This is a genomic window from Tepidimonas aquatica, assembly GCF_007556585.1.
GTDB classification, from domain to species: domain Bacteria; phylum Pseudomonadota; class Gammaproteobacteria; order Burkholderiales; family Burkholderiaceae_C; genus Tepidimonas; species Tepidimonas aquatica.
This window is the reverse complement of record NZ_VJNA01000011.1, coordinates 1-54819: the sequence shown is the minus strand read 5'-3', so window position 1 is coordinate 54819 and position 54819 is coordinate 1. Positions and strand designations below refer to the sequence as shown.

Annotated in this window: 57 protein-coding genes and 1 pseudogene (1 of these 58 only partly in view); 10 read left to right on the top strand and 48 right to left on the bottom strand. The window is 69.3% G+C overall.

Annotated elements, in window-relative coordinates; all coding sequences use genetic code 11:
- The 11 genes in view from flgL to flgB are tightly spaced (at most 35 nt apart) and all read right to left on the bottom strand, a layout consistent with a single transcriptional unit that may run on beyond the window.
- Positions 1-182: the start of a flagellar hook-associated protein FlgL gene (flgL, locus tag Taqua_RS05675; protein ID WP_144325535.1), read on the bottom strand. The gene continues 787 nt to the left of window position 1, outside the view; 182 of the gene's 969 nt are visible here — the first part of the coding sequence; its start codon is at positions 180-182; its stop codon lies beyond the left edge, outside the window.
- A gap of 11 nt (positions 183-193) precedes the next feature.
- The gene (gene flgK / locus Taqua_RS05670) at positions 194-2149 is read right to left on the bottom strand and encodes a flagellar hook-associated protein FlgK (protein ID WP_144325533.1); all 1956 of its coding nucleotides are present in this window, start codon (positions 2147-2149) and stop codon (positions 194-196) included.
- A gap of 20 nt (positions 2150-2169) precedes the next feature.
- Positions 2170-3069 carry a flagellar assembly peptidoglycan hydrolase FlgJ gene (gene flgJ / locus Taqua_RS05665; RefSeq protein ID WP_144325531.1) on the bottom strand — a complete coding sequence of 300 codons (900 nt, stop codon included), beginning with the start codon at positions 3067-3069 and terminating at the stop codon, positions 2170-2172.
- A gap of 2 nt (positions 3070-3071) precedes the next feature.
- Positions 3072-4190, bottom strand: coding sequence for a flagellar basal body P-ring protein FlgI (locus Taqua_RS05660; protein WP_144325529.1), 1119 nt, complete (start codon positions 4188-4190; stop codon positions 3072-3074).
- A gap of 35 nt (positions 4191-4225) precedes the next feature.
- Positions 4226-4915, bottom strand: a complete 690-nt coding sequence (locus Taqua_RS05655) for a flagellar basal body L-ring protein FlgH (RefSeq protein WP_144325527.1) — start codon at positions 4913-4915, stop codon at positions 4226-4228.
- Positions 4916-4942: 27 nt separating this feature from the next.
- Positions 4943-5725, bottom strand: a complete 783-nt coding sequence (gene flgG / locus Taqua_RS05650) for a flagellar basal-body rod protein FlgG (protein ID WP_144325525.1) — start codon at positions 5723-5725, stop codon at positions 4943-4945.
- Positions 5726-5754: 29 nt separating this feature from the next.
- Positions 5755-6495 carry a flagellar basal-body rod protein FlgF gene (flgF, locus tag Taqua_RS05645; protein WP_144325524.1) on the bottom strand — a complete coding sequence of 247 codons (741 nt, stop codon included), beginning with the start codon at positions 6493-6495 and terminating at the stop codon, positions 5755-5757.
- Positions 6496-6523: 28 nt separating this feature from the next.
- Positions 6524-7801 (bottom strand): flagellar hook protein FlgE, encoded by a 1278-nt coding sequence (gene flgE / locus Taqua_RS05640; protein ID WP_144325522.1) that lies wholly within the window; start codon positions 7799-7801, stop codon positions 6524-6526.
- Between the two features lie 31 nt (positions 7802-7832).
- The gene (locus Taqua_RS05635; protein WP_246094634.1) at positions 7833-8486 is read right to left on the bottom strand and encodes a flagellar hook assembly protein FlgD; all 654 of its coding nucleotides are present in this window, start codon (positions 8484-8486) and stop codon (positions 7833-7835) included.
- A 30-nt stretch (positions 8487-8516) separates the two neighbouring features.
- Positions 8517-8921 carry a flagellar basal body rod protein FlgC gene (gene flgC / locus Taqua_RS05630; protein WP_132963089.1) on the bottom strand — a complete coding sequence of 135 codons (405 nt, stop codon included), beginning with the start codon at positions 8919-8921 and terminating at the stop codon, positions 8517-8519.
- Positions 8922-8942: 21 nt separating this feature from the next.
- Positions 8943-9386: a flagellar basal body rod protein FlgB gene (flgB, locus tag Taqua_RS05625; protein WP_144325520.1), complete on the bottom strand. Its 444-nt coding sequence runs from the start codon at positions 9384-9386 to the stop codon at positions 8943-8945.
- Positions 9387-9561: 175 nt separating this feature from the next.
- Between flgB and flgA the strand changes: the two genes are divergently transcribed.
- The 3 genes from flgA (at position 9562) to Taqua_RS05610 (ending at position 11209) form a co-directional block, all read left to right on the top strand.
- Positions 9562-10407, top strand: coding sequence for a flagellar basal body P-ring formation chaperone FlgA (gene flgA / locus Taqua_RS05620; RefSeq protein ID WP_144325518.1), 846 nt, complete (start codon positions 9562-9564; stop codon positions 10405-10407).
- A gap of 89 nt (positions 10408-10496) precedes the next feature.
- On the top strand, positions 10497-10826 hold the full coding sequence (gene flgM, locus Taqua_RS05615; protein ID WP_144325516.1) for a flagellar biosynthesis anti-sigma factor FlgM: 330 nt from the start codon (positions 10497-10499) through the stop codon (positions 10824-10826).
- A gap of 11 nt (positions 10827-10837) precedes the next feature.
- The gene (locus Taqua_RS05610; RefSeq protein WP_144325514.1) at positions 10838-11209 is read left to right on the top strand and encodes a hypothetical protein; all 372 of its coding nucleotides are present in this window, start codon (positions 10838-10840) and stop codon (positions 11207-11209) included.
- Between the two features lie 43 nt (positions 11210-11252).
- On the opposite strand, the gene Taqua_RS05605 is transcribed toward Taqua_RS05610, so the two are convergent.
- From Taqua_RS05605 to Taqua_RS05495, 23 genes are all read right to left on the bottom strand, one after another.
- Positions 11253-11972: an RNA polymerase sigma factor FliA gene (locus Taqua_RS05605; RefSeq protein ID WP_144325512.1), complete on the bottom strand. Its 720-nt coding sequence runs from the start codon at positions 11970-11972 to the stop codon at positions 11253-11255.
- Between the two features lie 47 nt (positions 11973-12019).
- Complete coding sequence (locus tag Taqua_RS05600; RefSeq protein ID WP_144325510.1) at positions 12020-12649, bottom strand: hypothetical protein; 630 nt, start codon at positions 12647-12649, stop codon at positions 12020-12022.
- The gene (gene flhF / locus Taqua_RS05595) at positions 12642-14147 is read right to left on the bottom strand and encodes a flagellar biosynthesis GTPase FlhF (protein WP_144325508.1); all 1506 of its coding nucleotides are present in this window, start codon (positions 14145-14147) and stop codon (positions 12642-12644) included. Before flhF ends, Taqua_RS05600 begins: the two co-directional genes overlap by 8 nt.
- Positions 14144-16237 carry a flagellar biosynthesis protein FlhA gene (gene flhA, locus Taqua_RS05590; RefSeq protein ID WP_144325506.1) on the bottom strand — a complete coding sequence of 698 codons (2094 nt, stop codon included), beginning with the start codon at positions 16235-16237 and terminating at the stop codon, positions 14144-14146. The genes flhF and flhA overlap by 4 nt, the downstream gene beginning before the upstream one ends.
- A gap of 41 nt (positions 16238-16278) precedes the next feature.
- Complete coding sequence (locus tag Taqua_RS05585; RefSeq protein ID WP_144325504.1) at positions 16279-17418, bottom strand: EscU/YscU/HrcU family type III secretion system export apparatus switch protein; 1140 nt, start codon at positions 17416-17418, stop codon at positions 16279-16281.
- Positions 17419-17530: 112 nt separating this feature from the next.
- Positions 17531-18196, bottom strand: coding sequence for a protein phosphatase CheZ (locus tag Taqua_RS05580; RefSeq protein ID WP_144325502.1), 666 nt, complete (start codon positions 18194-18196; stop codon positions 17531-17533).
- A 21-nt stretch (positions 18197-18217) separates the two neighbouring features.
- Entirely contained in the window at positions 18218-18604 is a 387-nt protein-coding gene (gene cheY, locus Taqua_RS05575) for a chemotaxis response regulator CheY (RefSeq protein WP_132963100.1), read from the bottom strand.
- Positions 18605-18633: 29 nt separating this feature from the next.
- Entirely contained in the window at positions 18634-19590 is a 957-nt protein-coding gene (motB, locus tag Taqua_RS05570; RefSeq protein WP_144325500.1) for a flagellar motor protein MotB, read from the bottom strand.
- A 38-nt stretch (positions 19591-19628) separates the two neighbouring features.
- Positions 19629-20486, bottom strand: a complete 858-nt coding sequence (motA, locus tag Taqua_RS05565; protein WP_144325498.1) for a flagellar motor stator protein MotA — start codon at positions 20484-20486, stop codon at positions 19629-19631.
- A 4-nt stretch (positions 20487-20490) separates the two neighbouring features.
- Complete coding sequence (locus Taqua_RS05560) at positions 20491-20883, bottom strand: YqjK family protein (protein ID WP_185969569.1); 393 nt, start codon at positions 20881-20883, stop codon at positions 20491-20493.
- The gene (locus tag Taqua_RS05555) at positions 20864-21268 is read right to left on the bottom strand and encodes a phage holin family protein (RefSeq protein ID WP_144325494.1); all 405 of its coding nucleotides are present in this window, start codon (positions 21266-21268) and stop codon (positions 20864-20866) included. The genes Taqua_RS05560 and Taqua_RS05555 overlap by 20 nt, the downstream gene beginning before the upstream one ends.
- A gap of 32 nt (positions 21269-21300) precedes the next feature.
- Positions 21301-21612, bottom strand: coding sequence for an ElaB/YgaM/YqjD family protein (locus Taqua_RS05550; RefSeq protein WP_144325492.1), 312 nt, complete (start codon positions 21610-21612; stop codon positions 21301-21303).
- A 47-nt stretch (positions 21613-21659) separates the two neighbouring features.
- The gene (gene aspS / locus Taqua_RS05545) at positions 21660-23453 is read right to left on the bottom strand and encodes an aspartate--tRNA ligase (RefSeq protein ID WP_144325490.1); all 1794 of its coding nucleotides are present in this window, start codon (positions 23451-23453) and stop codon (positions 21660-21662) included.
- A 28-nt stretch (positions 23454-23481) separates the two neighbouring features.
- On the bottom strand, positions 23482-24165 hold the full coding sequence (locus tag Taqua_RS05540) for a DUF502 domain-containing protein (RefSeq protein WP_246094633.1): 684 nt from the start codon (positions 24163-24165) through the stop codon (positions 23482-23484).
- Positions 24152-24463, bottom strand: a complete 312-nt coding sequence (locus tag Taqua_RS05535) for an FmdB family zinc ribbon protein (RefSeq protein ID WP_144325488.1) — start codon at positions 24461-24463, stop codon at positions 24152-24154. Before Taqua_RS05535 ends, Taqua_RS05540 begins: the two co-directional genes overlap by 14 nt.
- Positions 24464-24573: 110 nt before the next feature.
- A complete protein-coding gene (gene ubiB, locus Taqua_RS05530) occupies positions 24574-26127 on the bottom strand; it encodes a ubiquinone biosynthesis regulatory protein kinase UbiB (RefSeq protein ID WP_144325486.1) in 1554 nt (517 codons plus the stop codon).
- Entirely contained in the window at positions 26124-26750 is a 627-nt protein-coding gene (locus Taqua_RS05525; protein ID WP_185969568.1) for a hypothetical protein, read from the bottom strand. Before Taqua_RS05525 ends, ubiB begins: the two co-directional genes overlap by 4 nt.
- A gap of 60 nt (positions 26751-26810) precedes the next feature.
- Positions 26811-27800, bottom strand: a complete 990-nt coding sequence (locus Taqua_RS05520) for a Tim44 domain-containing protein (RefSeq protein WP_246094632.1) — start codon at positions 27798-27800, stop codon at positions 26811-26813.
- Positions 27801-27819: 19 nt separating this feature from the next.
- Complete coding sequence (locus tag Taqua_RS05515; protein ID WP_144325484.1) at positions 27820-28551, bottom strand: class I SAM-dependent methyltransferase; 732 nt, start codon at positions 28549-28551, stop codon at positions 27820-27822.
- 35 nt (positions 28552-28586) lie between these two features.
- Complete coding sequence (locus Taqua_RS05510; RefSeq protein WP_144325482.1) at positions 28587-28994, bottom strand: gamma-butyrobetaine hydroxylase family protein; 408 nt, start codon at positions 28992-28994, stop codon at positions 28587-28589.
- Entirely contained in the window at positions 28991-29446 is a 456-nt protein-coding gene (locus Taqua_RS05505; protein WP_144325480.1) for an HIT family protein, read from the bottom strand. Before Taqua_RS05505 ends, Taqua_RS05510 begins: the two co-directional genes overlap by 4 nt.
- A complete protein-coding gene (locus Taqua_RS05500; RefSeq protein WP_144325478.1) occupies positions 29443-33342 on the bottom strand; it encodes a DUF3683 domain-containing protein in 3900 nt (1299 codons plus the stop codon). Before Taqua_RS05500 ends, Taqua_RS05505 begins: the two co-directional genes overlap by 4 nt.
- Before the next feature lie 176 nt (positions 33343-33518).
- Positions 33519-33776: a hypothetical protein gene (locus Taqua_RS05495; RefSeq protein WP_144325476.1), complete on the bottom strand. Its 258-nt coding sequence runs from the start codon at positions 33774-33776 to the stop codon at positions 33519-33521.
- Positions 33777-33820: 44 nt separating this feature from the next.
- Between Taqua_RS05495 and hemA the strand changes: the two genes are divergently transcribed.
- The 5 genes and pseudogenes from hemA to Taqua_RS05470 all read left to right on the top strand — a co-directional run bounded on the left by hemA (position 33821) and on the right by Taqua_RS05470 (position 38624).
- Entirely contained in the window at positions 33821-35122 is a 1302-nt protein-coding gene (hemA, locus tag Taqua_RS05490) for a glutamyl-tRNA reductase (protein ID WP_144325474.1), read from the top strand.
- The gene (gene prfA / locus Taqua_RS05485; protein WP_144325472.1) at positions 35119-36228 is read left to right on the top strand and encodes a peptide chain release factor 1; all 1110 of its coding nucleotides are present in this window, start codon (positions 35119-35121) and stop codon (positions 36226-36228) included. Before hemA ends, prfA begins: the two co-directional genes overlap by 4 nt.
- Entirely contained in the window at positions 36225-37139 is a 915-nt protein-coding gene (prmC, locus tag Taqua_RS05480) for a peptide chain release factor N(5)-glutamine methyltransferase (protein ID WP_144325470.1), read from the top strand. Before prfA ends, prmC begins: the two co-directional genes overlap by 4 nt.
- Before the next feature lie 41 nt (positions 37140-37180).
- Positions 37181-37507 (top strand): Grx4 family monothiol glutaredoxin, encoded by a 327-nt coding sequence (gene grxD / locus Taqua_RS05475; RefSeq protein WP_144325468.1) that lies wholly within the window; start codon positions 37181-37183, stop codon positions 37505-37507.
- Between the two features lie 109 nt (positions 37508-37616).
- Positions 37617-38624 (top strand): annotated as a pseudogene (locus Taqua_RS05470) (AAA family ATPase).
- A gap of 51 nt (positions 38625-38675) precedes the next feature.
- Here Taqua_RS05470 and Taqua_RS05465 read toward each other — a convergent pair.
- Entirely contained in the window at positions 38676-39320 is a 645-nt protein-coding gene (locus Taqua_RS05465; RefSeq protein WP_425472584.1) for a lytic transglycosylase domain-containing protein, read from the bottom strand.
- Positions 39321-39326: 6 nt separating this feature from the next.
- A complete protein-coding gene (locus Taqua_RS05460) occupies positions 39327-41072 on the bottom strand; it encodes a proline--tRNA ligase (protein WP_144325466.1) in 1746 nt (581 codons plus the stop codon).
- Between the two features lie 61 nt (positions 41073-41133).
- Between Taqua_RS05460 and Taqua_RS05455 the strand changes: the two genes are divergently transcribed.
- Entirely contained in the window at positions 41134-41826 is a 693-nt protein-coding gene (locus Taqua_RS05455; protein WP_144325464.1) for an RNA pyrophosphohydrolase, read from the top strand.
- A complete protein-coding gene (locus Taqua_RS05450) occupies positions 41826-42350 on the top strand; it encodes a CNP1-like family protein (protein ID WP_144325462.1) in 525 nt (174 codons plus the stop codon). The genes Taqua_RS05455 and Taqua_RS05450 overlap by 1 nt, the downstream gene beginning before the upstream one ends.
- Before the next feature lie 67 nt (positions 42351-42417).
- Here Taqua_RS05450 and proB read toward each other — a convergent pair whose 3' ends face one another.
- The 12 genes from proB to Taqua_RS05395 form a co-directional block, all read right to left on the bottom strand.
- Entirely contained in the window at positions 42418-43617 is a 1200-nt protein-coding gene (proB, locus tag Taqua_RS05445; protein WP_144325461.1) for a glutamate 5-kinase, read from the bottom strand.
- A gap of 10 nt (positions 43618-43627) precedes the next feature.
- Entirely contained in the window at positions 43628-44749 is a 1122-nt protein-coding gene (cgtA, locus tag Taqua_RS05440) for an Obg family GTPase CgtA (protein ID WP_144325459.1), read from the bottom strand.
- Between the two features lie 105 nt (positions 44750-44854).
- Entirely contained in the window at positions 44855-45115 is a 261-nt protein-coding gene (gene rpmA, locus Taqua_RS05435) for a 50S ribosomal protein L27 (protein WP_132963124.1), read from the bottom strand.
- Positions 45116-45129: 14 nt separating this feature from the next.
- On the bottom strand, positions 45130-45441 hold the full coding sequence (gene rplU / locus Taqua_RS05430; RefSeq protein WP_132963125.1) for a 50S ribosomal protein L21: 312 nt from the start codon (positions 45439-45441) through the stop codon (positions 45130-45132).
- Between the two features lie 125 nt (positions 45442-45566).
- On the bottom strand, positions 45567-46682 hold the full coding sequence (locus Taqua_RS05425; protein ID WP_144325457.1) for a YeeE/YedE family protein: 1116 nt from the start codon (positions 46680-46682) through the stop codon (positions 45567-45569).
- Positions 46683-46794: 112 nt separating this feature from the next.
- Complete coding sequence (locus tag Taqua_RS05420; RefSeq protein WP_425472583.1) at positions 46795-47052, bottom strand: hypothetical protein; 258 nt, start codon at positions 47050-47052, stop codon at positions 46795-46797.
- A 107-nt stretch (positions 47053-47159) separates the two neighbouring features.
- Positions 47160-47351 (bottom strand): hypothetical protein, encoded by a 192-nt coding sequence (locus Taqua_RS13190; protein WP_185969567.1) that lies wholly within the window; start codon positions 47349-47351, stop codon positions 47160-47162.
- A gap of 1 nt (position 47352) precedes the next feature.
- Entirely contained in the window at positions 47353-47559 is a 207-nt protein-coding gene (locus tag Taqua_RS05415; protein WP_144325455.1) for a hypothetical protein, read from the bottom strand.
- A 134-nt stretch (positions 47560-47693) separates the two neighbouring features.
- Complete coding sequence (locus Taqua_RS05410) at positions 47694-48857, bottom strand: ABC transporter ATP-binding protein (RefSeq protein ID WP_144325453.1); 1164 nt, start codon at positions 48855-48857, stop codon at positions 47694-47696.
- A gap of 5 nt (positions 48858-48862) precedes the next feature.
- Complete coding sequence (gene modB / locus Taqua_RS05405) at positions 48863-49531, bottom strand: molybdate ABC transporter permease subunit (RefSeq protein WP_144325451.1); 669 nt, start codon at positions 49529-49531, stop codon at positions 48863-48865.
- 13 nt (positions 49532-49544) lie between these two features.
- Positions 49545-50312: a molybdate ABC transporter substrate-binding protein gene (gene modA / locus Taqua_RS05400; RefSeq protein ID WP_144325449.1), complete on the bottom strand. Its 768-nt coding sequence runs from the start codon at positions 50310-50312 to the stop codon at positions 49545-49547.
- Positions 50313-50352: 40 nt separating this feature from the next.
- Positions 50353-54819: excinuclease ABC subunit UvrA (locus tag Taqua_RS05395; RefSeq protein WP_185969566.1), on the bottom strand; the 4467-nt coding region annotated here is incomplete at its 5' end.

The window sequence follows — 54819 nt, the reverse complement described above, 5'->3', positions numbered from 1 at the left end:
TGCATGCGCGCCTGCTCGCGCTCGGCCAGCGCCGCCGCAGCGGGGTCGTCACTGATGCGGCGCACGCGCTTGCCCGACGACAACTGGTCTTGCGCTTCGGCCAGCTCCGCTTGACGCCGCTGCAAGCGGCCGATGGTGCTGTCGTAGCTGTAGGCCGTGGCTACGCGGTAGACGGTCGACATGATGGGCCTCGTCAACGGAAGGTGCTGATCAGCGTGTCGAAGATGGACTGCACGGTCTGCAGATATTTGGCCGAGGCTTGATACGCCTGCTGGAACTGCAGCAAGCGCGCGGCCTCTTCGTCGAGGTTGACGCCTGCCTGATTGGCGCGGCGCTGCTCGGCGTCGTCGGCCTGCGCCTGCGAAAACGTGGCGCGCGTTTGTGCCTCGTTGACGCGGGAGGCGAGGTTGGAGAACACCGCCACATAGCCCTCCGACAGTTTGATGCTGCCGTCGAACATCACCTGGTCACGCAACGCCAGCATGGCTTGCGCGTTGCCGCCGTTGAAACTTACCCCGTTGGTCGGCGTGTTGTTTAGCACGAATACGTCGCCAGGGGCGGGCTGACCACGCAGCGTGAGCTTGACTTCGATCGTGTTGCCGCCCGACGTATAGGTGAACGTCATCGGCTCGCCTGGGGTGTACGTGACCGATGCCGGCAAAAAACCGCTCAACGCAAAGGTGTTGGGTGCCGTGAACGTCAGGTTCGCAGGCAACGCGGGCATGGCCCACGCGCCCTGTATCACCGTGGCCGTAACCGACTCGATGCTCGCGTTGCCAGCGTTGGGCGTGCCCAACGAGAGCGAAACGCGGCTGGCCGCCGCCAGCTCCGCCGGGCGCGACAGCGCCATCTGCAACGACGCGGCGGCGGTGGCTCCTGGCGACAACACGAACCGGTCACCCGCGCTAGCCGAGCCTGATGCGGTGATGGTCAATCCATCGACCGACACGCCCGAGGCCAGTGCCAAAGGCGTGCTAGGGGCACTGGCCTGCCACGTCGAACCACTCCAGTACCAGCCATCGCTGTTGCGCCGAATGTGACCTTGGGTCGCGCTGGTCATCTCAATGGTGTAGTCCTCGGCCTTGAGCGCGGTGGCATTGCCAACCAAGGCGCTGACCGAGCCCGAGCCGGTGTTGGTCGTGGCAGGTTTGCCCGTGAGCGCGCCGTGACTGAACAGGTCTGCCCCGGCCACGCCGTTGAGGTCCAGCCCGCTGCGTTGTTGCCGGTTCAACGTGTCGGCCAGCGCCAGCGCCATGCGCCCAAGTTCCGCCTGGGTTTGGATGACGTCGCGGTTGACGAAGTCCAGCACCCCCTTGAGCTTGCCGCCGGGGATGAACTCGGGCGGCACGTCGTAGGCACTGGCACCCTGCACGAATTGCAGCTTCAGCTGGCGGTCGCCGTCCAGGTCGGCGCGCGCGGTGCGCAGCTGCGCCGCCGTGCCACCCAACACCAGCGGCAGGCTGCCAGCCACGAACACCGACAGCGTGCCGTCGTCGGCCGGCAACGTGGTCACCTGCACCTGCTCGTTGAGCTGCGCGATGAGCCGATCGCGCTGGTCCAACAAATCGTTGGGGCTGGCGCCGCTGCCCTGGGTGCGCGCGATGGCGTCGTTGACGCTGGCGATCGCCTGCGCCAGTCGGTTGATTTCATTGGTGATTTCGCTGGCCTGCTGGCGCGCTCCGGTGGCGATGTCGGTGATGCGCGCGGACGTGTCGCGGATGCGCGCGGCCAGCTCGTCGAACCTGTCCAGCACCACCTGCCGCGCGGCGCTGTCGTTGGGGCTGGAGGCCACGTCGGTCCAGCTGTTGAGGGCGTCACCCAACAGCTTGCCCAAGCTGCCATCGCCCAGCGGGAACAGCGACTCCACCCCCTGCAGGTACTGCAGGCGCGTGGCGTCGGCCGCGGCCACGGCGCGGTTGGCGTTGGACTCGCGCGTCAAAAAGGCGTTGTAGCCCTCGCGCACGACGGCTTCGATTTGCACCCCTTTGCCAAAGTAGCCGCTGCCCAGTTGCTGCCCGGGCACCGAGTTGAGCTCGACGCGCTGGCGCGTGTAGCCATCGGTGTTGGCGTTGGCGATGTTGTGGCCAATGACCTGCAGCACCGCCTGGTTGGTGGTCAGCGCTCGGGTGGCGATGTTGAGGGCACTCATGGATCAACCCCTGCGGTGCGTCAGCCCAGCGCGCGCTGCAGCTGCAGCGTGGTGTTGATAACGCGGCTGAGCTTGGCCGCGTACTGCGGGTCGGTGGCGTAGCCGGCCTGCTGCAACTGCTGCGCGTACGCCTGCGCCGAGTGCACGCTGCGGGCCGCGGCCTGGTAGCGCGGGCTTTGGGTGATGAGGCGCGCGTAGTCGCGAAAGGCGTCGGCGTAGCTGTCGTAGGCGCGAAAGCGCTGCACCACCTTGCGCGGCTGGCCGTCCACGTACTCGGTGGTGAGGACCTCGGCCACCTTGCCGCGCCAGCCCGCGGTGGCCTTGATGCCAAACAGGTTGTGCGAGTTGCTGCCGTCGGCGGCGCGGATTTCGCTACGCCCCCAGCCGGTTTCGTGCGCCGCTTGCCCGATCATGAACGCGGCGGGTATGCCGGTCTCGCGCTGCACCTGCAACGCCACGTCGCGGTGCCGCGCCACAAAGGCCGCCTGCGCCGGCGTCGGGGTGGGGACCACCCCATTGGGCGCCGCGCCGTCCGATGCCGCTGCGGCCGGGGCCACCGCAGCAGGGGACGCCGCAGCGCGCCGCGCGGCGGGGTCGATCTGCTGCTGCAACTGGCGCTCGATCATTTCGCTCAATCCGCCGGGCAGGCCGCTCATCTTCAGCGCCCACTGCTCATCCAGCAGCTCGGTGCCCATGTCGGTGCCCTCGTTGTCCATCAAGCCACTTTTCATCGTCGCTTCGCGCATGGACTTGAGCAGCTCGCGCATGAACAGCGCCTCGAACTGACGGGCGGTCTCTTTCAGCGCCGCTTTCGGGTCGCGCCCGGCGCTGGCCTTGAGCGCGTCGAGGCTGCGGGCGTCCGCGGCCAGCCCACGCGCGGCGTCTTGCACGCCCAGCGACAGTCGCGTCTCGGCCACCATGGTCAGATCACCTCCAGCTCGGCTTTGAGCGCCCCGGCGGCCTTGAGCGCCTGCAAGATGGCCAGCAGGTCCGCCGGCGTGGCCCCGAGCTTGTTGAGCGCGCGCACCACGTCGGCCAACTGCGCCGAGGCCTGCACCTCGATGAGCTTGCCGCCCTCTTGCTGCACCTGGATGTCGGCCTTTTCGGTGACCACGGTTTGCGCGCCGGGCGGGGCAAACGGCGGCGGCTGGCTGACCTGCGGCGTGGAGGTGATGCTGATCGACAGGTTGCCGTGCGCGATCGCCGCCGGCGCCAGGGACACGGCCTGGTTGAGCACCACCGACCCGGTGCGGGCGTTGAACACCACGCGCGCGGTGGGCGCTGCCAGCTCGACCGGCAAATCCTCCAGACTGGCCAGGAACGCGACGCGCTCGTTGGGGTCGCGCGGGGCGCGCACCTGCACGGTGCGGCCGTCCAGCGCCTGCGCCGTGCCGTCACCGATGGCGCGGTTGATGGCCGTGGCCACCCGCGTGGCGGTCTGGAAGTCCTCGGCGCGCAGCGCCAGCGTGACGGTGTCACCCAACAGCAGCGGCGTCGGCACGGTGCGCTCCACCAGCGCGCCGCTCGGGATGCGGCCGGCGTTCAGGTGGTTGACGGTGACACTGCTGCCGCCGGCCGATGCCCCGGCCCCGGCCACCACCAGGCTGCCCTGCGCCAGCGCGTAGACCTGCCCGTCGGCGCCGCGCAGCGGGGTCTGGATCAGCGTGCCGCCGCGCAGCGACTTGGCACTGCCGACCGACGACACCGTGACGTCGATCGTCTGCCCGGGGCGGGCAAACGGCGGCAGCTCCGCCGTCACCATCACCGCGGCGACGTTTTTGGGCTGCACCGTGACACCTTGCGGCAGCGCAAGGCCCATTTGCTGCATGAAGTTGGCCAGGCTGCGGGTGGCGTAGGCGTTGTTGCGGTCGCCCGTGCCGTCCAACCCCACCACCAGCCCGTAGCCGACGAGCTGGTTGCTGCGCACACCCTGCACGCTGGCCACATCCTTGACGCGGGCGGCCAGCGCCGGCGCGCACGCCAGCGCCCAGGCCACCAGGGGTAGCGCCAGCCGGCGCAGAAGTTGCTTGGATCGGTTCATCGCGCATCACCTCGTGAACCGATTGTGGAAAAACTTTAGAACGGCAAAAGCGTCAAAAAGAACCGCGCCAGCCAGCCAAATGTCTGCGCATCGGCCGGTGCGCCGCGGCCGCGCGACAGCACGCGCACGTTGGCCACCTGGGTGCTGGGCACGACGTTGCCGGGCTGGATGGCGCGCGGGTCCACGGTGCCGCTGAACTGCAGCACGTCCACCGCCTGGTTGACGCCGATTTGCTTTTCGCCGATGACGACCAGGTGGCCGTTGGGCAGCACCTCGGTGACCACCGCGGTGATCGAGCCGCGGAAGGTGTTGCTGGCCTCGGTCTTGCCGTCGCCTTTGAAGGTGTTGCTGCTCTGGGCCCCGGCGTTGAGGTCCACCAGGTTGGCCGCGCTCAGGAACGGAAACGCCGACACGCTGGCGCTCAAGCCACTGTCGCGGCTGACGTCGGTCTTGGCGCTTTGCGTCGCGGACAGCGACTCGGTGATCTGGATCGTCAGCACATCGCCCGGCAGGCGCGCGCGGTGGTCTTCGAACCCTGGCCGGTACGCCACCGCCGAGTACAGCGAGCCGCTCGGCGGCTCACCCGCCGCAGGCCGCGTCTGCGGGTAGCGGATGCCGTCTTCGGGCGGCTTGGCCAGGTCCACGTCGGGGATTTGCGACAGGTTGGCGCAGCCGCCCAGCAGGGCAGCGGCGGCCAACGCAAGCAGGCGGCGGGCGGCGTTCATGGCGGCGGCTCCTGGTGGGTGGCGGCGTCACAGCTGCGTCAAGCGCTGCAGCATTTGGTCGGAGGTGGTGACCGCCTTGGAGTTGAGCTCGTAGGCGCGCTGCGTCTGGATCATATTGACCAGCTCCTGCACCACGTTGACGTTGGAGCTCTCCAAAAACCCCTGCAGCACCTGGCCAAAGCCCTCGGTGCCGGGGTTGCCCTCGTTGGGCGCGCCCGAGGCCTGCGACTCCAAAAACAGGTTTTGCCCCAGCGGCTCCAGCCCGGCCGGGTTGATGAAGTTGGCCAGCGTAATCTGGCCGATGACCTGCGGCGCGGTCTGCCCCGGCACGACGACGCTGACCTGGCCGTCCTTGCCGATCGTCAGGCTACGCGCGTTGGCCGGCACGGTCGGCGTATCCACCAACAGGTAGCCCTGGTTGGTGACGATCTGGCCCTGGTTGTTGAGCTTGAAGCTGCCATCGCGCGTGTAGGCCACCGAGCCATCGGGCAGCTGCACGCGGAAAAACCCGTTGCCGTTGATGGCCACATCCAGGTTGTTGTCGGTCTGCTGCAGGTTGCCCTGGCTGTAGGTGCGTGCCGTGGCCACCGTGCGCACGCCCAGCCCGATCTGCAGCCCCGTGGGCAGCTCGGCGTTGTCGGCGGTGTTGCTGCCCACTTGGCGCAGGTTCTGGTAAATCAGGTCTTCGAACAGCGCCGTGCCGCGCTTGAAGCCGGCGGTGGCCACGTTGGCCAGGTTGTGCGCGATGACGTCCAGTTGCGTTTGCTGGGCCTGCATGCCGGTCTTGGCAATCTGCAGCGAATTGATCATGGCCGTGCTCCTTGTCCGGGGCCGGGCGCTCAGGCGTTGACGCTGAGCAGCTGCGCGGCGGTTTGGTCGTTTTTGTCGGCGTTTTGAATCAGGCGCATTTGCGCCTCGTACTGGCGCGTGGCGGCGATCATGTCGACCATCGCGGCGATGGGGTCGACGTTGGAGCCTTCCAACATGCCATCCACCAGCCGCGCCGTGTCGTCGGCTGGCAGTGGCTGCCCGTCCGGAGCGCGAAACAGGCCATCGTCCCCACGCTTGAGACGCTGCCCCTCCGGCGGCGTCACCAGCTTGAGCCGCCCCAGCACCTGCGGCGCGTCGTTGCCCACCTTGGCGGTGACGGTGCCATCGCGCGCGATGCTGACCTGCGCGTCGTTGGGCACCTGGATCGGCGCGCCGCCGGCGTCCAGCATCGGCAGCCCGTTGAACCCGACCAGGTTGCCCTGCGCGTCGATCTGCAGCGCACCCGCGCGCGTGTAAGCCTCGGTACCGTCCAGCGCCTGGATGGCAAAAAACGCCCGCCCCACCGCCGCCACGTCCAGCGCACGGCCCGTGCTTTGCAAGCTGCCGGGCTTGTCGAGGTAGCCGGGCGTGGCCTCCAGCGCGTGCACCCGGGTGGTCGCGCCCTCGCCACGCAGCGGCACGGCGCGGAAGGTGGACAGCTCCGCGCGAAACCCCGTGGTGGTGACGTTGGCCAGGTTGTGCGCGATGACCTGGTGGCGGTGCAGCGCCGCCGTCGCGCCCGACGCCGCGGTGAAAACGACCCGATCCATACCCGGCTCCCTCGTCAGCGCGCCAACATCAGCGCAGGTTGACCAGCGTTTGCTGCACCTGGTCCTGCGTCTTGATGGTCTGCGCATTGGCCTGGTAGTGCCGCTGCGCCACGATCATGTTGACCAGCTCCTGCGTCAGGTCGACGTTGGACTCTTCCAGCGCGCCGGAGCGGATCAGGCCGAAGCGGCCGGTCAGCGGCTGGCCAATGATGGGGTCACCCGACGCCTGCGTCTTCTGCCAGTACCCGCCGTTGACGGGCTGTAGCCCCTGGACGTTGCGGAAGCGGGTCAGCATGATCTGACCGTTGGCCTGGCTCACCCCGTTGGAGTAGCGGGCCGTGATGACACCGTCTTCCCCCACGTTAATCGAGGTCAGCTCGCCAGAGGGATAGCCGTCTTGGGCGACCTCGTAAACCGCAAACTTGGCGCCAAACTGCGTGACCGTGGCCGCTGCGGGATTGGTGGGATCGCCAAAATTCAGCGCCACATCGATGTTCGCGGCCGGCAGTCCGGCCGTAGCGTTGACCGCGCCTGCCGCAATCTGGATGTTGGACAGCGTCAGCGGCAGCGTGGGCTTGCCGGTCGCCGGATCGAACGAGATCGTTCCCAGATTGGTTTCCGTGGCCGGGGTATTCGGCGGATCGGTAGGCTGATAAACGGAGACGACATCCCAGGCGTTGGCCGCCGTCTTCACGAAATAGAGCTGCACCGGAATCGCATTGCCCAGGGTGTCGTACACATTCAGGGACGTGCCGAACTCCTTGTTGGCCGCTGTCAGCGGTGTACCGACCGTTTGCACGTCGGCCCGCGAGTCCAGGTTCATCGTCAGCTTGAGTTCTGTCGACGTCTTGGGGTCGATGTTCTTGCCGGTCGGCAGGTTCAACGGGACCGGCTCCACCGACGTCGGCTTGCCGGCGGTGTCGGTCTGATACCCGAGCAGCTTGGCCCCATTGTTGGTGATGATGTTGCCGTCGCGGTCGAGCTTGAACTCGCCGTTGCGCGTGTAGGCCAAGGAGCCGTCCGCCATTTGCACCGAGAAGAAGCCCTCCCCGTTGATGGCCATGTCCATGTTGTTGCCGGTGACCTTGATATTGCCCTGCGTGAACATCTGGGCCACGGTGGCCACGCTCACGCCAATGCCGCCGTTGCTGCCGCCGGCCGCCCCGAGCGAGGCCGCGTACATTTCGGCAAACTCCGCCCGCCCGGCCTTCATCCCGGTGGTGTTGGCGTTGGCGATGTTGTGACCGATCACGTCCAGGTTTTTGCTGGCGGCGTTCAGGCCCGAGAGTCCGGTTCCGAAGCTCATGGTGCGCTCCTAGGGGTTCAAGCGAAGGGGTTCACAAAAAGGCCAGCACCTGGTCGTAGGCCAGCGTGCCGCCGTCGGTGCGCAGGCGCAGGCTGCCGTCGACCAGGCCCACCGACTGCACCTTGTGCAGCGCCAGCGGGGTGGCGTTGACCGCCTGTCCGTTGGCGCTGGCGGTCACGCGGATCGTGGCCACGCGCGTGGGGTCGACGTCGCCCAGCGGCCACGCAAACGTTTGTAGCCCGGCGCCGCGCGCGCCCAGCGCGGTCGTGCCCACCACCGTGCCAGCGGCGTCGAGCAACTCAACCGTGACCGTGTCGGCCGCCGCGGCCAGGTTGAACGCGCCGCGTGCCTTGCCGTCGGCCACGACCAGACCGTTGCCTTCGCTCGCCACCTCGCGGCCCACGAGCTGGGCGCCTTGGATGCTGCTGACCATGCCGAACTGCGTCGCCAGGCTCTTGAGCGTCTCGTTGACCTGCTGCAGGCCGACCACCTGGTTGATTTGCGCCATCTGGGTGGTCATCTGCGCGTTGTCCAGCGGGTTGAGCGGGTCCTGGTTGTTGAGCTGCGCCACAAAGAGCTTCAGGAAGCGCTCCTGCGCCGCCTTCGGATCGGTCGATTCGGTCTGGGTGCCGCCCTTGGCGTTGTAGGCCTCGATCTCGGTGTTGCTCAGCGGGGTCATGAACATGGCAGCGGCTCCTTACGTGGTCGCCAAGGCTCACTGGCCCATTTGCAGGGTTTTCAGCAGCAGCGTCTTGGCGGTGTTCATCACCTCGACGTTGTTTTGGTAGGAGCGTGCCGTGGCGATCATGTTGACCATCTCCTCCACCGGGTTGACGTTGGAGTAGGTCACGTACCCCTGCGCGTCGGCGCTGGGGTGGTGAGGGTTGTACACGCGGCGGTTGGGCGCGTCGCTTTCCACCACGGTGCGCACCTTGACGCCCGCCGAGGCCGGCTCACCCATCGGCACCGTCTCGAACACCACCTGACGCGCCTTGTACGCCTGCCCATCGGGGCCGGCCACGGCGTCGGCGTTGGCCAGGTTCGACGCCACGGTGTTGAGGCGTTGGGCGTGCGCGGCCATCGCGCTGCCCGAGACATCGAAAATGCGCAACATCGACATGGTGGCTCTCCTGCAGCGGCGTCACTGCCCCTGGATGGCGGCCAGCATCGTCTTGACGTGGCCGTTGATGAAGCGCAGCGTCGATTCGTACTGCACCGCGTTGTCGACGAAGTTGGCGCGTTGCTGGTCCAGGTCGACGGTGTTTTGGTCCAGCGACGGCTGCGTGCGCACCTGGTACGCGACGCGCGAGCGGTCGGCCACACCGGTGGCGCTGCCGACGGTGCGCAGGTGGCGTGCGTCGCTGCCGGCCAGCGGCACGTTGACCACGCTGCCCGCCTGCAGCGTGGGGGTGACCGACGCGCCACGCTGGGCCTGCTGCAGCGCGGCACGAAAATCCACCTCGCGCGCGATGTAGCCGGGCGTCTCGGCGTTGGCGATGTTGCTGGCAATGACCTGCTGGCGCCAGGCGCGCAGCTGCAGCGCCTGACCCAGAAAGTCCATGCGCTCGGTCATGCGGTTCAACATGGCGGCCTCCGGTGGGCGAAAGCGGGCCCGACGGCCCAGGGTGCGTTGCGCCAAGGCGGCAACGCGTTGGATGGCATTGTCAAAAACTTGAGGGCAAGCAAAACGCCGATAAGCCGCTGCGCAGCGGCGCATTTCCGGCTTTGGCCGCAGCACACACCGCCCTACAGTGACGGGCATGGTTGCCACGGCTGCCCACCCCCTGCCCCACCGCGCGCCGCCGATGCGGCGCCCACGGTGCGCAGCGCCAAACCGTTACGCGGCTGGGCTGGCGTGGCGCCGTTGGCTGGCGCGGCTGGGCGCGGGCCTGACTGCCGCAGGCCTGATGACCTTGGCGCTGGCGCAAAGCAGCGCCGACGCGGCAAAGGCGCCGGCCATCGGCTCCGGCGCGTGGCGCGAGCAGATGGCGATCTGGCTGCGCGAGCAGGCCTCGGTGCAGGTGCAAGGCACGCAACTGCCGGTGCCATTGCGGGTGGAGGTCGAAGTCGGCAGCCTCGACAGCCGGCTGCGCCTGGCCCCCTGCCAACGGGTTGAGCCGTACCTGCCCAGTGGCACGCGGCTGTGGGGCCGCGCACGCATTGGCCTGCGCTGCACGCAGGGGCCGGTGGCGTGGAACGTCTTTTTGCCCATTTACGTGCGGGTGTGGGGGCCAGGCTGGGTGGTGCGCCAGCCGCTGGCCGGTGGCGAGACGCTGCAACCCCACCACGCCGAAGCCGCCGAGGTGGACTGGACCCTGCAGCGCCAGCCGGTGCTGGTGCGCCAGCAGGATTGGGTGGGCCAGCAGCTGGTGCGCGGTCTGGCCGCCGGCCAGGTGCTGCACGCCGGCAGCGTGCGCGCGCCGCAGGTGTTTGCCAGCGGCGCGCAGGTGCGGCTACGCGTGCAAGGGGCGGGCTTCACCATCGTGGCCAGCGGCGAGGCGCTGGGCGACGGCCACGTGGGCGAGCCGGTGCGCGTTCGGTTGCCCAGCAAACGGGTGGTGCTGGGCACCGTGGTCGACGCCACCACAGTGGACGTGGCGCTGTAGCGCGACCACGCAAAAAACGCTAAAGTTCGGGCTCATCCCGCCGATATGGCTCTCAACAAGGCCTGGTATCGGGCCGCCGGAGAGTCGCCATGAAGATCCAACAGTCGCCTGACGCCAAGTTTGGTACGCCAGTCGCCACGCCCAAGCGCACCGAAGCGGGCGCGGGGTCGGGCGCGTCTGCGCCGGCGGCTGCGGCCGAGGCCAGCACGGTCAAGTTGTCGCCGGTGACGCAGGTGATGACGGCGGGGATAGCGCGCTCGGGTACCGACGTGTTCGACGCCGCCAAGGTCGAGGCCATGCGCACCGCCATCCAAAACGGCAGCTTCTCGGTCAACGCCGAAGCCATCGCCGACCGGCTGCTCAGCAGCGCGCGCGAGCTGCTTGGGGTGGCCGGTGGCGGGTCGCGCTCGCGTAGCTGACGTTTTGGCCAATGCCCGACCCCAAGCCGACCGCGCACGACGATCCGTTGCAGGGGCTGATCGACGCCGCCGATGCCACCGTGCAGGCGGCGTTGTGCCATGCGGCGGGCGAATTGGACGCGGACGGCTTTGCGCAGGCATGCGCCACGCTGGCGCAGGCGTTCGCGGCGGCACAGCCGCAGCTGCGGCAACACGCGGCTGACGCGCCCACGGCCCAATGGGAAGCGCTACGGCAGCGGCTGCAGACCCTGCACGAGCTGCAGGCGCGGCTGCAGGCGCACGCGCGCGCGGCACTGGCCAGCCTGCTACCCAACGACGCGCTGCAGGACTACGCCCGGCTGGGGCGCAGCGCGCGGCCAGGCCGCCGCAACCCCTACGCTTGACACCCGCGCCCCCGACACGCCCGGTGGCGGCAGGGGTTGGGCATCAATGCTCGCGCAAGCGGGCGCGCAGGCGCGCCACCGCCTGCGAGTGCAACTGGCTCACGCGCGACTCCGTCACCCCGAGCACGGCCGCGATCTCTTTCAGGTTCATGTCGTGCTCGTAGTACATGCTCATCACATGCTGCTCGCGCTCGGGCAGCTTGTTGATTGCGTCGACCAGCGCGGCGCGCATGCGCTGGTCGGCCAGCACCCGCACGGGGTCGGCGTCGCCGTCGGCCGGCAGGTAGCGGTCCAGAAAGCTGTCGTCGTCCTCGCTGCGGCCGCCCAGGTCTTCCAGATACACCAGCTGGGTGCCACGCATACGCGCCAGCGTTTCGTGGTACTGCGCCAGGCTCATGCCCAACTCCGCGGCGATTTCCGACTCCCGGGGGGAGCGGCCCAGGCGCTGCTCCAACCGGTGGATGGCCCCTTCGATATCTTTTTGCAGCTTGCGCGCGCCGCGCGACATCCAGTCGGCGTCGCGCAGCTCGTCCAGCATGGCGCCGCGGATGCGCTGGCTGGCAAACGTCTCGAACTGCACCCCCATCGACGGCTCGTAGCGGCTCAGCGCTTCGGCCAAGCCCATCATGCCAACCTGAATCAGGTCGTCCAGCTCGACGCTGGGGGGCAAGCGCGCGATCATCAGGTGCGCCAGCCGGTGCACCAGCGGTGCGTACTGGCGCAGTTGCGCGTCGCGGTCCAACGTGCCCTTGGGCGTGTACATGCAAAGCTCCGGGGTCGGGCGCACGCCGCGGGCCGGTGCTGCAGCGGTCAACATGGGCGTTTGGCCTCCCCCTGCGGCGAGCGCCACATGTCCAAGGTCCAGGCGGCTTCCAGCGCGCGCGTCACCACGTCCAGGTTGCCCTGCAGCCCCTGCGGCGGGGCGCTGCCGTCATGATACCCGAGCACCCACACCCCAGGCACCCAGCCCAGGTGCCGCTCGCAGGTGCGCTGCAGCGCCTGGCACGCGGCGTGCAGGGGCCCTTCTTCGCCAACGCGGGCGGCCACGGCTACCACCACCGGCTGCAGCTGCGCGGCGTGCAGTTGCTTGACCGCGCGGTACGCCGCCACAATGGCGCTGGGTTGCGCCAGCAGCGGCACCAGGGGGTGGCCTTCGTCCAGCGGCCACCAGCGCAGCAGCAAGTCGGTGGGCGCGCACCACAGCCATACATCACCCGCGGGCACGTCGTCCCACACGCTGGGCGCGCCAACGACGTCGGCGCATTGCAGGCCCAGCGCCGCGCAGCCCGCACGCAGGTGCTGCACCAGCAACGCAGCGCCCGGGTCACCCTGCGCCTGCGGCTGGGGACACGCCACCGCCACGATGCGCAGCGGCGGCTGCACGGCCCACGCGGCCAGCCCAGCGGCCTGCTCGGGGGCCCATGGGCGCGGGTCAAGCATGGCCCACCCCCTGCGGCTGCCAGCCGCCTTGGCCGACGTCGGCAAAGAAAAACGGCAATTCCTCACGGCTGGGCTCGAAGGCCGACTTGCCACTGCCCGCCATCGACAGGCGCACCAGCGCCGCCGCATCCGGACGCTGCCAATCCTCCGGCACGCGCTGGCCAGTGCTCAAGCCACGCAGCGTCAGTTGGTGGCGCAGCAGCGCGTCCACCGCGGGGGCAAGCTTGACCGCTTCGTCCACCTTGGTCAGGATGGTGCCGTGCAAGCCCAGCGGCTTGTAGGTCTGGATCACCTCGTCCAACGTATCGCCGTGGCTGCCGGCGTTGAGCACCAGCAATTTTTTGATCGCTGGGGCCTGCAGCAACGCCAGCATGTCGTGCAGGCGGGCGTCGCGCTGCCCCAGCCCCGGCGTGTCGATGATGACCATGCGCTTGCCGGCCAGCAGTTGCAGCAGGTCCTGCAACGCGGCCTGGTCGTGCGCCTGGTGCGCCACCACGCCCAGCATGCGGCCGTAGGCACGCAGTTGTTCGAACCCCGCCACGCGCACCGTGTCCAGCGTGATCAGCCCAACGCTGCCCGCGCCGTAAGCCTTGACGCACTGCGCGGCGAGCTTGGCCACGGTGGTGGTCTTGCCCACGCCGGTGGGCCCCAGCAGCGCGAACACACCGCCTTCGTCGCACAACAAGCCTGGCTCGCTGGCCACGCGCAGGTTGTGCGCCAGCACGTCCAGCGTCCAGCGCCACGCCGCCGCCGCGTCCAACTGCTCGGGCAGGCGCTGCAGCACCGCGCGCGCCACCGTCGGCGAGTAGCCCGCGCGGACAAACTTGTGCATCAGGCTGGACTGGATGGGATGCAGGCGCGACTGCCCAAGCCACGCCAGCGTCTGGAAGCGCTCGTCGACCAGTTGCTTGAGCGCTTCGAGCTGCGCCGTCAGCTGCGCCGCCGCGCCGCCAGAGGCCGTGGGCTTGGCCGCAGCGGCAGGCGCTGGCGCCGGCCCAGCGGCCGTCGCCCTAAAGGCCAGCGTCACGGCGGCGTCGGCCCTGGTTGCTCGCACCGGCGTGGCTTCGGGTGCGCTCGGCCGTGCGGCTGGCGTGGCCGCCGGCGCCGCCAGCTTGCCTTCCATTGCCTCGCGGCGCTTGCGCAGCATGCGCTCGCGCACGTACTCCTGGAACGACAGCGTGCTCATGGCCAGCGTTTCGGTGTCCTGCGCCACGCTGCTGTCGGGGCTGACCGGTGGAAGCTGGGCGGCCGCACGCTGCTGCAACGGCGCGCGTGCCGCGCGGGCGTGGCGTTGCTCGGGCAGCGCCGTGGCGGGTTGCAGCGACGGCGCCGCCACCTGCGCGGCGATCGCCGACAGTTGATCCTCCGACGTGGCCACGACCTCGAACCCCTCGGGCGTGGAGCGGCTGGACAGGATCACGGCCTGTTCCCCAAAGTGGGCGCGGGCCAAGGCCATGGCCTCGCGCGAGTTGGCGGCGACGAAGCGTTGCGCGTTCATGCGGGTTCTCCCAGCATCGGGCCGATGCGGATGGTGTGGGTGTCAGGGATTTCGCTGTGCGCCAGCACCTGCAGGCGCGGTGCGGCGCGGCGCAGCAGGCGGGCCATGGCCTGGCGGATGGCATCGGGCACCAGCAGCACCGCCGGCACGCCTTTTTCTTCCTGCTGGGTGGCCACGCGGGCAGCCGACTGCGTCAGCATGTCGGCCACGCCGGGGTCCAGCACGCCATTGCCACCGGGCGTGAGCGCCTGCACCAGGATGCGCTCCATCTGCGGCTCGATGGCAATGACCTCCAGCTCTTGCACGGGGCCGTAGATCTGCTGCACGATGGCCGGCGCCAGCGCCACGCGCACGCGGCGCGCCAGCTCCTGCGGGTCTTGCGTGGCGCCGGCATGTTCGGCCAGGGTTTCGACGATGGTACGGATGTCGCGGATGTGCACGCCTTCTTCCAGCAGCAACTGCAGCACCTTTTGGAAGACGCCAATGGGCACCATGGTCGGGATGACTTCGTCGATCAGCTTCGGCGCCAGCTTGCGCACGTGTTCCACCAGGTCCTGCACCTCGGTGCGCGACAGCAGCCGCGCCGCGTGCACCTGCATCAAGTGTGACAGGTGCGTGGCCAGCACGGTCTCGGCATCAACGACCGTGTAGCCGGCCATTTGCGCGCTTTCCTTGTGCCCTTCTTCGATCCACGTGGCTGGCAGCCCGAACGCAGGGTCGGTGGTGGGCTGGCCCAGCAGCGGCGTGCGGATGTGGCCGGGGTTGATGGCCAGGTAGTGGCCCGGCAGCACCTCGCCCTCGCCGACCACCACGCCACGCAACGTGATGCGGTAGCCGGTGGGTTTGAGCTCCAGGTTGTCGCGCACGTGCACCGGCGGCGGCAGAAAGCCGACGTCCTGCGCAAATTTTTTGCGCACACCCTTGATGCGCGTCAGCAAGTCGCCGCGGCGGCTGCGATCCACCAGCGTGATGAGCCGGTAGCCCAGCTCCAACCCCAGCAGGTCCACCGGCTGCAGATCGTCCCAGGTGGCCTCGGCCTCCTGGGTGGCCGGCACGGCTTGCTGCGCCGCTTGCGCCTTGGCCGCCTCGGCGCGCCGACGTTGCTGCACCAGCCACCACGCCGTGCCGCCGGCCATGGCCGCAAACAGCAGAAACACCCCGTTGGGCATGCCGGGAATCACCCCCAGCAGCGCCAGCACACCGGCGGTCACGGCCAACACCTTCGGCGAGTCCAGCATCTGGCTGACGATTTGCTGCCCCAGGTCTTGGTCCTTGCCGACGCGCGACACCACCATCGCCGCTGCCACCGAAATCAGCAGGGCCGGCACCTGCGCCACCAGCGCGTCGCCCACCGACAGCGTGATGTAACTGTGCGCCGCCTGCTCCAGGCTCAGGCCATGCTGCAGCATGCCGATGGCAAAGCCGCCGATCATGTTGATCAGCAGGATCAGGATGCCGGCGATCGCGTCGCCACGCACAAACTTGGACGCGCCGTCCATGTTGCCGAAAAAGTCGGCCTCCACCGCCACCTCGGCGCGGCGCCGCTTGGCTTCGGCCTGGTCGATCAGCCCGGCGTTGAGGTCGGCGTCGATGGCCATTTGCTTGCCGGGCATGGCGTCCAACGTGAAGCGTGCCCCCACCTCGGCAATGCGCTCGGCGCCCTTGGTGATGACGATAAAGTTGATGACCACCAGGATCAAAAAGACGATCAGGCCGACGGCGAAGTTGCCGCCGATCAAAAAGGTGCCAAACGCCTCGATGACGGCGCCTGCTGCGCCGGGGCCGGTGTGGCCGTCCATCAGCACCACGCGCGTGGACGCCACGTTGAGCGACAGGCGCAGCAGCGTCGTCAGCAGCAGCACCGTCGGAAAGGCCGTGAAGTCCAGCGCGCGCTTCATGTAGGCCGCCACCATCATCACCGTCAGCGCGATACCGATGTTGAGCGTGAAGAACGTATCCAGCAGCCACGGCGGCAGCGGCAGCACCAACATGGCCAGCACCAGCATCACCAGCAGCGGGGCGGCCAACGCCTGGCCGTGGCCGCGCAGCGGCGCCAGGGTCTGTTGCAACGATTGCAGGGCGGCGTTCATCGGTCGTCGTCGGTTCGGTCGGCGAGGTCAGGGACAGCGGGTCAGCGCGGACCGCGGCCGTGCAGCGGATCCAGCTCGGGCGGCACCTCGGGGCGCGGCGGTTTGGGCATCGGCCCCTGCCCCCGCAGCGCGACGCGCAGGCGGTACACGTAGGCCAGCACCTGCGCCACGGCGGCAAACAAGGCCGCGGGCACCGGCTCGTCCAGCTCGGTATGGGCGTACAGCGCGCGCGCCAGCATCGGCGCATGCAGCACCGGCACGCGGTGCTCGCGCGCCATGTCGCGGATGCGCAGCGCCAGCAAATCCGCCCCCTTGGCGATGACGTGCGGCGCGCTCATCGTCGCTTCGTCGTAGCGCAGCGCCACCGCGTAGTGCGTCGGGTTCATCACCACGACGTCGGCAGCAGGCACGCGCTGCACGCTGCGGCTGTATGCGATTTCGCGTGCGCGCTGGCGGCGCTTGCTCTTGATCTGCGGGTTGCCTTCGGTCTCTTTGAACTCGTCCTTGACTTCCTGCAGGGACATGCGCAGGTTGTGGCGGTACAGGTACTGCTGCAGCGGCACGTCCACCGCCGCCACCAGCAGCACCACCGCCAGCAGCGCACCCACCCCCAGCATGAACCCCTGCCCTGCCTGCACCAAGGCCGCGTCCAGCGGGCGCAGCAACAGGCTGGCAAACGCTTCCACATGGGTGCCGACGTACCAGGCCCCGATGGCGGCCAGGCACGCGGTGATGGCCAGCAGCTTGAGCACCTCGACCAGCTGCTGACGTGAAAAGAGCCGCTTGAGCCCGCTGATGAGCCCAAGCTTGGACCAATCCAGCGCCAGCGGATGGGTGCTGAACGCCACCGAGCGCGCCGCCACCAGCGCCAGCACCACCAGCACGATCAGCGCCAGCCCCAACGGCAGCACGTAACCCAGCGCCAGTTGCGCGCCGTCGGCCAAGTGCTGCAGCATGCGCTGCGGCTCGCGCACCGTGGTGGCGTCGAAGCGCAAACCGGCACGCAGCGCCGCGCGGGTGCGCTCGTAGCCCCACGGCAAGGTCAGCCACACCAGGGTCAGGCCGCCACCCAGCACCACCAGATGGGTCAGGTCGCGCGCACGCGGCACCTGGCCCTGCTCACGCGCTTTTTGCAAGCGCCGTGGCGTGGCGGGTTGGCTTTTGTCTTGGGTCGATTCCATGGCGGACAAACCGGGCGGCTTGTCCGCATTGTGGGCCGGCAACCGCCGGTTCTAAAGCAACAAAAGGCCGGGTTTGCCGGCCTTTTGCCACCGATGGTCCCCGGCCCGGATCTCAAAAACCCAGGCTGGCCAACAGGTCGTCCACCTGCTGCTGGCTGGTCACGACGTCGCTGCGGCCTTCGGGGTTGACCACCGGACCGCCAAGCTCCCGCCGCGCTGGCGTCTCGGACGCTGGGGCGGCTGCGCCGGCACCGCCTCCCTCGGCCGCATGGGCCGCCGACTCCACCAGCAACTGCACCAGCTGCTGCTCCAACGTGCCGGCCAGCGCCACGACCTTTTTGATCACCTGGCCAGTCAGGTCGTGGAAATCCTGCGCCAGCATGATCTCGGTCAGGTGCTGGTCGGTGCGCTCGGCCGCCCCCTGGATTTTGTGCGACCACTCCAGCAACTCGGGCATGGCCCATTTGAGGCCGGGCACGTTGCCGATGGTGTCGACCAGCTGACGGCTGGCTTCAATAACGGTTTGCTGCTCGGCCTTGGCCTCGTCGACGCGGTTGAGCACTTTCTCGGCCGCCTCGCCGGTCAGGCGTGCGATGTACTCCAGGCGGCTGCGCGCGTCGGGCAGCTCGCCCACGGCATCTTTGAGCGCGGGCATGTAGCCGAGCTCTTTGAGCGCCTCGTGCAGCTCGCGGGTGATTTCGCCCAAGCGCTGGTAGATGTCGCCTTTGCCGTCGGCCGTCGGTGGGGTGGCGCCTACGGTTTGCTCGTGCTCGGTCATGGTCCGCCCTCCCCGGCCGCGTCAGGCCCAGCCCATTTTGCGGAAGATGTTGGTGAGCTTTTCTTCCAGCGTCGCCTTGGTGAACGGCTTGACGATGTAGCCAGCCGCACCACCCTGGGCCGCGGCGATGATGTCTTCCTTGCGTGCCTCGGCGGTCACCATCAACACCGGGATGTGTTTGAGCTTGTCGTCGGACTTGATGCTGGTCAACAGCTCAAAGCCGTTCATGTTCGGCATGTTGATGTCGGTGATCACCATGTCGAACTTGCCGTTGCGCAGCTTGTGCAGGGCCACCGAGCCATCCTCGGCCTCGTCGGCGTCGGTGTGGCCGAGCTCTTTGAGCAAATTGCGCACGATGCGCCGCATCGTGGAGAAGTCGTCGACGATCAAAAAGCGCACTTGAGGCATGGAAGACTCCGTCCGGATGGGCGCCTAGTTTAGCGTGCCGCCGCCGGTTTGCCGCCCGCCGCCCCCTCGATGGCCTGCGGCGCCTGCTGCGGGTCGGACACGGTGTCGGCGGCCTCGAGCGACTTGGTCATGCGCTCCTCGGCTTCGCGCGTCAACACCAGTATGCTGATGCGGCGGTTGCGTGGGTCGTAGGGGTTGTCAGGAAACAGCAGCTGCTTGTCGGCCATGCCCACCACGCGCGCCAGTTTGCCTTCGGGCAAGCCGGCGGCAACGAGCTCACGCCGCGTGGCGTTGGCGCGGTCGGCCGACAGCTCCCAGTTGCTGTAGGCGCGCTCGCCGTTGCCGTAGGGGGTGGCGTCGGTGTGGCCGGTCAGCGAGATGCGGTTGTCCACCTCCGCCAGCGCCTGCGCAATGGCGCGCAAGATGTCGCGCGTGTACGGCTTGAGCAAGGCGCTGCCGGTGTCGAACATCGGGCGGTTTTGCTCGTCGACGATCTGGATGTTGAGACCGTCTTGCACCATTTCCATGCGGATCTGGTTTTTGAACTCGGCCAGCTTGGGGTTGACGTTGATGATGTTGTCGAGCTTGTCGCGCAGCGTCGCGATGCGCTCCTTGTCCAAGCGAATGGCTTCGGCGCGGGCCAGCTGTGCGCCAAGTTCGCGCACTTTGTCTTCGATGTCGCCGCTGGCCACCTCGCCGACGCTTTTGGTCAGATCCTCGCCGCCACCTTGCAGGATGCTGGTGGCGCCACCCGAGCCGGGGCCACCAAACAGCATGACCTTCAGCGGCTGGTTGAAGTAGTCTGCGATACCCTTGCGGTCGCCTTCGGTGGTCGAGCCCAGCAGCCACATCAACAGAAAAAACGCCATCATCGCCGTCACGAAGTCGGCGTAGGCGATCTTCCACGCGCCGCCGTGCGCACCATGCCCGCCTTTTTTGACGCGCTTGATGATGATCGGTTGCAGCGGCTTGCCTGAGGCGGCCATGGCGGTAACGGTATCGGTTCAGCCAACGGAACGGGGCATCACTTCTTCTTGACGTGCTGCTCCAGCTCGCTGAAGGTGGGCCGCTCGGTCGAAAAGAGCACCTTGCGGCCGAATTCAACAGCGGTCATCGGTGGGTAGCCTTGCATGCTGGCCAACAGCGTGGTTTTGATGCACTGGAACTCCTTGCTGGCCTCTTCGACCTTTTGCTCCAACAGGCTGGCCAGAGGTTCAGCAAAAGCGTAGGAGAGCAAAATGCCCAGAAACGTACCCACCAGCGCCGAGCCGATCATGCCGCCCAGCACCGCCGGCGGTTGCCCGACCGAGCCCATCGTATTGACCACGCCCAGCACCGCCGCGACGATGCCGAAGGCCGGCAGTGCGCCGGCCAGCCGCTGCAGGGCCGCCACCGCCGCATGCTCCTCGGCGTGGTGGGTTTCGAGCTCAGCGTCCATGATCGACTCGATCTCGTGGGCGTTGAGGTTGCCCGACACCATCAGGCGCAGGTAGTCGGTGATGAACTCCACCGTGTGGTGGTCGCTGGCGATCGACGGGTACTTTTGGAACAGCGGCGATGCATCGGGGTTTTCGACGTCGCCTTCAATGGCCATCAAACCTTCTTTGCGTGCCTTTTGCAAGATGTCGTACAGCAGCGCCAGCAGGTCCATGAAGCGCTCTTTGGTGTACTTGGAGCCCTTGAAGCAAGCCCCCAAGCCACGGCCCACCCCTTTGAGCACCTTCATCAAGTTGCCGGCGATGACGGCGCCGATGGCCGCGCCGAAGATGGTGATCATCTCGAACGGCAGGGCCTTGAGGATCACGCCGATGTTGCCGCCGTGAACGATGAAGACCCCGAAGATGCAGCCGATGGCCACCAGCCAGCCGACGATGACGAACATGTCGCTACCTTGTGTTGAAGCTACCCAGGGTATTATCATGATCGGCCACCGCCGCGCCCGGTTGACCCCGCCGGGCCGCTGCCGGGGCACGCCACAGGGCGGCGAGCCAGGGCCAGCGCTGCGCCCGGCGCCACAGCCGCCACCCCAGCCACACCCAGCTCAGCGCCCGGCGCGGCCGGCGCCACAGCAGCACCGTGGCGCCCAGCAGCACCCACCCCGGGTGGGCCCGCAACCAGCGCCAGCCGCGCCGCAGGTGGTCGGCGGCCTCGAAGGCCGGCTGCAGGCTCTGCGCGTGCCACGCCAGGCGCTCGCGCAACTCGCCCGAGCGCTGCACCAGCGCCGCACGCCGGCGTGCCAGGCGCACGCTGGCGCCGCCGTCAGGCTCGCGGGCCGCCACGCAACCGCTCCACGTCGCGCGCCAACTCGGCACGACTGGCCTCGAACCACGACACCGCGCGCAGGCGCCGCAGCCCCGCCCAGGCTGCCGCAGCGCCCGCACCCAGCAGCGTGCCGCAGGCCAGCGCCAACGCCAACACGCGCTGCGATTCCCACAGCAGCACGGTCACCAGCACCAGCAGGCTGACCAAGGCCGCCGACAGCAACACCGCGGCGGCCAACAACAACGCCAACGACGTGCCCAGCGCCAGCGCGTGTTCGCTGGCCTCGACGCCCAGCAGCGCCAGGCGCACGCGCGCCAGTTCGAGCGCATCGCGCAGCCAGCCCCGTGCGGCCGTCAGCAGCGGCTCAGCACGGCTGCCCGCGTCGTCGCCGGGCATCGCCATCGTACGCCGTCACAGCAACGGACGACGCCGCCTCAGCGGCGACCGATCAGCATGCCCACCAGCAAACCGATGCCGGCGGCCACGCCAATGGCTTTCCAGGGGTGCTCGTGCACGTAGTGGTCGGTGGCGCGCGCCACTTCACGGGTGCGCTCGCGGATCGCGGCCTCGGCGGCGGCCAGGCGATGACGCGCGTTGCGCAGGTTCTCTTGCAAGCGCTCGCGCAGCTCGGCCACCTTTTCACCGGTGCTGTGGGCGGTGGCCGCCAGCAGCTCCTCGGCGTCGGCCACTACCACCTTCAAGTCGGCAACGAGTTTGTCTTTGGGTTGCAGGGTGTTGTCCGTCATGGCGACCTCCTTCACGGTTGAGTGGGTTTTAGGCTCACCTCACTGTATCACGCCGGTTGCGGATTGCGCAGCCGGATGTGCAGTTCGCGCAACTGTTTCTCGTCGACAGGACTGGGCGCATGCGTCAGCAAGCACTGCGCGCGCTGGGTCTTGGGGAAGGCGATGACATCGCGGATCGACTCGGCGCCGGTCATCAGCGTAACCAAGCGGTCCAACCCGAACGCCAAGCCGCCGTGCGGCGGCGCGCCGTACTGCAACGCGTCCAGCAGAAAACCAAACTTGGCACGCGCTTCGTCTTCGCCGATGTTGAGCGCCGCAAACACCTTGCGCTGCACATCGGCGCGGTGGATACGCACCGAGCCGCCGCCCAGCTCCCAGCCGTTGAGCACCATGTCGTAAGCCTTGGCCAGGCAGGCGCCGGGGTCGGTGGCCATCAGGTCTTCGTGGCCGTCCTTGGGCGCGGTGAACGGGTGGTGCACCGCCACCCAGCGGCGCTCCTCTTCGTCGTATTCGAACATCGGGAAGTCCACCACCCACAACGGCGCCCAGCGGTCTTCGAACAAGCCGTTGGCCTTGCCAAAGGCGCTGTGGCCGATTTTGACGCGCAGCGCGCCGATGGCGTCGTTGACGACCTTGGCCTTGTCGGCGCCGAACAACAGCAGGTCGCCGTCGCGCGCGCCGCTGCGCTGCAGCACCGCCTGCAAGGCGGCGTCGTGCAGGTTTTTGACGATCGGGGACTGCAGCCCGTCGCGGCCGGCCGCCAAGTCGTTGACCTTGATCCAAGCCAGGCCCTTGGCACCGTAAATCTTGACAAACTCGGTGTAGGCGTCGATTTCACTGCGGCTCATCTGGGCGCCGCCCGGCACACGCAGCGCCACCACGCGGCCGCCAGGCATGTTGGCCGGCCCCGAGAAGACCTTGAACTCGACGTCCTTCATGACGTCGGTCAGCTCGGTGAATTCGAGCTTGACACGCAGGTCGGGCTTGTCCGAGCCGAAGCGCGCCATCGCCTCGGCGTAGGTCATGACCGGAAATTCGCCCAGATCGACGCCGATGGTGTTGGCAAACACCGTCTTGATCATGCCCTGGAACAGGTCGCGGATTTCCTGCTCCGTCATGAACGAGGTTTCGATGTCGATCTGCGTGAACTCGGGCTGGCGGTCGGCGCGCAGGTCCTCGTCACGGAAGCACTTGGTGATCTGGTAGTAGCGGTCAAAGCCCGCCACCATCAGCAACTGCTTGAACAGCTGTGGCGACTGCGGCAGGGCGTAAAACATGCCGTCGTGCACGCGGCTGGGCACCAGGTAGTCGCGCGCGCCTTCGGGCGTGCTGCGCGTCAGCATCGGCGTTTCGATGTCGATGAAGCCGTGGGCGTCCAGGAAGCGGCGCGTCTCCATCGCCACGCGGTAGCGCAGCATCAGGTTGCGCTGCATGTACGGGCGGCGCAGGTCCAGTACGCGGTGCGTCAGCCGGGTGGTTTCGGATAGGTTGTCGTCGTCGAGCTGGAACGGCGGCGTCACCGAGGGGTTCAGCACCTCGATCTCGTGGCACAGCACCTCGACCTTGCCGCTGCGGATGGCGTCGTTGACGGTGCCCTCGGGGCGCGCGCGCACCACGCCGCGCACCTGGATGCAGTACTCGTTGCGCAGGTGCTCGGCGGTGGCAAACATCTGCGGCCGGTCGGGGTCGCAGACCACCTGCACCGTGCCCTCGCGGTCACGCAGGTCGATGAAGATCACGCCGCCGTGGTCGCGCCGGCGGTTGACCCAGCCGCACAGGGTGACGGGCTGGCCGATCAGCGCCTCGGTGACGGCGCCGCAGTAGTGGGAACGCATGGGCATGGAGACGGGCCTTCGAACGGTGGAAGCTTCAACCCTGGGCGGGTCCTGGGACATGGGCATCGTCCACACCGAGGCCAGGCTTGCGCCCCCCAGGCACGATGACGCCCATCGAAATCACGTAGGTCAGCGCCTCATCGACGCTCATGGTCAGTGGCACGACGTCGCGCCGGTGCACCATCACGAAGTAGCCTCCGGTCGGGTTGGGTGTGGTGGGCACGTACACGCTCAGGTAGTCCTGCGGCGGCAGGTGGCGCGCGACGTCGCCGCCGGGCGTGCCGGTCAGAAAGGCAATCGTCCACATGCCCTCGCGCGGCCACTGCACCAGCAGCGCTTGGCGAAACGCGTTGCCTTTTTCGGACAACAGCGTGTCCGACACCTGCTTGACGCCGGAATAAATCGAGCGCACCACCGGGATGCGCTGCAGCAGCGCGTGCCACCACGCCACCAGCTGGTTGCCGACGTAGTTCGACGCCAGCGCCCCAATGCCCAGCACGACGGCCAACGCAAACGCCACCCCCATGCCAGGCACGCGCATGCCCAGCCAGTGCTCCGGCTGCCAAGCTTGCGGCAGAATGTTGAGCGTCTGGTCCAGCGTCGACACCACCCAATCGAGCACCCACAGGGTGACGATCAGGGGCACCAGCACCAGCAGGCCCGACAGCAGCCAGCGGCGCAGCGCCGCCCCCAGGCGGCCGCGCTCAGTGGCAGGCACAAGCGGCTCCGCACGGGGTGGACGCCGCCCCACTGTCGGCGCTGCTGCTGTTGGCCGACGACTCGGTTGCCGCCGCCGCGCCAGCGGCGGCACCGGCCTTGGCCGCGCCGGTGCCGTTGTTGCGGAAATCGGTCACGTACCACCCGGTACCCTTGAGCTGGAAGCCGGCGGCGGTGAGCTGCTTGCGAAAAGTCTCGGCACCACAGGCCGGGCAGGTGGTCAGGGGCGCGTCGCTGACTTTTTGCAAAACGTCCCTGGCGTGGCCACAGGACTCGCACTTGTACGCGTAAATAGGCATGGCTGTCCCTACAGTGTGTGGAGGTGGAAACGCTGCACAACGGTTTGCAAAACCTGCCATTATAGGTGGGGGCCTGATCGCACCGCTTCAAGGGCGCTGTCGGCCACGGGCTACCACAAGCGCACGCGCAGCCACCACTGCATCGCCATCAGCCCGGCCACAAAGCCAAACAAAACGTAAATCACCATCAGCAGCAGGCGTTGGGTACGGCGTTGCTCGCGCACCAGCTCCTGCAGCTGGGCACGCAGGTCGGTTGGGCGCTGCTGCAGGTAAGCGTGCACCAGGCGCGGCAGGTGCGGCAGCAGCTTGGCGTAGTGCGGGGCCTCGGCCTTGAGCTCGCGCCACAGCCGCCGCGGCCCCACCTGCTCGACCATCCAGCGCTCCAAAAACGGCTTGGCCGTGCTCCACAGGTCCAGCTCGGGGTCGAGCTGTCGGCCCAAGCCTTCGATGTTGAGCAGCGTTTTTTGCAGCAGCACCAGTTGCGGCTGGATTTCGACGTTGAAGCGGCGCGAGGTCTGGAACAGCCGCATCAGCACCATACCCAGCGAAATGTCCTTCAGCGGCCGATCGAAGTACGGCTCGCACACCGCGCGCACGGCCGCTTCCAGCTCGTCCACGCGGGTCTCGGGCGGCACCCAGCCCGACTCGATGTGCAGCTCGGCCACGCGCTTGTAGTCGCGGCGGAAAAACGCCGTGAAGTTTTGCGCCAGGTACTCTTTGTCGTATTCGGTCAGCGTGCCGACGATGCCAAAGTCCAGCGAGATGTAGCGCCCAAACGTCTCGGGCGCCAGCGACACCTGAATGTTGCCCGGGTGCATGTCGGCGTGGAAAAAGCCGTCGCGAAACACCTGGGTGAAAAAAATCGTCACGCCGTCGCGAGCCAGCCGCTTGATGTCCACGCCCGCGGCGCGCAGCCGCTCGACCTGGCTGATCGGCACCCCGTGCATGCGCTGCATCACCAGCACGTCGCTGCGGCACCAGTCCCAGTACATTTCGGGGATCAGCACGAGGTCCAGCCCCTCCATGTTGCGGCGCAGCTGCGCGGCGTTGGCCGCCTCGCGCATCAGGTCCAGCTCGTCGTGCAGGTATTTGTCGAACTCGGCCACGACCTCGCGCGGCTTGAGCCGGCGGCCATCGCGCGACAGCCGCTCGGCCCAACGGGCCATCGTACGCATCAGCGCCAGGTCTTTTTCAATCACCGGCAACATGCCGGGGCGCAACACCTTGACGGCAACCTCCCGTCCGTCGCACAGCGTGGCAAAGTGGACCTGCGCGATCGAGGCGCTGGCCACCGGCTGGCGCTCGAAGTGGCTGAACACCGCCGCCAGCGGCTGGCCGAAAGCGCGTTCGATGGTAGCGATGGCCACCTCGGTCGGAAACGGCGGCACGCGGTCTTGCAGCTTGGCCAACTCGTCGGCGATGTCGGGTGGCAGCAGGTCGCGCCGCGTGGACAGCACCTGGCCGAATTTGACGAAAATGGGCCCCAGCCGCTCCAGCGCCTCGCGCAGCCGCTGGCCACGCGGCGCGGACAGATCGCGACCGAGCGTGAGCACGCGGCGCAGCAATGCCAGCGCCGGGTGTTCGAAGTGTGACAGCACCAGCTCGTCCAGGCCGTAGCGCAGCAGCACCCAGACGATGAACCAGCCGCGCAACCAGCGCCTCATGCTGTGGCTCCACCGTCCGGCGTGGTGGTGGTCGTGCGCGGATCGGGCCCGCCACGCAGCACCGTACGCTCGGCCAACGCCCGGGCACGCGGCAGCAGTTGGGTGCGCAGCGCCTGCGCCAAGCGGCGCCCCCACGTCACCAACGTGTGCGCCGCCGCATCCCCCACCAGGCGCGCCAGGTCGTCCTCCAGATCCCAGCGCACGTGGTCGATCAGCCACGCCACCTCGGCCGCCAGTTGCACGTCACCCGCGATGGCCACGGCCGGTTTGTCCCCCTGCAGCGCGCGCTCGACCAACGCCCGCGGGCCGGGCTCTTGCAGCGTCAACGTCAGGTCTGGCGCGTCGTCGCGGTCGTCCACGGCCAGCAGCCCCGCTGGCGTCACGCGCCAACGTAGGTTCGGCCCCAGCGGCAGCCACGCCGCCAGCGCCCCCAGCGCGACGTGGATGCGCTGACCGCTGTGCCGGCGCAGCCGCTGCATGGCCTCGGGTTCCTGCTGCAGCACGTGGTTGAGCAGCAACACCAGCCGGTTGGCCAGCTCGGCCTGCAACCACGCCGGTGGGGCGGGGGGAAGGGGCAGACGCCAGCGCGGTGCGCCGGCCGAAAAAAAAGAGGGCCGTTCCATGCCCCCTGGATTGTGCCGGAACGCGGCCGCGACGGGCGGGCCGCCGTCGCCACCACCGTGTTACTGCAGCGCCTGCACCCCGGCCACCAGCCAGCCGGCACGCCCATCCTTGGGCTTGGTGATGTTCCAGACCTCGCGAAACGGCGCCGGCCCCTCGGCGGGGTTTTCGCGAATCAGGCCCGAGAACTCGACGCTGGCCATGTACTCGTCGCCGCGGTCTTCAATGCCCAGCAACTGCGCGTCCAGCGCCACCACCTCGGTGACGTTGGGGCCACCGCCGTCGCGTTCACGCTGGGCGAGCTGGGCCTGGATTTCGGCCAGCATCTCGTCGGTCATCAGCACACGCAGCGTGGTCACGTCACCGCGGTCCCAGGCCGCCTGCAGGCGCACGAAGTTGTCCTTCGAGGCACGCACAAAGCCTTCGACATCAAACCCGAGCGGAATGCTCCACGTGGCCGCGCCGCCGCCCAGCGCGGCGCCAATGCGCACGCCCGCCGTGGCCGACTGCGCGGCGGTGTCAAACTGGCTTTGCTCCCACGGGCGGGCGGCCGCGTCGTTGCCGACGTGATGCGGCTGCACGACGCGCAGCGTGGCCGGCTGCCCCGGGGCAGCGCCTGCCGTGGCCCACGCCGGACGCGCCGCGGCACGCGGGCGGCGCAGCAGCGCCACCACGGCCAGCACCGCCACCACCAGCAGGCCCACCAGCAGCACCTGCGCAAACGCCTCGCCCAGCCCCAGCGCCGACGCCAGCCACGCCAGCCCCAAGCCCGCGGCCAACCCGCCCAGCATCGCGCCCCAGGGGCTGCGCGGCTTGGTGGCCGCAGCGGCCCCGGCGGCGCCCGCGGCCGGCGCGCTGGCCGCCGCGCCCTGGGGCTGCGCCGTGCCCGGCGCGGGGGTGGGCGACGCCGGCGCGGGGGCCGACTGACGCTGCACCACGTTGCTGGACTGTTTGCCAACCGACCCCCCGCCTCCCAGGCGTTTGGCCCACGATTCCCCCGACGACAGCGCCAGCGCCGCCACCAGCAACCAAGCCCCCATGCGCGCGTTCATTGCGTGTGCTCCATCAATGTTACGTTTTGATGCCCACGTGCAGCGCCACCACGCCCGCCGTCAGGTTGTGCACGTCGACGTGGCCAAAACCCGCGTCGTGCATCATGCGGCGCAGCGTCTCCTGGTCGGGGTGCATGCGGATCGACTCGGCCAGGTAACGGTAGCTGGCTTCGTCCCCCGCCACCCAGCGGCCCAGGCGCGGCAGCACGTGAAAGCTGTACCAGTCGTAGGCTTTTTGCAGCGGGGGCGCGACCTTGGAAAACTCGAGCACCAGCAGCTTGCCGCCGACCCTAAGCACTCGATACATTTCCCGCAGCGCAAGTTCCTTGTGTGTCATGTTGCGCAGCCCAAAAGCCACCGTAACCAGGTCGAACGCGCCGTCCACAAACGGCAGCCGCTCAGCGTCGCACACCACCGTGGGCAGCGCCCAGCCGCGGTCCAGCAGCCGATCGCGCCCTTCGCGCAACATGGTTTCGTTGATGTCGGTGTGCAGCACCAGCCCCCCTGGCTGCACCTTCGGCGCGATGGCCAGGCTCAGATCGCCGGTGCCGCCGGCAATGTCCAGCACGCGCTGCCCCGGCTGCGGGTTGGCCACCATCACGGTGTAGGCCTTCCACCAGCGGTGCAAACCGGCCGACATCAGGTCGTTCATCAGGTCGTAGCGCGGCGCCACCGAGTCGAACACGGCGCGCACACGGCGCGCTTTGTCGCGCTCGTCCACGGTTTCAAAGCCGAAGTGGGTTTGGCTCATGGCGTGGCTCCTGGCCGGGTGATGGGGGGTGATGGTCAAGCGTGATGGCCACAGCCCCCGCTGGGGGCGGCGGGCATGGGAGCGTCGCGGTCCAGGCCGGCTTCGCGCAAGCGCCGCTCGTAGTCGGCCCAGAGCTCGTCTTGCCGGCTGCCCAGGAAATACAGGTATGCCCACGTGTAGATGCCGCTGTCGTGCCCGTCGGAAAACGTCGGCTGCACGGCGTAGTTGCCCACCGGGGCCAGCGCCACGATGTCGACGTCGCGCTTGCCGGTTTGCAGCACCTCCTGACCCGGGCCGTGGCCTTGCACTTCGGCCGAGGGCGAGTACACGCGCAGCAATTCAAATGGGATGCGAAAGCAGGCGCCGTCGTCGAACGCGACTTCGAGCACGCGCGAGGCGCCGTGCACGGTGACGGCGGTGGGCTGGGGTGCGGCGGTGGTCATGCAAAACCTCCTTGGGGGGCCAGCGCGTGCAACGCCTGCACGATGGCGGCGTCGCACGCGGCGAGCTGGGCGTGCAGCGCGGCCAGGCGCGGGGTGTCGACGGCGCGCTGCGGTGCGGCCCACACCGGCGCGGGGAAGCGGCTGTCCCAGTCGAAGCGCGCGATCACGTGCCAGTGCTGGTGCGGCACCACGTTGCCCAGCGCGGCCAGGTTGATTTTGGTGGGGACCAGCGCTTGGCGCAAGCACCGCTCCACGGCGCTGACCAGGGCCATCGCGTGCGCCTGGGCGGCGGCGTCGAGGTCGGACCACTCCGCCACGTGCCCCTGCGCGATGACGCGGTACCACGCGGGTGTGTCGCCCACCTCCGGTCCCAGCGCGCGCACCACGCGCCAGTGCGCGCCGCGCCACAGCAGCAGGCCGCCATCGTCGCGGCACAGCGGGCAATCGGTCACACCAGCACCCGCTCGATGCCGCCGGCGTTGGCGCGCGCCACGTAATCGGGCAGCCAGTGGTCGCCCAGGATCTGGCGCGCGATTTCGACCACGATGTAGTCGGCTTCCAGCAGGCCGTTGCTGAGGTCGTCGCCGTAGCGGGACAGGCCTTGCAGGCAGCTCGGGCACGAGGTCAGGATCTTGGTGCGCCCGGGGGTGAGCGGCGTGCCGTTGCGCTGCGCCAGCTCGGCCAGCTGCTGCTCGTTCTTGCGCAGCTCCTGCTCCTTGCGGTAGCGCACCTGCGTCGACACGTCCGGTCGGGTGACGGCCAGCGTGCCCGACTCGCCGCAGCAGCGGTCGCTGGCCACGACGGTGTCGCCCACCAGCGCGCGCACGGTCTTGAGCGGGTCTTGCTGTTTCATCGGCGTGTGGCACGGATCGTGGTACAGGTACGCCCCCTTGGCTTCGAGTTTGACGCCCTTTTCCAGCAGGTACTCGTGGATGTCGATGATGCGGCAGCCGGGGAAGATTTTGTCGAATTCGTAGTGCTGCAACTGGTCGTAGCAGGTGCCGCAGCTGACCACCACGGTTTTGATGTCGAGGTAGTTGAGCGTGTTGGCCACGCGGTGGAACAGCACGCGGTTGTCGGTGATGATTTTGTCGGCCTTGTCGTACTGGCCCGAGCCGCGCTGCGGGTAGCCGCAGCACAGGTAGCCCGGCGGCAGCACGGTTTGCACGCCCACGTGCCACAGCATGGCCTGGGTGGCCAGCCCGACCTGGCTGAACAGGCGCTCCGAGCCGCAGCCGGGGAAATAGAACACCGCTTCGGCGTCGGCGCTGGTGCGCTGCGGGTCGCGGATGATCGGCACGTAGGCCTTGTCCTCGATGTCCAGCAGCGCGCGCGCGGTCTTGGTGGGCAGGTTGCCGGGCATCTTTTTGTTGACGAAGTGGATCACCTGCTCTTTGATCGGCGCGGCCCCGACGGTGGCCGGCGGGGCGCTGGTCTGGCGCCGCGCCAGGCCCTTGAGCAGGTCGTGCGCCGCGCGCTGGGCACGGTAGCCCACATCCACCATCAGCGTGCGCATGGCTTTGATGGTCTGCGGCTGCGTGGCGTTGAGGAAAGCCATCGCCAGCGCATTGCCCGGGCGCCACGATTTTTGCCCCATCTTGCGCAGCAGGTTGCGCATGTTCATCGACACGTCGCCAAAGTCGATGTTGACCGGGCAGGGGTTGAGGCACTTGTGGCACACGGTGCAGTGGTCGGCCACGTCTTCGAACTCGCGCCAGTGCTGCACACTGATGCCGCGGCGCGTTTGCTCCTCGTACAAAAAGGCTTCGATCAGCAGGCTGGTGGCCAGGATCTTGTTGCGCGGGCTGTACAGCAGGTTGGCGCGCGGCACGTGCGTGGAACACACCGGCTTGCATTTGCCGCAGCGCAGGCAATCCTTGACGCTGTCGGCGATGGAGCCGATGTCGCTTTGCTGCATGATCAGCGACTCGTAGCCCATCAGGCCAAAGCTCGGGGTGTAGGCTTGGCTGAGGTCGGCCGCGCGTGCCTCGCCCACCGGCTGGCGCAGCAGCTTGCCGCGGTTGAAGTGGCCGTGCGGGTCCACCTTGGCCTTGTAAGTGGCAAACGGCGTCAGCTCCTCGTCGCTCAGGTACTGCAGCTTGGTGATGCCGATGCCGTGCTCGCCCGAAATCACGCCGCCCAGGCGGCGCGCCAGCGCCATCACGCGGTCCACCGCCTCGTGCGCGGTGCGCAGCATGTCGTAGTCATCACTGTTGACGGGGATGTTGGTGTGCACGTTGCCGTCGCCGGCGTGCATGTGCAGCGCGATCCACACACGCCCTTTGAGCACGCGCTGGTGGACGGCGTCGCACTCGGCCAGCAGCGGCGCGAACGCCGCACCGGTGAACAGGTCGCGCAGTGGGCGACGCAGTTGGGTTTTCCAGCTGGCGCGCCAGGTGTGGTCCTGCAGCAACTCGAACACGGTGCGGGTCTCGCCCGGCGTGGGCGCGTCCAGCCCGTCGAGCCAGGCCTGCCACTGCGCGCGCACCTCGCGCACCAGCGCCAGCGCCTGCTGGCGGCGCTGCTCGACCAGCTCGGGCGGCGGTGCCTCGGTGCGGTCTTCCACCTTGCCCAGTGGCAGCACGGGGCGCGCCAACAGGGCCTCGAGCTCGTCGCACAGGCGGATTTTGTTGCGCAGGCTCAGCTCGATGTTGATGCGCTCGATGCCCAACGTGTACTCGCCCATGCGCTCCAGCGGGATCACCACGTCTTCGTTGATCTTGAAGGCGTTGGTGTGGCGGCTGATGGCGGCGGTGCGCTTGCGGTCGGCCCAGAATTTTTTGCGCGCCTCCGGGCTGACGGCAACGAACCCTTCGCCAGTGCGGGCGTTGGCCAGGCGCACCACCTCGCTGGCGGCGCGCGCCACCGCGTCGGGGTCATCGCCGACGATGTCACCGATCAGCACCATTTTGGGCAGCGTGCCGCGCTTGCTTTTGGTGGTGTAGCCCACCGCCTTGAGGTAGCGGTCGTCCAGGTGCTCCAGCCCGGCCAAAATCGCCCCGCCCCGGCGGGCCTCGTCGAACATGTGGTTTTTGATTTCGACGATGGCTGGCACCGCGTCCTTGGGGTTGCCGAAGAACTCCAGACACACCGTGCGCGTGTGCGCCGGCATGCGGTGCACGACCCAGCGCGCGCTGGTGATGATGCCGTCGCAACCCTCTTTTTGCACCCCGGGCAGGCCGCTGAGAAATTTGTCGGTGACATCCTTGCCCAACCCCGCCTTGCGAAACGCCGCGCCGGGGATGTCGAGCCGCTCGGTGCGCAGCAGCGTTTTGCCGTCGGCGGCGTAATACGCCAGCTCGAAGCTGGCCACCTCGGCGTCGTGGATCTTGCCCAGGTTGTGGTTCAGGCGCGTCACCTCCAGCCACTCGGCCGCCGGGGTGACCATGCGCCAACTCAGCAGGTTGTCCAGCGCCGTGCCCCACAGCACGGCCTTTTTGCCGCCGGCGTTCATCGCGATGTTGCCACCCACGCACGACGCCTCGGCGCTGGTGGGGTCGACGGCGAACACGTACCCTGCGCGCTCGGCGGCGTCGGCCACACGCTGCGTCACCACGCCGGCTTCGGTCCACACCGTCGGCACCGGCTGGGTGTGCCCCGGGATGGGCGCCAGCGTCACCTCCGACATGGCTTCGAGCTTTTCGGTGTTAATGACGGCGCTTTTCCACGTCAGCGGCACCGCCCCGCCGGTGTAGCCGGTGCCGCCGCCGCGCGGGATGATCGTCAGGCCCAGCTCGATGCAGCCCTGCACCAGGCCCAGGATTTCGGCCTCGCTGTCGGGCGTGAGCACCACAAACGGGTACTCGACGCGCCAGTCGGTGGCGTCGGTGACGTGGCTGACGCGGCTGAGGCCGTCGAAGCGGATGTTGTCTTTGTGCGTATGGCGCTTGAGCACCCGCAACGCACGCCGGCGCAGCGCCGCCACCTCGTCAAAGTGCGCGGCGAAGCTGCGCACCGCCTGCTGCGCCAGCGTCAGCAGCTCGCCCACCAGCACGTCGCGCTGCGGGTCCTCCTGCGGGCGACGGCGGCGCTCGATCTCGCGCAGGCGGTGGTGCAGCGCGTCGATCAGCGCCGCGCGGCGCTTGGGGTTGGCCAGCAGGTCATCCTGCAGGTAGGGGTTGCGCTGCACCACCCAGATGTCGCCCAGCACCTCGTACAGCATGCGCGCCGAGCGGCCGGTGGCGCGCTCGCTGCGCAGCTGGTGCAGCACCTCCCAGGCCCGCTCGCCCAGCAGGCGGATGACGATTTCCCGGTCGGAAAACGACGTGTAGTTGTACGGGATCTCGCGCAGGCGCGGGGCGTCGGGTTCGGCGTCGAGCAAGGCGTGCAGGGGCGTCGGAGCGTTCATGGCGTCAGCGGGGGGGCGCGGACGGCGTCGCCGTGGGCGACGCCACACCGCCGGGGGACGCCGATGTTACCGCAGTGCAGCACAGACGCCGCACCACCCTGCCCGGTACCCCTGATGGCAAAGCGCCCATGGCCCACCGGGCGCCGCGGCCCCACAAACGCCATTGGCCTGGCCGGTCAGCGCCCCGCCCGCCACGCGGCCACGGTTCCCAGCACCCCCACCAGCGCCGCGTAGGTGACGATGCGCCCGTCGGCGGCGGTCAGCACGAGCCCGGCCACCAGCACCGCACTGCCGGGCAGCGCCAGCCACAGGACGTGCCGCCACCAGGCCCGCCAGCGCGGGCTGGATCCACGCCCGCGCAACGTCAGCAAGGTGGCCAGCAACAGCGCCATGCCCCAGGCAGGGCCCACCAGGGCGGCAAGGTGGGTAGCCATTGTCCAAGCGTCCACAAGGGGGCGGATTTTATAATTTGGCTCCTATGGCAGTCTGGGCGCTCGGCATCAACCACCAAACGGCCCCGCTCGATGTGCGCGGGCGGTTTGCGTTTGCGCTGGACCAGCTGCCCGAAGCGCTGCGGCAGGTGCGTGCCGCGCTGCGCCGTCCGGCCGAAGCCACGCTGCTGTCCACCTGCAACCGCACCGAGCTGTACTGCGCCGCCGACGAGCCGTTGGTCGAGCCGGCCGCCCGCTGGCTGGCCGACGTCGGTGGCCTCAGCCCCGACGGGTTGCTGCGCCACGCCTACGTGCTGCAAGACGATGCGGCGGCACGGCACGCGTTCCGCGTGGCGGCGGGCCTGGACAGCATGGTGCTGGGTGAGCCGCAAATCCTGGGTCAGCTCAAAGACGCGGTGCGCGTGGCCGACGAGGTCGGCACGCTGGGCACGACGCTGCACCAGATGTTCCAGCGCTCTTTTGCCGTGGCCAAACAGGTGCGCACCAGCACCGACATCGGCGCGCACTCCATCAGCATGGCGGCCGCGGCCGTGCGGCTGTGCAGCCAGCTGTTCGAAGACCTGCGCGACATCCGCGTGCTGTTTGTCGGCGCCGGCGAGATGATCGAGCTGACCGCGACGCACTTTGCCGCCCGGCAGCCGCGCGCGATAGCCATCGCCAACCGCACGCTGGAGCGCGGCGAAAAACTCGCGGCGCGCTTCGGCGCCGAGGCGCTGCGCCTGGCCGACCTGCCCGCGCGCCTGCACGAATTCGACGCCGTGGTCAGTTGCACCGCCAGCACCTTGCCCATCATCGGGTTGGGGCTGGTGGAAAGCGCGCTCAAGCGCCGCCGCCACCGCCCGATGTTCATGGTCGACCTGGCCGTGCCGCGTGACATCGAAGCCGAGGTCAAAGGGCTGGACGACGTCTACCTCTACACCGTGGACGACCTGGCCGCCGTCGTCCAAGCCGGCAAAGACCAGCGCCAGGCCGCCGTGACGCAGGCCGAAGCGATCATCGACGCCGGGGTGCAAAGCTTCATGCACTGGCTGCGCCAGCGCGACCCTGCGCACGGTGTGGTGCCGCTGATCCGTGACCTGCACGCGCAGGCCCAGGCGTGGCAGGAGGCCGAGCTGGCCCGTGCGCGCCGCCTGCTGGACAAAGGCGCCAGCCCCGACGAAGCCTTGCAAGCGCTGGCGCGGGGGCTGACGCACAAACTGCTGCATGGCGCACTGGCCGAGCTGCACAGCGGCGACGAGGCCGCGCGCCAGCACACCGCCGAAATGGTGGCGCGGCTGTTCCTGCGCGGCCGCCGCCCGCACAGCAGCGGGGTTGACCGCACGCCATGAAGGCCTTCGTGCGCCACACCCTGGAGCAGCGCCGCCTGCGGCTGCACGAGCTCGACGCGCAACTGGCCGCACCCGACGTCGTGGCCGACCTGGTGCGGTTTCGGCAACTGTCGCGCGAGCACGCCGAGCTCGACGCGCTGGTTCAGCCGTACCAGCGCTACCTCCAACGCGAAGCCGACTGGCGCGCCGCGTTGCAGCTGCACGACGAAGCCATCGCCAGCGGTGATGCCGACTTGGCCGCGCTGGCGCACGACGAAGCGCAAGCCGCCCAGGCCGACCTGCAGCGGCTGCAGGCCGAGTTGACCGCCCTGCTGCTGCCGCGCGACCCCGACGACGCGCGGCCCGCCTTCGTCGAAATCCGCGCCGGCACCGGCGGCGAGGAAGCGGCGCTGTTTGCCGCCGACTTGGCGCGCATGTACACCCGGTACGCCGAGCGGCAGGGTTGGCGCGTCGAGGTCATCAGCGCCTCGCCCAGCGACCTGGGCGGCTACAAGGAGCTGGTGCTGCGCATCGTGGGCGATGGCGCCTACGGGCGGCTGCGTTTCGAATCCGGCGGCCACCGCGTGCAACGCATCCCCGTCACCGAAGCGCAGGGCCGCATCCACACCAGCGCCTGCACCGTGGCGGTGCTGCCCGAGCCGGACGAGCAACAAGCCATCGCACTGGACCCGTCGGAGCTGCGCATCGACACCTTCCGTGCCAGCGGCGCCGGTGGCCAGCACGTCAACCGCACCGATTCGGCCGTGCGCATCACCCACCTGCCCACAGGCCTGGTGGCCGAGTGCCAGGACGACCGCAGCCAGCACCGCAACCGCGCCAAGGCCATGCAGGTGCTGCTGGCGCGGCTGCAGGAGCGCCAGCGCCGCGAGCGCGAAGCGCGCCAAGCCGCCACGCGTAAAAGCCTCATCGGCAGCGGCGACCGCAGCGACCGCATCCGCACCTACAACTTCCCGCAAAGCCGCGTCACCGACCACCGCATCAACCTGACGTTACACAAGCTGCCGGCGGTGCTCGATGGCGAGCTTGACGAGTTGATCCACGGCCTGCAATTGGCGCGCGGCGCCGAGCTGATGGCGGAGCTGGAAGCGCAGGCTGCCCCCGCATGAGCGCGACCGCCCCCGACCGTGTCGACGCCGCGCTGCGGTGGGCGCAGCAGCAAGGGCTCGACCGCCTGGCGGCGCAATGGCTGCTGCTGCACGCGCTGGGGCGCGGCCTGCACGAACGTGCCTGGCTGCTGGCGCACCCCGACGCGCCCTTGGCACCGGAGCAGGCGGCGCGGTTCGCGCACCTGTGCCAGCAGCACCGCGCCGGGCTGCCACTGGCCTACCTGGTGGGCGAACGCGGTTTTTACGGCCTGACGCTGCAGGTGGACGCGCGCGTGCTCGACCCCCGCCCGGACACCGAAACCTTGGTCGATTGGGCGCTGGCGCTGCTGCCGCCCGAGGCGCCGGCGCAGGTGCTGGACCTGGGCACCGGCAGCGGCGCCGTCGCGCTGGCCATCCAGGCCCAGCGGCCGCGCGCGCAGGTGTGGGCCGTCGACGTCAGCCTGGACGCGCTGGCGGTGGCGGCCGCCAACGGCGCGCGCTTGGGCCTGCCGGTGCGCTGGCTGCACGGCGACTGGTGGCACGGCTGGCGGCCCTACCCGGGCGACGCGGCGGTGCCCGCGCCGCCCGCGCGCTTCGACCTGGTGGTCAGCAACCCGCCCTACCTGCGCGACGACGACCCCCACCTGGACGCGCTGCGCCACGAGCCCCGGCAGGCGCTGGTGGCCGGCCCCGACGGGCTGGCGGCGCTGCGCACCATCGTGGCGGGGGCCCCGGCGCGTCTGGCCCCGGGCGGCTGGTTGCTGCTCGAACACGGCTGGGACCAGGCCGCGGCGGTGGCCGCGCTGCTGCGCATGCACCGTTTTGGTGCAGTGCAGCACCACCATGACCTGGCCGGCCACGTGCGCTGCACGGGCGCGCTCTGGCCGGGCTCTGACCCCACCGCCGCCACGGCGCGCGCGGCGGCGGGATAATGGCATCATCGACAACCGTACGCGACCCTGGAGCGCACACCATGAGCGACGTTCAACAACGCATCGACCAACTCGTCAAAGGGCACGACATCGTGCTGTTCATGAAGGGCACCGCCAGCTTTCCGATGTGCGGCTTTTCCGGCCGCGCGGTGCAAATCCTCAAAGCCTGCGGCGTGGACCCCAAACAGATCGTCACCGTCAACGTGTTGGACGACCCCGACATCCGCCAGGGCATCAAGGAGTACAGCAACTGGCCGACGATCCCGCAGCTGTACATCCGCGGCGAGTTCATCGGCGGCTCCGACATCATGATGGAGATGTACGAAAGCGGCGAACTGCAAAAGCTGCTCAGCGGTCAAACCGCCTGAGGCGGGCGCTGCGGCCGACGCCACACCACGGGTTGGACCCGATGGATCGTCCGGCACGGTGCTTGCTTCAATGGACACCACAGTGTGTGGTTTTCGTGAGGAGAGCATCATGTCCAACGCCAGCGTGCCCAGCGTTGCGCCTGCGCGCGGACTGCCGATCGCGCGCGTGCGCGACATCTTCAACCCTGACGACGTGCAACAACGCCTGCAGCGCCTGCGGGCCCAGGGCCACGAGCGCGAACAGGCCACCCTGTGCTAGACCTACGAGCGCATGCTGGAGCGCGGCCCGCAGCGCTTCGCGGTCAAACCCTCGGGCGTGCCAGACATGGCCGCCCTGTACGAACAACTGCCGAACTTTCGCGCGGTGCTGGACGACATCAAGCGCCACGTGGCGCTGGCGCAGGCCAGCGCCGACAGCCTGGAAGTCACCCCGATCCTGCTGCTGGGGCCGCCTGGGGTGGGCAAAACGCACTTCGCGCAACAACTGGCCGAGCTGCTGGCCACGACGATGACGCTGGTGCCGATGAGCTCGATGACCGCGGGCTGGTTGCTGTCGGGCTCGTCGTCGCAGTGGAAAGGCGCCAAGCCAGGCAAGGTGTTCGAAGCGCTGGTCGAGGGTGACTTTGCCAACCCCGTCATCGTCGTCGACGAGATCGACAAGGCCAGCGACGCCGCCCAGTACGATCCGCTGGGCGCGCTGTACAGCCTGCTGGAGCCGCAAACCGCGCAGCGCTTCGTGGACGAATTCGCCGAGGTGCCGATCGACGCCAGCCAGGTGATCTGGATCACCACCGCCAACGACGAGGGTGCGATCCCGGAGCCGATCCTCAACCGCATGAACGTGTTCGAGATCGCCCCGCCCACGCGCGACGAAGCGCGCACCATCGCGCGCTTGTTGTACTTGCGGCTGCGCGCCGCGCACGACTGGGGGCGGCTGTTCGTCGACGAACCGGGCGAAGATGTGCTCGACGTTCTGGCCACGCTGGCGCCGCGGGAGATGCGTCGTGCGCTGATGACGGCCTTTGGCAACGCCCGCTTGGATGGCCGCGACCACCTGCTGCCGGCCGACCTGCCCGCCACGGGGTCAAGCAAGCCCCGCCTGGGCTTTTTGGCCTGACGCGCACGGCTCCGCCGCGGGCGTGGCGCGACACGCGGCGACGGCCACCGCTCAGCCCAACAGCCAGCGCCGCCGCGCCGCCAGCACGGCGTTGGGGTAAGTGGCCTGGCCGCGGCTGCCGTTGTAGCGACCCAGCGCCAGAAACAGGTCACCACCCTCACGGTCCAGGTAGTGGCGCAGGATGACGCAACCGTAGCGCAGGTTGGTCTGCAGGTGAAACAGCTTGTCCGGGTCGCCGTCGCCGATCAGCCGGGTCCAAAACGGCATCACCTGCATGTAGCCGCGTGCGCCCGCACGCGAAATCGCCCAGCGCCGAAAGCCGCTCTCCACCTCGATCAGCCCCAACACGAGGGCCGTGTCCAGCCCGGCGCGGCGGCTCTCGTACCACACGGTCTGCAAAAAGTCCAGGCGCGCGCGCAGCTCGGGCTTGCGCTGCCGCAAGCGCCAGCTTGCCTCGGTCAACCAGCGCACGTAGCGCGCACGCTCCTGCGCGCTGGCAAAGCTGGGCTCCGGCGGGTCGAGCTGCTCGACCGCGGCCCGCAGCGCGTGGCGCACGGCGTCGGCCAGCGGCTCCTCGACCTGGGCGCCGGCCCACGCGGGCGCAGGCCCGCAGCCCCAGCCGCCAGCGACGGCCAGCACCCCCACGCGCATCAGTGCGGCGCGGCGTGTGCATCCCGGCGTGGCTGGCACGCCCATGGCGCATCAGACCTGGATGCGAGCCCGCACCCAGTCCGCCGCCTGCGCCAAGGGCACCGGCGTGGGCGCGGTATCGCGCCGGTGCTGGTACTCCACCACGCCGTCCTTGAGGCCACGCTCGCCCAGCGTCAGGCGGTGCGGCACCCCGATCAGCTCCCAGTCGGCGAACATCGCGCCCGGGCGCTCGCCGCGGTCGTCCAGGATCACGTCCACCCCGGCGGCCAGCAGTTCTTCGTACAGCCGCTGGGCGGCTTCGCGCACGGTGGCGCTACGCTCCATGCCGATGGGGCAGATGACCACCGTGAACGGGGCGATGGCGTCGGGCCAGATGATGCCGCGCTCATCGTGGTTTTGCTCGATGGCGGCGGCCGGCAGCCGGGTGATGCCGATGCCGTAGCAGCCCATCTCGAACGGCTTGGGCTTGCCGTCTTCGTCGAGGAAGGTGGCGTTCATCGCGCGGCTGTATTTGGTGCCGAGGTAAAACACGTGACCGACCTCGATGCCGCGCTCGATCGCCAGCACGCCCTTGCCGTCGGGCGAGAGGTCGCCGGCGACGACGTTGCGGATGTCGGCCACCAGGTCCGGCTCCGGCAGGTCGCGGCCCCAGTTGACGCCGGTCAGGTGGTGGTCCACCTCGTTGGCGCCGCAGATCCAGTCGGCCATCACGGCCACCTCGCGGTCGGCCACCACCGTCACCGGCTTGCGCGTGCCCACCGGCCCCAGGTAGCCGGGCTTGCAGCCAAAGTGCTCGATGATCTCGGCCTCGGTGGCAAAGCGCCAGCCCAGCGCCAGGCCGGGCAGCTTGCCGACCTTGACCTCGTTCATGTCGTGGTCGCCGCGCAGCAACAGCAGCCAGATGCGCGTGGCGACGACCTCGTCGCGTTCGTTGACCTCGTCGCTGGCCAGCACGATCGACTTGACCGTGCGCTGCAGCGGCACGCCCAGCAGCTCGGCCACCTGGGCGCAGGTGCTGCGCCCCGGCGTCGGCGTGCGCGTCAGCGGCTGCGTGGGCGCTGGACGCGGCCCTTGCGGCGGCAGGGCCTCGGCCTTTTCCAGGTTGGCGGCGTAGTCGCTCGTGGGGCAGTAGACGATGGCGTCTTCGCCGGTGGCGGCGATGACCTGGAACTCCTCGCTGAGGTCGCCGCCAATGGCGCCGCTGTCGGCCGCCACCGCGCGGTAGCGCAGCCCAAAGCGGTCGAAGATGCGCCGGTACGCCTGCGCCATGATGGCGTAGCTGCGCTGGGCGCCTTCGGCGTCGCGGTCGAAGCTGTAGGCGTCCTTCATGATGAACTCGCGCCCGCGCATCAGCCCAAAGCGCGGGCGGCGCTCGTCGCGGAATTTGGTCTGGATTTGGTAGAAGTTTTTCGGCAACTGCTTGTAGCTGTGCAGCTCCTGGCGGGCGATGTCGGTCACCACCTCCTCGCTGGTGGGCTGGATGACAAAGTCGCGCTCGTGCCGGTCCTTGATGCGCAGCAGCTCCGGGCCCATCTTGGCAAAGCGCCCGGTCTCTTGCCACAGCTCGGCCGGCTGCACGATCGGCATCGTCAACTCGATGGCGCCGGCGCGGTCCATCTCTTCGCGGACGATGCGCTCGACCTTGCGGATGACGCGCAGGCCCATTGGCATGTAGGTGTAGATGCCGGCCGACAGCTTTTTGATCATGCCGGCGCGCAGCATCAGCTTGTGGCTGACCACCTCGGCGTCGGCCGGGGCTTCCTTGAGGGTGGCGATGTGGAACTGGGAGGCTTTCATATCGACAGGAATGCGACCCGCGTTGCATAATCGGGCCAGTTTTTCAAGATTGGGGTTGATTATGCTTGACAGAGACGGCTACCGGCCGAATGTCGGCATCATCCTGCTCAACCACCGCAACCAGGTGTTCTGGGGCAAGCGCATCCGTACCCACTCGTGGCAGTTTCCCCAAGGGGGCATCGACCGCGGTGAGACGCCCGAGCAGGCCATGTACCGCGAGCTGCACGAGGAAATCGGCCTCAAGCCCGAACACGTGGAGGTGCTGGCGCGCACGCGCGACTGGCTGCGCTACGAGGTACCCGACCGCTACATCCGGCGCGACGCCCGCGGGCACTACAAGGGACAAAAGCAGATTTGGTTTTTGTTGCGCCTGGTGGGCGGGGACTGGAACCTGAACCTGCGCGCCACCGACCACCCGGAGTTCGACGCCTGGCGCTGGCACGACTACTGGGTGCCGCTGGACATGGTGATCGAGTTCAAGCGCGACGTCTACCTGCGCGCGCTGCAAGAGCTGGCCGCCTACCTGCCGCCGCTGCCCGGGCGACCCGACGAGCGCAGCGGTCGTGGCGGCAACCGCTTTTTGCGTCGCACGCGTCCGCCAGCCGGCGCTGGGCGCGAGGCCCCACGCCCTGCCCGCCCGCTGCCGCCGCAGCTGGGCTTGCCCACCCACGCGGAGCTGCCCCCCGGCGCCAGCCGCGCGGCCCCGCCGGGGGCGGTGGTGCCGCCCGGGGCCAAACCCGGATCCAACACCTGATGATGCGCAACCTCCGACCCACGCTGAATGCGGCGCTGCTGGCCGCGGCGCTGCTGGGCGCCGCCGTGGCCGATGCCCAGCTACTGACCGACCCCAACCGCGACTGGCGCGAAGCCGAGGCCCCACCGCCGCCCGTGTGGCGCGCCGAGCGCCTGGTGCCGTTTGTGCCGTCGGTGCACAGCGAGCTGCGCTTTGGCGTTGACGCCGACAGCGTCACGCTGGGGCCCGACGGCGTGATCCGCTACGTCATCGTGGCGCAAAGCGCCAGCGGCGCCGTCAACGCCTGGTACGAGGGGCTGCGCTGCGCCACCGCCCAGGTCAAAACCTACGCGCACTGGAACCCGGGGCCACCGGGGCAGTGGCAGCCCCACCCCAACCCGGCGTGGCGCAACCTGGGCGGCGAGTTTGCGTCGCGTCCGGCGGTGGCGCTGGCGCGCGGTGGCTTTTGCGACGGCGCTACCCCCAACGGTCAGCCGGCCGACATGCTGCGCGCGCTGCGGCAAAACCGCACTGTGGACCGCTGAGCGAGCACGGGCGCGCAGCCAAGGCCGCCGCACCGCGGGGCGCCCGGCGCGGTCGGCGCACCCGCGTTCAGCGCGCGGTGACGACCAGGTTGTCGCGGTGGATCATTTCGGGCTCGGCGGCGTAGCCCAGCAGCCGCTCGATCTCCGACGACGGCCGGCGGCACAGCAGCCGCGCTTCGGCGGCGGCGTAGTTGGCCAGTCCGCGCGCGATTTCGCGCCCATCCGGCGCGCGCACCGCGATCACGTCACCACGCTGGAAGTCGCCGTCCACCGCCGTCATGCCGATTGGCAGCAGGCTCTTGCCCTCGTGCAGCAGCTTGGCCACGGCGCCGGCGTCCACCGTGACGGCGCCGCGCAGTTGCAGGTGGTCGGCCATCCACTGCTTGCGCGCCTGCTGTTTGGTGCTGTCGGCCACCAGGCAGGTACCGATCGGCTCGCCGGCCACCAGGCGCGGCAGCACGTCGGGCTCGCGTCCCCAGGCGATGACGGTGGACGCGCCTGAGCCGGCCGCGCGCTTGGCGGCCAGGATTTTGGTGATCATGCCGCCGGTGCCGACACGGCTGCCGGCGCCGCCGGCCATCGCTTCCAGCGCCGGGTCGCCGGCGCGCGCCACCTGCACGAAGGCGGCGTCGGGCTGCTTGCGCGGGTCCGCCGTGTACAGCCCCCGCTGGTCGGTCAGGATCACCAGCAGGTCGGCCTCGATCAGGTTGGCCACCAGCGCGCCCAGCGTGTCGTTGTCGCCAAACTTGATCTCGTCGGTGACGACGGTGTCGTTTTCGTTGATGACCGGCACCACACCGTGCGCCAGCAGCGTCAGCAGCGTCGAGCGCGCGTTGAGGTAGCGCTCGCGGTCCGCCAGGTCGGCGTGCGTCAGCAGCACCTGGGCGCTGCCCAGGCCCTGCTGGCGCAGCTTGGTTTCCCACATCTGCGCCAGGCCCATCTGCCCGACGGCGGCAGCGGCTTGCAGCTCGTGCAGCTCTTTAGGTCGGCTGAGCCAGCCCAGGCGTTTCATACCCTCGGCGATGGCGCCGCTGGACACCATCACCACCTCGCGGCCGCCGCGCGCCAGCACGCCCAACTGCCGTGCCCACTGGCCTATGGCGCTTTCGTCGAGCCCACGGCCTTCGTTGGTGACCAGGCTGGAGCCGACCTTGACAACGATGCGCCGCGCCGCCGTCAGCACCTGCGCGGGCGTGCGGCTGGGCAGGCTCCAGCCGGCGGTGGCGCTGGGGATGGCGTCGGTGGCGGTAGGGATGACGGTCGTCATGGCGCAGCGATTATCGGTCACGCCCGCGCGCCGCACGGCCCGGCGTGGCGGGCGCCACGGCGTCGGCCTCGGGCGCCGCCTCGGCAAAGCGCGGATCGGGCGCAACCGGCTGCTCGGCGGCGCGCTGCGCGACCAGCCACTGCATGATGTCGCGCATCAAGGGCTCCAGCCCCTCGCGCGTCAGCGCCGACACCGCGTACACCGGCCCTTTGAAGCGCAGCCGGCGCACGACGTCGCGCACGCGCGCCTCGCGCTGCTCAGGCGGCACCATGTCGAGCTTGTTGAGCACCAGCCAGCGCGGCTTGGCCGCCAACGCCGGGTCGTATTTTTTCAGCTCGGCCACGATCGCGCGCACCTGCGCCACCGGGTCCACGCTGTCGTCGAACGGCGCCATGTCCACCAGGTGCAGCAACAGCCGCGTGCGCTGCAGATGGCGCAAAAACTGGTGCCCCAGGCCGGCGCCTTCGGCCGCGCCCTCGATCAGGCCCGGCACGTCGGCGATGACAAAACTTTGCTGCGGGCCCACGCGCACCACGCCTAGGTTGGGGTGCAACGTGGTGAACGGGTAGTCGGCGATCTTGGGCCGCGCGTTGGACACCGCGGCGATCAGGGTCGATTTGCCCGCGTTGGGCATGCCCAGCAACCCCACGTCGGCCAGCACTTTGAGCTCCAGGTGCAGGCGGCGGCGCTCACCGGGCTTGCCCATCGTGCGCTGGCGCGGGGCACGGTTGGTGGAGCTTTTGAAGTGCAGGTTACCCAGCCCCCCGTCGCCCCCCCTGGCCAGCAGCAGGCGTTGCCCGGGCGCCAGCAGCTCGCCCACCAGCTCGCCGGTGTCGGCATCGCGGATGATGGTGCCCACCGGCATGCGCAGCACCACGTCGGCGCCCTTGGCCCCGTACTGGTCGCTACCACGGCCGTGCTCGCCGCGCTGCGCTTCGTGGTGACGCGCGTAGCGGAAGTCCACCAGCGTGTTCAGGTTGGGGTCGGCTTCGGCCCACACGTGGCCGCCGCGGCCACCGTCGCCGCCGTCAGGGCCGCCGAACTCTTTGAATTTCTCGTGGCGGAACGACGCACAGCCGTTGCCACCGTCGCCCGCGGCGACGTCGATCCAGGCCTCATCGACAAACTTCATGGCGGCTCCTTGGCGCGGGGTATGGCCACACGCCCAACGCGCTGTCGCGCAACGACAAAGGCCCGCACGCGGCGGGCCCTTGCACCAGGGTGTCGAGGGGGCGCGTCAGGCCGCCGCGACGACGTTGACAACCTTGCGGTTGAGCGGACCCTTGACGTCGAACTCGACCTTGCCCGCCACCGTGGCGTAGATGGTGTGGTCACGGCCGATGCCCGTGCCCACCCCGGGGTGGAACTTGGTGCCACGCTGGCGCACGATGATCGCGCCCGCGCTCACTTCCTGGCCGCCAAACACCTTGACGCCCAGCATCTTGGGCTTGGAATCACGCCCGTTGCGCGTGGAGCCGCCGCCTTTTTTCTGTGCCATGGTGGGTCACCTCGTCAGACGTTGATCGAGCTGACTTCCAGCTCGGTGTAGTTTTGCCGATGGCCTTGGCGCTTTTGGTAGTGCTTGCGCCGGCGCAGCTTGAAGATGCGAACCTTGGGGCCGCGCCCGTGCGCCACCACCTTGGCCGTGACCGTCGCGCCGCTGACCAAGGGAGTGCCCACCCGGATGTCGGCGCCGTTGCCAACGGCCAACACCTGGTCGATCACGATCTCTTGGCCTACGTCCGCAGCGATCTGTTCTACCTTGATTTTTTCGCCGGCAGCGACGCGATACTGCTTGCCACCGGTTTTTATGACCGCGTACATAGGGTTCCTCTTTGCATGCTTGCAAGGGCTGCTGCGCAGCCCGACGTTGGCGTGATGCTCGGCTGCCGCTGGTGCCGCCGAACCCGCTATTATAGGATCAAAAGCCGCAATGACCTCAACTGGCCTCACGGCGCGCGGGCCGGCGCGCCAGTCACCCCGTGGGCGGCGGCCGGTTCAGGGGCGGCGCTGGCTTGGCGCGGGCGGTCGATCAGCCAGTCGGCCACGCCGCCGCCCACCCACATGCCCACCAGCGTCACCCAGGCGGTCAGCGCAAAAATCGCCCCGCCGGTGACCCCCGCCCCGACCGCGCAGCCGCCGGCCAGCATCGAGCCAAAGCCCATCAGCACCGCGCCGACGATGTAGCGCGGCATCGTGTAGGCGCCGCCAAACCCTTCGAGCTTCCCCTCGCGCCCCACCAACGCCCCGGCCAGCGAGCCGAGAAACACCCCCGGCATCAGCCCCAGGCCGAACGACCACGGCTTGCCGGGTTCGGCCAGCACGCGCATCAGCCATTCGGCCGAGGGGCCGCTGAACGTCAAACCCTGGATCTGCACCGGCTCGAACGAATGCCCCATGACTTGGTAGCTGAACCACCATGCCAGCGCCACGGTCAGGCCGGTGGCCGCGCCGCCGGCCCACTTCCAAAAGCTCCAGCCGCTGCGCGTGGCAAAGTACAGCGCGGCGGCCATCCACACCAGGCCAAACGCCAGCCCCATGCCGTGCCCCACGCCCAGCCGCGCCAGCAGGTCGCGCGAGGGACCACCGTCCACCACCCACCAGGCGCTGATGGCTTCGCGCCACGGGGCCAGCACCCCGCCCAGCGACGCCTGCGCGGTCACGGCAAAGATCAGCCCCGACAGCAGCGCGCGCAGGTTGCCGTTGGCCGACAGCACCAACAGCCGGCTGGCGCAGCCGCGCGTCATGACCATGCCCAGCCCGAACAGCAGCCCGCCCACCAGCGCGCCCGACAGGCTGCCGCGCGCGCTCAACTGGCGCGCGCTCGACACATCCAGCAGCCCGGCGACGATGAGGCCCTGCACCGCAACGACCGCGGTGGCAAACGCCAGCAGCCACACGGCCAGCTTGTCGCCAAAGCGGCGGTGCCAAAACTCGATGACGGCGGCGCGCAGGCAAAACTTGGAGCGCTGCCCGAAAAACCCGAACGCCAGCCCCAGCGCCAACCCACCGGCGGCCAGCACGTTGGCTTCGCCCCAGCGCTCGATCCATGCCGCCCAATCCATGCGCACCCTTTCATTGCTATATCGTCAATGAGTGATATTGTGGACGCCTGCCAGCCTCATAGGTTGACGCGCGTCAACGCCGCGTCACCCAGCACCACGCGCGCGCCGCCCGTCAGGCGTCAGGACGGTCGACTTCGACGTCACAGTCGCAGCCGCGACCGGCGGCGATCGAGGGTGCGATCGCGGGCCGCAGCGCGCGGCTGAGCATGCGCCCCCACGGGCGGTGACCCCATCCGAACACCGTCGCAGGATCGTGCAGCGCACCGCACACGTAGCGCTCCTCGGCGTGCAGCCAGCGCAGCGCCCGCAGGCGCCACGCCGGCGACGGCTCAGCACCACCCCCAGCGGGCACGGCTGCCACACGCAACACACCCCACAGCCATTGCACGGCGCGCCGGGCGCGGGCTTGGCGGGGGCGTCGGGGTGAATCCAACGCACCGCCCCGGGTTGTGGATCGGCCATCGCCCCACGCCGGGCTCAGTCCTGCTCGCCAAACCCGATGCGCTTGGCCGCAGAGAGCACCTGCACCACGCCGCGCGTGGCCTGCGCAAACGGGGTGCCCGGGGCGTTGGCGACTTCGTCCATCAGCTCGCGCGTGCGCTGGGCCGAGGCAACGATGTCCTGCATGACGCCACCCACGCCCTGCACGACCTCCACACCGGCGGCCACATCATGTACGGTGCAGATCCTTGATTTCGCGCGCGGCCTGGCTGGAGCGCTGCGCGAGTTGGCGCACCTCGCCCGCCACGGCGGCCAACGGCAGCGCCGCGACCCCCACAGCCACGGCGCAGCCGGTGGCCAATCCGACGGCGGCGCCTGGCTTGGATCTGGGGATGGCGCTGGGTGCGGGCAGAGCGGCTTGGACAGAGGTGTTCATCTTTGCTTTTTTTCTTGGGGCATGAACATGCACCGCCTGCGCGGATCTTCTTGGCATCGCACGGCCGGTGACATTTGTAGCACATTTGAACCGTCCCAGGCACCGGGAGTATCGGCGGAGCCAACGCCCCGACGTCACCCGGGCTGCCTTATCGGCATCACGTGCACCCAGGCGCAGTCCAGCCACACGCGCAGCGGCTGCCCGGGTTGCAGGTGTTGGCGCAGGGGGCCGCTGCGGGTCAGGTGCAGCTCCACACCCGGCAGGGCCTGCAGCGCCGCCACCGCCATCGTCGTGTCGCCCAGGTGACGTGCGGTGTGGACGGTGGCCATCAGCGGGGTATGGCCGTCCGGGGCCGGCGCGCCCGCGGCCAGCCCCAGCTCGGCGTCGAGCTTGAGTCCGTCGCCCTGCACCACCCAGGTGACGCGCTGTCCTGTGGGCAGTCTGTCCTTGTCGCGCACGCGCAGACGCAACGGCGTCGGTTGGCCTTCGGGCAGGGTCCACTGCAACCAACCCATGCGCTGCGCGCGGTCGGCGTCGTCCTGCGGCCCCAGCCACACGCCGTGGAAGCGGTTGCGCACGCCGGTCAGGTCGGCCACACGCGCGTTGCGGGGGCTGCGGTGAATGTGCGCCGGGGTGCCGCTTTGCAAAAGCGCGCCTTGGTCCATGATGACGAGCCGGTCGGCCAACTGACGCGCTTCGTGCAAGTCGTGCGTGACCAGCACGATGGGAATGACAAGCTCGCGCCGCAGGTCGGCCAGCAAGTCGTACAAGCCCTGGCGGTGCATGGCATCCACCGCCGAAAACGGCTCGTCCAGCAGCAGCAGCCGCGGCTGGCGGGCCAGCGCGCGGGCCAGCGCCACGCGCTGCTGCTGCCCGCCCGACAGCTCCGCCGGACGGCGCTGCATTTGCGCCGGCGTCAGGCGCATCTGGTCCAGCCACCGGCGCGCCTGCTGCTGGCGCTGCGCTGGCGGCAGGTGCAGCAGGGCCAGCGCCACGTTGTGCAGCGCGCTCAGGTGCGGCATCAGGCCGTAGTGCTGGAACACCATGCCCACGCGGCGGCGTTGCGGCGGCCAGCACACCCCGGCGTCGGTGTCCAGCCACAGCTCGTCGCCCACCCGCAACGTGCCACGCTCGGGCCGCATCAGGCCCGCCAGGCAGCGCAGCAGCGAGGTTTTGCCGGCCCCCGACGGCCCCAACAACGCCACCAGCTCGCCGGCCTCGGCCTCCAGCGTGCCCCGTAGCGGCATGGGCCGGTGTTGCTCGACGTGCAGGTGCAGCAAGGCGGTGGGGTCGGCCATGCCGATCACCCCTCGCGGCGGCGCAAGCGGGCCGTGGCGCCAAACGACGCGGCCACCGCCAGCAGCGACAGCAGGGTCAGCAGCAACGCCATGCGGTCGGCGCTGGCCAGGTCGAACGCCTGCACGCGGTCGTAGATGGCGATGGCGATGGTGCGCGTCTCACCCGGGATATTGCCCCCCACCATCAGCACGACACCGAACTCCCCCAGCGTGTGCACAAAGGTCAACACCAGCGCCGACAAGATACCGGGCCAAGCCAGCGGCAGCTCGACACGCCACAGCGTTTGCCAAGCGCCCAGCCCGTGCACCGCGGCAGCTTCGCGCAGCTCGCGCGGAATGGCTTCGAAGGCGCGCTGGATGGGCTGCACCATGAAGGGCAGGTTAAACACCACCGACGCCAGCAGCAGCCCGGCGAAGTTGAATGTCAACCGCACACCCAGGTGTTCGGCCAGCCACGCCCCCAGCGGCGAGCTGGCCCCCAACGTCACCAGCAGGTAGTAGCCTAACACCGTGGGCGGCAACACCAACGGCAGCACCACCAGCGCCTCGACCCACGCCTTGCCAGCCCAGGCGGTGCGCGCCAGCCAACGCCCCAGCGCCAACCCCAGCGGCAGCAGCACAGCCAAGGTGGCTGCGGCCAGCTCCAGCGACAGCATCAGAGCGGGCCAGTCCATGCAAGCAAACCTTTCACGGCATGGCAAAACCGAAGCGTGTCATGATGGCCTGCGCACCGGGCGTGGCGATGAAATCATAAAAGCGCTGGGCTGCCTCGGGGGCGTCTTTGATCAGGACCATGCGCTGCGCCAGCGGCTGGTGCCACGTGGCGGGAATGAGGTCGAACGCCCCCAGCGCCGCCACCTGCGGCGCCAGGGCCAACGACAACGCAATGATGCCGCCTTGCGTGCTGCCGGAGGTGGCGAATTGCGCCGTCTGGGCGATGTTTTCGCCCACCACCAGGTGAGGCTGGATCGCCTCCCACAGGCCGGCGTGGTGCAGCGCCTCGCGCGCGCGCGCGCCGTAGGGAGCGTGCTCGGGGTTGGCGATGGCGAATTTGCTCAGGCGGCCGTCGCGCAGCGCCGCCGCCAGGTCGCGCAGTTGGCCGTCGGCCCGCAGCGGTGATCCCTTGGGCACAAAGATGACGATGCGGCCGTGGGCGTACAGCCGACCGCGGTCCAGGGTTTTGCCTGCGTCAGCCAGTTTGAACACGAAGGCTTCGTCGGCCGACATGAACAGGTGAAACGGCGCCCCTTGCAGGATCTGGGCGTAAAAGTTGCCCGACGAGCCAAACACCAGGCGCACGCGCTGGCCGGTTTCGCGCTCGAACAGCGCCGCCACGTTCTCCAGGGCAAATTTGAGGTCCGAAGCCGCCGCCACCGTGGGCGGTACGGGCTGGGCATGCAGCGGCCACACCGCGGCGGCGCCCGCGGTCCACAGCAGGTGGCGACGGGTAAACATCGTGGCCGTGGTCCTTCCAAGGTATGCACCATGGTGCCGGTTATACACCGCGCGCCAGCACCGGCGCAAGCGCCTGGCCGGTGTGGGTGCCCTGGCGCACCAGCGCTTCGGGCGTGCCCTGCCCGACGACACGGCCACCCTGGGCGCCCCCTTCCGGCCCGAGGTCGATGATCCAGTCGGCCTCGGCGATCAGGTCCAGGTCGTGCTCGATGACGACGACGCTGTGGCCGGCGTCCACCAGCCGGTGCAGCACGCGGATCAGCTTGTCCACGTCGGCCATGTGCAGCCCCACGGTGGGTTCGTCCAGCACGTACAGCGTGTGTGGGGCTTGTTGGCCACGGCGGCCGACGTCGTCGCGCACCTTGGTGAGTTCCGTCACCAGCTTGATGCGCTGCGCTTCGCCGCCCGACAGCGTGGGGCTGGGCTGCCCCAGCGTCAGGTATCCCAGGCCAACGTCCTGCAGCAAGCGCAGCGGGTGGGCAATCTGTGGCATGGCGGCAAAAAACGCCACCGCTTCGTCCACCGTCATGGCCAGCACGTCGCCAATGCTGCGCTGGCGCCAGCGCACGGTCAGCGTGTCGGGGCTGAAGCGCGCGCCACCGCAGGCGTCGCACGGCACCTTGACGTCGGGCAAAAACGCCATTTCGATGGTGCGCAGGCCCTGCCCGTCGCACACGGGGCAGCGGCCGTCGCCGCTGTTGAAGCTGAAGCGCCCCGGCCCCCAGCCGCGCGCGCGGGCCTCCAGCGTGTCGGCAAACAGCTTGCGGATGGCGTCCCAAAAGCCGATGTAGGTGGCGGGGCAAGACCGTGGTGTTTTACCGATCGGGGTCTGGTCCACTTCCAGCACGCGCTGCACCGCCCCCCAGCCTTCGAGCGCGGCGCAACCGCTCCAGGCCACGCCAGCGGCATCGGCGCTACGGCCGCGCCCCTTGCGGCCCGCCGCAGCGGTGGGTGCCGCGCGCGCGCGGCTGAGCGCCTGGGTCAGGTTGGTCAACAGCACATCACGCGCCAGCGTGGACTTGCCCGAGCCGCTCACCCCCGTGACGACGACCAGCCGCCCCAGCGGCACGCGCACGTCGATGCCTTGCAGGTTGTGCCGCCGCGCCCCGCGCACCCACAGCGAGGGGGTGCCCTCGTCCACCGGGCGGCGCGGTTGCAGCGGGTGGCGCATGGCGTGCGCCAGGTAGCGCCCGGTTTGCGATTCGGGCGCGGCGCACACCTCGGTCAGCGTGCCGCTGGTCACGATGCGCCCACCCAGGCGGCCGGCCCCGGGGCCGATGTCGATCAGATGGTCGGCACGGCGGATGGTGTCTTCGTCATGCTCGACGACGACCAGCGTGTTGCCGTGCGCGCGCAGCTCGTGCAGCGCATCGAGCAGGATGCGGTTGTCGCGCGGGTGCAGGCCGATGGTGGGCTCGTCCAGCACGTAGCACACGCCCTGCAAGTTCGAGCCGAGTTGCGCCGCCAGGCGGATACGTTGCGCCTCGCCGCCGGACAGGGTGGGCGCACCCCGGTCCAGCGTCAGGTAGCCCAGCCCGACGCGGCGCAAGAATCGCGCGCGCGCTTCGATTTCGGCCAGCAGGTCACGCGCCACGGCGGCGTCGCGCGGTGGCAGCGCATCGGAGGCGCGCAGCGCGGCCACCCAGTCGGCCAGATCGTCCACCGTCAGGCGCGCCACCTCGGTGATGGGCTGGCCACGGAAGCGCACCGCGCGCGCCAGCGGCCCCAGACGGGTGCCGCTGCAGCTGGGGCACGGCTCGTCGGTGAGGTCGTCCAGGTCGGGCTCGGTCAGCGTGCGCTGGCGGCCGCGTTCGTCGTCGGTGGGCTGGTCGTCCAGCAGCGCGCGCTGCGCACGGGTCAGCTTCAGGCCGGTGCCGACGCAGTCGGGGCACCAGCCGTGCGCGCTGTTGTACGAGAACATGCGCGGGTCCAGCTCCGGGTAGCTGGTGCCGCAGACGGGGCAGGCGCGGCGCACCGAGTAGACCTCGACCTCGCCCCCGCTGGGGCCGGGCTGGCCCGGTGTCAGCGCCTCCAGGCCGGGCACCCCGCCCAGCACGTGCAGCACGCCGTGGCCGTGGGTGAGCGCGTGCTGCAGCGCGGCGCGCAGCGCGTCGTCGCGCGCGGGGTCGGACACCAGCACCGCCACCGGCAGCTCCACGGTGTGCTCCTTGTAGCGGTCCAGCCGCGGGAACGGCTGCACCGGCACGAACGCCCCGTCCACGCGCAGGTGGGTGTGGCCGCGCTGCGCCGCCCACTGCGCCCATTCGGTGTACACGCCTTTGCGCGCCACCACCAGCGGCGCCAGCAGCGCGATGGGCTGACCGCGCCAGCGCTGCAGCAGTTGCGCCGCGATGCGCTCGGGGCTTTGCGGCTCAACGGCGGCGCCGTCGTGCACGCAGTGCTGCACGCCGAGCTTGACGTACAGCAGCCGCAGGTAGTGCCAGATCTCGGTCACGGTGCCGACGGTGGATTTGCGCCCGCCACGGCTGAGGCGCTGCTCGATGGCCACGGTGGGCGGGATGCCCCAGACGGCGTCGACGTCAGGGCGACCCGCCGGCTGCACGATCGAGCGCGCGTAGGCGTTGAGGCTTTCCAGGTAGCGGCGCTGCCCTTCCTGGAACAGGATGTCGAACGCCAGCGTGGACTTGCCCGAGCCGCTCACCCCCGTGACGACGGTGAAGCGGCCGTGGGGAATGTCGACGCTGATGTTGCGCAGGTTGTGCTCGCGCGCGTGCACGATGCGGATCGCAGCCGGCGCGGGGGGCGTGGCGGGGGCGGCGCGCCACGGTCCGGCGGCTTCGCGCACACGCTGGGCGGCGTCCAGCGCCTCGGCGTAGGCGCGCAGCGCCGCGCCGGTGTGGCTGCTGGGGTGGTGGCGCAGGTCTTCGGGTGTGCCGGCAAACACCAGCCGGCCGCCGCCGTCACCACCTTCCGGCCCCAGGTCGATGACCCAGTCGGCGGCACGGATCACGTCCAAGTTGTGCTCGATGACGATCAGCGAGTGCCCCACCTCCAGCAGCTTGCGCAGCGCGCGCATCAGCTTGGCGATGTCGTCAAAATGCAGTCCGGTGGTGGGCTCGTCGAGCAAAAAGAGCTGCCCGCGCGCCTTGCCCGCCCACGGCGCGGGGACGGCGTCGCGTCGGCGGGTTTTGCGCGGCACGGCACGGGCGGCGGCTTCGGCCAAGTGCCCGGCGAGCTTGAGGCGCTGCGCCTCACCCCCGGACAGCGTCGGCACCGGCTGGCCCAGGCGCAGGTACTCCAACCCCACGTCCAGCAGCGGCTGCAGCGCACGCACGACGTCGGCGTCGTCGGCGAACCACTGCACGGCGTCGGCCACGGTCAGCTCCAGCACGTCGGCCACGGTGAGCGTGCGTCCGCCGCGTTCCAGCGTGACCTCCAGCACCTCGGGCCGGTAGCGGCGCCCGCGGCAGTCGGGACAGCGCAGGTAGACGTCCGACAGGAACTGCATCTCCACGTGCTCAAACCCCGAGCCGCCACAGGTTGGGCAGCGGCCGTCACCGCTGTTGAAGCTGAACTTGGCCGCCGTCCAGCCACGCGACTGCGCCAGCGGGGTGGCGGCGAACAGGGCGCGGATGGCGTCCCACGCGCCGACGTAGCTGACCGGGTTGGAGCGCGCCGTTTTGCCGATGGGCGATTGGTCCACCAGCACCACACCTTCGAGCCAGTCCGCCCCCAGCAGCGCGTCGTGCGCGCCCGGCGCCTCGGTGGGCTGGCCAAAGTGGCGCAGCAGCGCCGGCGCCAGCACGTCCTGGATCAACGTGGACTTGCCCGAGCCGCTGACGCCCGTGACGACCACCAGGCGCTGCAGCGGAAAGGCGACGTCCAGGCCCTGCAGGTTGTGTTGGCGCGCCCCTTGCAGCAGCAGCTTGGGGGTGGCCTCGGTGACGGCACGCTTGACCCCAAAACCGATCTGGCGCCGCCCGCTCAGGTATTGGCCGGTGAGCGTGTCGGCCTGCATCAACTGCGCCGGCGTGCCGTCGAACACGATGCGCCCACCGCGCTCGCCCGGCCCCGGCCCCATGTCGAGGATGCGGTCCGCGGCCAGCATCACGGCCGGGTCGTGCTCCACGACCACCAGGGTGTTGCCAGCGTCGCGCAGCCGCGCCATCGCCTGCCCGATGCGCGCCAGGTCGCGCGGATGCAGCCCGATCGAGGGCTCATCGAGCACAAACAGCGTGTGGGTCAGCGAGGTGCCCAGCGCCGTGGTCAGGTTGATGCGCTGCACCTCGCCGCCCGACAGCGTGCGGCTTTGGCGGTCCAACGTCAGGTAGTCCAGCCCCACGTCGCCCAGGTACCGCAACCGCGCCAGGATTTCGTCCAGCACCAGCTTGAGCGCCTGCGCGTCGGCTGAGCGCGGGGTGGCCTGGACAGGGTCATCGGCGGGCGACCGATCCGGTGAACGCGGCGACGCCGTGGGTGCAGCGTTGGCGGCACGCGAGGGGCCTAGGGGGGGTGGGGGCGACGATTTCAGCTCGCTGCATGAGGA

Excerpts from the sequence above, each read along its gene's own strand:
- flgK (WP_144325533.1), bottom strand. The coding sequence starts at position 2,149 with ATGAGTGCCCTCAACATCGCCACCCGAGCGCTGACCACCAACCAGGCG.
- flgJ (WP_144325531.1), bottom strand. The coding sequence starts at position 3,069 with ATGGTGGCCGAGACGCGACTGTCGCTGGGCGTGCAAGACGCCGCGCGT.
- Taqua_RS05660 (WP_144325529.1), bottom strand. The coding sequence starts at position 4,190 with ATGAACCGATCCAAGCAACTTCTGCGCCGGCTGGCGCTACCCCTGGTG.
- Taqua_RS05655 (WP_144325527.1), bottom strand. The coding sequence starts at position 4,915 with ATGAACGCCGCCCGCCGCCTGCTTGCGTTGGCCGCCGCTGCCCTGCTG.
- flgG (WP_144325525.1), bottom strand. The coding sequence starts at position 5,725 with ATGATCAATTCGCTGCAGATTGCCAAGACCGGCATGCAGGCCCAGCAA.
- flgF (WP_144325524.1), bottom strand. The coding sequence starts at position 6,495 with ATGGATCGGGTCGTTTTCACCGCGGCGTCGGGCGCGACGGCGGCGCTG.
- flgE (WP_144325522.1), bottom strand. The coding sequence starts at position 7,801 with ATGAGCTTCGGAACCGGACTCTCGGGCCTGAACGCCGCCAGCAAAAAC.
- Taqua_RS05635 (WP_246094634.1), bottom strand. The coding sequence starts at position 8,486 with ATGTTCATGACCCCGCTGAGCAACACCGAGATCGAGGCCTACAACGCC.
- flgC (WP_132963089.1), bottom strand. The coding sequence starts at position 8,921 with ATGTCGATGTTGCGCATTTTCGATGTCTCGGGCAGCGCGATGGCCGCG.
- flgB (WP_144325520.1), bottom strand. The coding sequence starts at position 9,386 with ATGTTGAACCGCATGACCGAGCGCATGGACTTTCTGGGTCAGGCGCTG.
- flgA (WP_144325518.1), top strand. The coding sequence starts at position 9,562 with ATGGTTGCCACGGCTGCCCACCCCCTGCCCCACCGCGCGCCGCCGATG.
- flgM (WP_144325516.1), top strand. The coding sequence starts at position 10,497 with ATGAAGATCCAACAGTCGCCTGACGCCAAGTTTGGTACGCCAGTCGCC.
- Taqua_RS05610 (WP_144325514.1), top strand. The coding sequence starts at position 10,838 with ATGCCCGACCCCAAGCCGACCGCGCACGACGATCCGTTGCAGGGGCTG.
- Taqua_RS05605 (WP_144325512.1), bottom strand. The coding sequence starts at position 11,972 with ATGTACACGCCCAAGGGCACGTTGGACCGCGACGCGCAACTGCGCCAG.
- Taqua_RS05600 (WP_144325510.1), bottom strand. The coding sequence starts at position 12,649 with ATGCTTGACCCGCGCCCATGGGCCCCCGAGCAGGCCGCTGGGCTGGCC.
- flhF (WP_144325508.1), bottom strand. The coding sequence starts at position 14,147 with ATGAACGCGCAACGCTTCGTCGCCGCCAACTCGCGCGAGGCCATGGCC.
- flhA (WP_144325506.1), bottom strand. The coding sequence starts at position 16,237 with ATGAACGCCGCCCTGCAATCGTTGCAACAGACCCTGGCGCCGCTGCGC.
- Taqua_RS05585 (WP_144325504.1), bottom strand. The coding sequence starts at position 17,418 with ATGGAATCGACCCAAGACAAAAGCCAACCCGCCACGCCACGGCGCTTG.
- Taqua_RS05580 (WP_144325502.1), bottom strand. The coding sequence starts at position 18,196 with ATGACCGAGCACGAGCAAACCGTAGGCGCCACCCCACCGACGGCCGAC.
- cheY (WP_132963100.1), bottom strand. The coding sequence starts at position 18,604 with ATGCCTCAAGTGCGCTTTTTGATCGTCGACGACTTCTCCACGATGCGG.
- motB (WP_144325500.1), bottom strand. The coding sequence starts at position 19,590 with ATGGCCGCCTCAGGCAAGCCGCTGCAACCGATCATCATCAAGCGCGTC.
- motA (WP_144325498.1), bottom strand. The coding sequence starts at position 20,486 with ATGTTCGTCATCGTCGGCTGGCTGGTGGCCATCGGCTGCATCTTCGGG.
- Taqua_RS05555 (WP_144325494.1), bottom strand. The coding sequence starts at position 21,268 with ATGGCGATGCCCGGCGACGACGCGGGCAGCCGTGCTGAGCCGCTGCTG.
- Taqua_RS05550 (WP_144325492.1), bottom strand. The coding sequence starts at position 21,612 with ATGACGGACAACACCCTGCAACCCAAAGACAAACTCGTTGCCGACTTG.
- aspS (WP_144325490.1), bottom strand. The coding sequence starts at position 23,453 with ATGCCCATGCGTTCCCACTACTGCGGCGCCGTCACCGAGGCGCTGATC.
- Taqua_RS05535 (WP_144325488.1), bottom strand. The coding sequence starts at position 24,463 with ATGCCTATTTACGCGTACAAGTGCGAGTCCTGTGGCCACGCCAGGGAC.
- ubiB (WP_144325486.1), bottom strand. The coding sequence starts at position 26,127 with ATGAGGCGCTGGTTGCGCGGCTGGTTCATCGTCTGGGTGCTGCTGCGC.
- Taqua_RS05525 (WP_185969568.1), bottom strand. The coding sequence starts at position 26,750 with ATGGAACGGCCCTCTTTTTTTTCGGCCGGCGCACCGCGCTGGCGTCTG.
- Taqua_RS05520 (WP_246094632.1), bottom strand. The coding sequence starts at position 27,800 with ATGAACGCGCGCATGGGGGCTTGGTTGCTGGTGGCGGCGCTGGCGCTG.
- Taqua_RS05515 (WP_144325484.1), bottom strand. The coding sequence starts at position 28,551 with ATGAGCCAAACCCACTTCGGCTTTGAAACCGTGGACGAGCGCGACAAA.
- Taqua_RS05510 (WP_144325482.1), bottom strand. The coding sequence starts at position 28,994 with ATGACCACCGCCGCACCCCAGCCCACCGCCGTCACCGTGCACGGCGCC.
- Taqua_RS05500 (WP_144325478.1), bottom strand. The coding sequence starts at position 33,342 with ATGAACGCTCCGACGCCCCTGCACGCCTTGCTCGACGCCGAACCCGAC.
- Taqua_RS05495 (WP_144325476.1), bottom strand. The coding sequence starts at position 33,776 with ATGGCTACCCACCTTGCCGCCCTGGTGGGCCCTGCCTGGGGCATGGCG.
- hemA (WP_144325474.1), top strand. The coding sequence starts at position 33,821 with ATGGCAGTCTGGGCGCTCGGCATCAACCACCAAACGGCCCCGCTCGAT.
- prfA (WP_144325472.1), top strand. The coding sequence starts at position 35,119 with ATGAAGGCCTTCGTGCGCCACACCCTGGAGCAGCGCCGCCTGCGGCTG.
- prmC (WP_144325470.1), top strand. The coding sequence starts at position 36,225 with ATGAGCGCGACCGCCCCCGACCGTGTCGACGCCGCGCTGCGGTGGGCG.
- grxD (WP_144325468.1), top strand. The coding sequence starts at position 37,181 with ATGAGCGACGTTCAACAACGCATCGACCAACTCGTCAAAGGGCACGAC.
- Taqua_RS05465 (WP_425472584.1), bottom strand. The coding sequence starts at position 39,320 with ATGGGCGTGCCAGCCACGCCGGGATGCACACGCCGCGCCGCACTGATG.
- Taqua_RS05460 (WP_144325466.1), bottom strand. The coding sequence starts at position 41,072 with ATGAAAGCCTCCCAGTTCCACATCGCCACCCTCAAGGAAGCCCCGGCC.
- Taqua_RS05455 (WP_144325464.1), top strand. The coding sequence starts at position 41,134 with ATGCTTGACAGAGACGGCTACCGGCCGAATGTCGGCATCATCCTGCTC.
- Taqua_RS05450 (WP_144325462.1), top strand. The coding sequence starts at position 41,826 with ATGATGCGCAACCTCCGACCCACGCTGAATGCGGCGCTGCTGGCCGCG.
- proB (WP_144325461.1), bottom strand. The coding sequence starts at position 43,617 with ATGACGACCGTCATCCCTACCGCCACCGACGCCATCCCCAGCGCCACC.
- cgtA (WP_144325459.1), bottom strand. The coding sequence starts at position 44,749 with ATGAAGTTTGTCGATGAGGCCTGGATCGACGTCGCCGCGGGCGACGGT.
- rpmA (WP_132963124.1), bottom strand. The coding sequence starts at position 45,115 with ATGGCACAGAAAAAAGGCGGCGGCTCCACGCGCAACGGGCGTGATTCC.
- rplU (WP_132963125.1), bottom strand. The coding sequence starts at position 45,441 with ATGTACGCGGTCATAAAAACCGGTGGCAAGCAGTATCGCGTCGCTGCC.
- Taqua_RS05425 (WP_144325457.1), bottom strand. The coding sequence starts at position 46,682 with ATGGATTGGGCGGCATGGATCGAGCGCTGGGGCGAAGCCAACGTGCTG.
- Taqua_RS05415 (WP_144325455.1), bottom strand. The coding sequence starts at position 47,559 with ATGAACACCTCTGTCCAAGCCGCTCTGCCCGCACCCAGCGCCATCCCC.
- Taqua_RS05410 (WP_144325453.1), bottom strand. The coding sequence starts at position 48,857 with ATGGCCGACCCCACCGCCTTGCTGCACCTGCACGTCGAGCAACACCGG.
- modB (WP_144325451.1), bottom strand. The coding sequence starts at position 49,531 with ATGGACTGGCCCGCTCTGATGCTGTCGCTGGAGCTGGCCGCAGCCACC.
- modA (WP_144325449.1), bottom strand. The coding sequence starts at position 50,312 with ATGTTTACCCGTCGCCACCTGCTGTGGACCGCGGGCGCCGCCGCGGTG.